General features: G+C 67.1%; 50 protein-coding genes (2 of these 50 cut by a window edge). 28 read left to right on the top strand and 22 right to left on the bottom strand.

From position 1 onward, the window contains the following. On the top strand, positions 1-568 hold the 3' portion of the coding sequence (locus AC1DIN_RS06195) for a hypothetical protein (protein ID WP_476809075.1). It extends 230 nt beyond the left edge of the window; only the last 568 of its 798 coding nucleotides appear in the window; its start codon lies beyond the left edge, outside the window; the stop codon is at positions 566-568. A 10-nt stretch (positions 569-578) separates the two neighbouring features. Here the strand turns inward: AC1DIN_RS06195 and AC1DIN_RS06190 are convergent, their stop codons facing one another. The 3 genes from AC1DIN_RS06190 to AC1DIN_RS06180 all read right to left on the bottom strand — a co-directional run bounded on the left by AC1DIN_RS06190 (position 579) and on the right by AC1DIN_RS06180 (position 4,192). Beyond that, positions 579-1,211, bottom strand: a complete 633-nt coding sequence (locus AC1DIN_RS06190) for a DUF1254 domain-containing protein (RefSeq protein ID WP_476809074.1) — start codon at positions 1,209-1,211, stop codon at positions 579-581. Further along, positions 1,208-1,783, bottom strand: coding sequence for a DUF1214 domain-containing protein (locus AC1DIN_RS06185; protein WP_476809073.1), 576 nt, complete (start codon positions 1,781-1,783; stop codon positions 1,208-1,210). Before AC1DIN_RS06185 ends, AC1DIN_RS06190 begins: the two co-directional genes overlap by 4 nt. Positions 1,784-1,969: 186 nt before the next feature. After that, a complete protein-coding gene (locus AC1DIN_RS06180) occupies positions 1,970-4,192 on the bottom strand; it encodes a transglycosylase domain-containing protein (protein ID WP_476809072.1) in 2,223 nt (740 codons plus the stop codon). A 242-nt stretch (positions 4,193-4,434) separates the two neighbouring features. Here AC1DIN_RS06180 and AC1DIN_RS06175 point away from each other — a divergent pair, with 242 nt between their 5' ends. The 3 genes from AC1DIN_RS06175 (at position 4,435) to AC1DIN_RS06165 (ending at position 8,610) form a co-directional block, all read left to right on the top strand. Further along, on the top strand, positions 4,435-4,929 hold the full coding sequence (locus AC1DIN_RS06175; protein ID WP_441468756.1) for a YcgN family cysteine cluster protein: 495 nt from the start codon (positions 4,435-4,437) through the stop codon (positions 4,927-4,929). A 182-nt stretch (positions 4,930-5,111) separates the two neighbouring features. Further along, positions 5,112-7,796 carry a pyruvate, phosphate dikinase gene (gene ppdK, locus AC1DIN_RS06170; protein WP_476809071.1) on the top strand — a complete coding sequence of 895 codons (2,685 nt, stop codon included), beginning with the start codon at positions 5,112-5,114 and terminating at the stop codon, positions 7,794-7,796. Positions 7,797-7,908: 112 nt separating this feature from the next. Then, complete coding sequence (locus AC1DIN_RS06165) at positions 7,909-8,610, top strand: HAD family hydrolase (protein ID WP_441468754.1); 702 nt, start codon at positions 7,909-7,911, stop codon at positions 8,608-8,610. A gap of 27 nt (positions 8,611-8,637) precedes the next feature. Here AC1DIN_RS06165 and AC1DIN_RS06160 read toward each other — a convergent pair whose 3' ends face one another. Continuing rightward, positions 8,638-9,132, bottom strand: a complete 495-nt coding sequence (locus AC1DIN_RS06160; RefSeq protein ID WP_441468753.1) for a GFA family protein — start codon at positions 9,130-9,132, stop codon at positions 8,638-8,640. A 274-nt stretch (positions 9,133-9,406) separates the two neighbouring features. On the opposite strand from AC1DIN_RS06160, the gene AC1DIN_RS06155 reads away from it, so the two are divergent. From AC1DIN_RS06155 to AC1DIN_RS06140, 4 genes are all read left to right on the top strand, one after another. Continuing rightward, positions 9,407-9,616: a cold-shock protein gene (locus AC1DIN_RS06155; protein ID WP_441468752.1), complete on the top strand. Its 210-nt coding sequence runs from the start codon at positions 9,407-9,409 to the stop codon at positions 9,614-9,616. A 172-nt stretch (positions 9,617-9,788) separates the two neighbouring features. Next, positions 9,789-11,261 (top strand): DEAD/DEAH box helicase, encoded by a 1,473-nt coding sequence (locus AC1DIN_RS06150; RefSeq protein WP_441468751.1) that lies wholly within the window; start codon positions 9,789-9,791, stop codon positions 11,259-11,261. A 204-nt stretch (positions 11,262-11,465) separates the two neighbouring features. After that, on the top strand, positions 11,466-11,735 hold the full coding sequence (infA, locus tag AC1DIN_RS06145; RefSeq protein WP_047578165.1) for a translation initiation factor IF-1: 270 nt from the start codon (positions 11,466-11,468) through the stop codon (positions 11,733-11,735). 11 nt (positions 11,736-11,746) lie between these two features. Beyond that, positions 11,747-12,013, top strand: coding sequence for a hypothetical protein (locus AC1DIN_RS06140; RefSeq protein WP_441468750.1), 267 nt, complete (start codon positions 11,747-11,749; stop codon positions 12,011-12,013). Positions 12,014-12,147: 134 nt separating this feature from the next. Here the strand turns inward: AC1DIN_RS06140 and AC1DIN_RS06135 are convergent, their stop codons facing one another. Continuing rightward, positions 12,148-12,741: a hypothetical protein gene (locus AC1DIN_RS06135; RefSeq protein ID WP_476809070.1), complete on the bottom strand. Its 594-nt coding sequence runs from the start codon at positions 12,739-12,741 to the stop codon at positions 12,148-12,150. Between the two features lie 240 nt (positions 12,742-12,981). After that, positions 12,982-14,283, bottom strand: a complete 1,302-nt coding sequence (locus AC1DIN_RS06130) for a cell wall hydrolase (RefSeq protein WP_476809069.1) — start codon at positions 14,281-14,283, stop codon at positions 12,982-12,984. A 233-nt stretch (positions 14,284-14,516) separates the two neighbouring features. Between AC1DIN_RS06130 and AC1DIN_RS06125 the strand changes: the two genes are divergently transcribed. Together AC1DIN_RS06125 and acuI are read left to right on the top strand one after the other, a co-directional pair. Continuing rightward, positions 14,517-15,749, top strand: coding sequence for an MFS transporter (locus AC1DIN_RS06125; protein WP_476809068.1), 1,233 nt, complete (start codon positions 14,517-14,519; stop codon positions 15,747-15,749). A 150-nt stretch (positions 15,750-15,899) separates the two neighbouring features. After that, the gene (gene acuI / locus AC1DIN_RS06120; RefSeq protein ID WP_476809067.1) at positions 15,900-16,886 is read left to right on the top strand and encodes an acrylyl-CoA reductase (NADPH); all 987 of its coding nucleotides are present in this window, start codon (positions 15,900-15,902) and stop codon (positions 16,884-16,886) included. A 179-nt stretch (positions 16,887-17,065) separates the two neighbouring features. On the opposite strand, the gene AC1DIN_RS06115 is transcribed toward acuI, so the two are convergent. Both AC1DIN_RS06115 and AC1DIN_RS06110 read right to left on the bottom strand, forming a co-directional pair. After that, a complete protein-coding gene (locus tag AC1DIN_RS06115) occupies positions 17,066-17,965 on the bottom strand; it encodes a LysR family transcriptional regulator (protein ID WP_476809066.1) in 900 nt (299 codons plus the stop codon). Between the two features lie 163 nt (positions 17,966-18,128). Beyond that, entirely contained in the window at positions 18,129-19,109 is a 981-nt protein-coding gene (locus AC1DIN_RS06110; RefSeq protein WP_476809065.1) for an L-threonylcarbamoyladenylate synthase, read from the bottom strand. Between the two features lie 174 nt (positions 19,110-19,283). Between AC1DIN_RS06110 and AC1DIN_RS06105 the strand changes: the two genes are divergently transcribed. Further along, a complete protein-coding gene (locus AC1DIN_RS06105; protein ID WP_476809064.1) occupies positions 19,284-21,059 on the top strand; it encodes an acyl-CoA dehydrogenase in 1,776 nt (591 codons plus the stop codon). Between the two features lie 17 nt (positions 21,060-21,076). On the opposite strand, the gene AC1DIN_RS06100 is transcribed toward AC1DIN_RS06105, so the two are convergent. Further along, positions 21,077-21,871, bottom strand: coding sequence for a class I SAM-dependent methyltransferase (locus tag AC1DIN_RS06100; protein ID WP_476809063.1), 795 nt, complete (start codon positions 21,869-21,871; stop codon positions 21,077-21,079). Between the two features lie 242 nt (positions 21,872-22,113). On the opposite strand from AC1DIN_RS06100, the gene AC1DIN_RS06095 reads away from it, so the two are divergent. The 4 genes from AC1DIN_RS06095 to AC1DIN_RS06080 all read left to right on the top strand — a co-directional run bounded on the left by AC1DIN_RS06095 (position 22,114) and on the right by AC1DIN_RS06080 (position 26,720). After that, a complete protein-coding gene (locus AC1DIN_RS06095) occupies positions 22,114-22,989 on the top strand; it encodes an SDR family NAD(P)-dependent oxidoreductase (RefSeq protein ID WP_476809062.1) in 876 nt (291 codons plus the stop codon). Next, the gene (locus AC1DIN_RS06090; protein ID WP_476809061.1) at positions 22,979-23,839 is read left to right on the top strand and encodes an SDR family oxidoreductase; all 861 of its coding nucleotides are present in this window, start codon (positions 22,979-22,981) and stop codon (positions 23,837-23,839) included. The genes AC1DIN_RS06095 and AC1DIN_RS06090 overlap by 11 nt, the downstream gene beginning before the upstream one ends. Before the next feature lie 79 nt (positions 23,840-23,918). Further along, positions 23,919-24,908 carry a magnesium/cobalt transporter CorA gene (corA, locus tag AC1DIN_RS06085; RefSeq protein WP_441468739.1) on the top strand — a complete coding sequence of 330 codons (990 nt, stop codon included), beginning with the start codon at positions 23,919-23,921 and terminating at the stop codon, positions 24,906-24,908. A 33-nt stretch (positions 24,909-24,941) separates the two neighbouring features. Next, positions 24,942-26,720, top strand: coding sequence for an SLC13 family permease (locus AC1DIN_RS06080; protein ID WP_441468738.1), 1,779 nt, complete (start codon positions 24,942-24,944; stop codon positions 26,718-26,720). On the opposite strand, the gene corA (AC1DIN_RS06075) is transcribed toward AC1DIN_RS06080, so the two are convergent. Beyond that, positions 26,717-27,769 (bottom strand): magnesium/cobalt transporter CorA, encoded by a 1,053-nt coding sequence (gene corA, locus AC1DIN_RS06075; RefSeq protein ID WP_476809060.1) that lies wholly within the window; start codon positions 27,767-27,769, stop codon positions 26,717-26,719. The genes AC1DIN_RS06080 and corA (AC1DIN_RS06075) overlap by 4 nt on opposite strands. Before the next feature lie 112 nt (positions 27,770-27,881). Then, entirely contained in the window at positions 27,882-28,928 is a 1,047-nt protein-coding gene (locus tag AC1DIN_RS06070; RefSeq protein ID WP_476809059.1) for a cysteine synthase A, read from the bottom strand. Positions 28,929-29,070: 142 nt separating this feature from the next. Here AC1DIN_RS06070 and AC1DIN_RS06065 point away from each other — a divergent pair, with 142 nt between their 5' ends. The 5 genes from AC1DIN_RS06065 (at position 29,071) to AC1DIN_RS06045 (ending at position 34,795) form a co-directional block, all read left to right on the top strand. Then, the gene (locus AC1DIN_RS06065; protein ID WP_476809058.1) at positions 29,071-30,309 is read left to right on the top strand and encodes a class I SAM-dependent RNA methyltransferase; all 1,239 of its coding nucleotides are present in this window, start codon (positions 29,071-29,073) and stop codon (positions 30,307-30,309) included. Positions 30,310-30,324: 15 nt separating this feature from the next. Then, a complete protein-coding gene (locus tag AC1DIN_RS06060; protein WP_476809057.1) occupies positions 30,325-31,737 on the top strand; it encodes an FAD-binding oxidoreductase in 1,413 nt (470 codons plus the stop codon). A 262-nt stretch (positions 31,738-31,999) separates the two neighbouring features. Continuing rightward, positions 32,000-33,073 carry an ABC transporter substrate-binding protein gene (locus AC1DIN_RS06055; RefSeq protein WP_476809380.1) on the top strand — a complete coding sequence of 358 codons (1,074 nt, stop codon included), beginning with the start codon at positions 32,000-32,002 and terminating at the stop codon, positions 33,071-33,073. A gap of 220 nt (positions 33,074-33,293) precedes the next feature. Beyond that, a complete protein-coding gene (locus AC1DIN_RS06050) occupies positions 33,294-34,019 on the top strand; it encodes an ABC transporter ATP-binding protein (RefSeq protein ID WP_476809379.1) in 726 nt (241 codons plus the stop codon). After that, positions 34,019-34,795 carry an ABC transporter permease gene (locus AC1DIN_RS06045; RefSeq protein WP_441468733.1) on the top strand — a complete coding sequence of 259 codons (777 nt, stop codon included), beginning with the start codon at positions 34,019-34,021 and terminating at the stop codon, positions 34,793-34,795. Before AC1DIN_RS06050 ends, AC1DIN_RS06045 begins: the two co-directional genes overlap by 1 nt. A 1-nt stretch (position 34,796) precedes the next feature. Here AC1DIN_RS06045 and AC1DIN_RS06040 read toward each other — a convergent pair whose 3' ends face one another. Together AC1DIN_RS06040 and AC1DIN_RS06035 are read right to left on the bottom strand one after the other, a co-directional pair. Continuing rightward, a complete protein-coding gene (locus tag AC1DIN_RS06040) occupies positions 34,797-36,392 on the bottom strand; it encodes a gamma-glutamyltransferase family protein (RefSeq protein WP_476809056.1) in 1,596 nt (531 codons plus the stop codon). A 48-nt stretch (positions 36,393-36,440) separates the two neighbouring features. Next, the gene (locus AC1DIN_RS06035; RefSeq protein WP_476809055.1) at positions 36,441-37,208 is read right to left on the bottom strand and encodes an SOS response-associated peptidase; all 768 of its coding nucleotides are present in this window, start codon (positions 37,206-37,208) and stop codon (positions 36,441-36,443) included. Between the two features lie 88 nt (positions 37,209-37,296). Here AC1DIN_RS06035 and AC1DIN_RS06030 point away from each other — a divergent pair, with 88 nt between their 5' ends. Beyond that, complete coding sequence (locus tag AC1DIN_RS06030) at positions 37,297-37,797, top strand: hypothetical protein (RefSeq protein ID WP_476809054.1); 501 nt, start codon at positions 37,297-37,299, stop codon at positions 37,795-37,797. Here the strand turns inward: AC1DIN_RS06030 and AC1DIN_RS06025 are convergent, their stop codons facing one another. Continuing rightward, a complete protein-coding gene (locus AC1DIN_RS06025; RefSeq protein WP_476809053.1) occupies positions 37,798-38,526 on the bottom strand; it encodes a TlyA family RNA methyltransferase in 729 nt (242 codons plus the stop codon). A 9-nt stretch (positions 38,527-38,535) separates the two neighbouring features. Beyond that, complete coding sequence (gene dxs, locus AC1DIN_RS06020) at positions 38,536-40,446, bottom strand: 1-deoxy-D-xylulose-5-phosphate synthase (protein ID WP_476809052.1); 1,911 nt, start codon at positions 40,444-40,446, stop codon at positions 38,536-38,538. A 181-nt stretch (positions 40,447-40,627) separates the two neighbouring features. Between dxs and AC1DIN_RS06015 the strand changes: the two genes are divergently transcribed. Continuing rightward, positions 40,628-41,857, top strand: coding sequence for an MFS transporter (locus AC1DIN_RS06015; RefSeq protein ID WP_476809051.1), 1,230 nt, complete (start codon positions 40,628-40,630; stop codon positions 41,855-41,857). A gap of 28 nt (positions 41,858-41,885) precedes the next feature. Here the strand turns inward: AC1DIN_RS06015 and AC1DIN_RS06010 are convergent, their stop codons facing one another. The 4 genes from AC1DIN_RS06010 to AC1DIN_RS05995 form a co-directional block, all read right to left on the bottom strand. Then, positions 41,886-42,806, bottom strand: a complete 921-nt coding sequence (locus AC1DIN_RS06010; protein ID WP_476809050.1) for a pirin family protein — start codon at positions 42,804-42,806, stop codon at positions 41,886-41,888. Positions 42,807-42,934: 128 nt separating this feature from the next. After that, a complete protein-coding gene (locus AC1DIN_RS06005; RefSeq protein ID WP_476809049.1) occupies positions 42,935-43,207 on the bottom strand; it encodes an exodeoxyribonuclease VII small subunit in 273 nt (90 codons plus the stop codon). Positions 43,208-43,280: 73 nt separating this feature from the next. Further along, positions 43,281-43,745: an Lrp/AsnC family transcriptional regulator gene (locus tag AC1DIN_RS06000; RefSeq protein ID WP_441468969.1), complete on the bottom strand. Its 465-nt coding sequence runs from the start codon at positions 43,743-43,745 to the stop codon at positions 43,281-43,283. A 147-nt stretch (positions 43,746-43,892) separates the two neighbouring features. Continuing rightward, positions 43,893-44,405: a tyrosine phosphatase family protein gene (locus AC1DIN_RS05995; RefSeq protein WP_476809048.1), complete on the bottom strand. Its 513-nt coding sequence runs from the start codon at positions 44,403-44,405 to the stop codon at positions 43,893-43,895. Between the two features lie 120 nt (positions 44,406-44,525). Between AC1DIN_RS05995 and AC1DIN_RS05990 the strand changes: the two genes are divergently transcribed. After that, positions 44,526-45,086: a thioesterase family protein gene (locus AC1DIN_RS05990; protein ID WP_441468723.1), complete on the top strand. Its 561-nt coding sequence runs from the start codon at positions 44,526-44,528 to the stop codon at positions 45,084-45,086. Positions 45,087-45,092: 6 nt separating this feature from the next. Here the strand turns inward: AC1DIN_RS05990 and AC1DIN_RS05985 are convergent, their stop codons facing one another. Further along, entirely contained in the window at positions 45,093-48,656 is a 3,564-nt protein-coding gene (locus AC1DIN_RS05985) for a hybrid sensor histidine kinase/response regulator (protein WP_476809047.1), read from the bottom strand. 263 nt (positions 48,657-48,919) lie between these two features. On the opposite strand from AC1DIN_RS05985, the gene mscL reads away from it, so the two are divergent. From mscL to AC1DIN_RS05970, 3 genes are all read left to right on the top strand, one after another. Next, positions 48,920-49,342 carry a large conductance mechanosensitive channel protein MscL gene (gene mscL / locus AC1DIN_RS05980; RefSeq protein ID WP_441468721.1) on the top strand — a complete coding sequence of 141 codons (423 nt, stop codon included), beginning with the start codon at positions 48,920-48,922 and terminating at the stop codon, positions 49,340-49,342. Between the two features lie 121 nt (positions 49,343-49,463). Beyond that, complete coding sequence (locus AC1DIN_RS05975) at positions 49,464-50,657, top strand: pyridoxal phosphate-dependent aminotransferase (RefSeq protein WP_476809046.1); 1,194 nt, start codon at positions 49,464-49,466, stop codon at positions 50,655-50,657. Positions 50,658-50,777: 120 nt separating this feature from the next. Beyond that, on the top strand, positions 50,778-51,839 hold the full coding sequence (locus AC1DIN_RS05970) for an AbrB family transcriptional regulator (RefSeq protein ID WP_476809045.1): 1,062 nt from the start codon (positions 50,778-50,780) through the stop codon (positions 51,837-51,839). An 18-nt stretch (positions 51,840-51,857) separates the two neighbouring features. Here AC1DIN_RS05970 and AC1DIN_RS05965 read toward each other — a convergent pair whose 3' ends face one another. Together AC1DIN_RS05965 and AC1DIN_RS05960 are read right to left on the bottom strand one after the other, a co-directional pair. Beyond that, positions 51,858-52,796, bottom strand: coding sequence for an SMP-30/gluconolactonase/LRE family protein (locus AC1DIN_RS05965; protein ID WP_476809044.1), 939 nt, complete (start codon positions 52,794-52,796; stop codon positions 51,858-51,860). Between the two features lie 150 nt (positions 52,797-52,946). Then, the gene (locus tag AC1DIN_RS05960; RefSeq protein WP_441468968.1) at positions 52,947-53,852 is read right to left on the bottom strand and encodes a LysR family transcriptional regulator; all 906 of its coding nucleotides are present in this window, start codon (positions 53,850-53,852) and stop codon (positions 52,947-52,949) included. Positions 53,853-53,988: 136 nt separating this feature from the next. Here AC1DIN_RS05960 and AC1DIN_RS05955 point away from each other — a divergent pair, with 136 nt between their 5' ends. Next, positions 53,989-55,425, top strand: a complete 1,437-nt coding sequence (locus AC1DIN_RS05955) for an FAD-binding oxidoreductase (protein WP_476809043.1) — start codon at positions 53,989-53,991, stop codon at positions 55,423-55,425. After that, positions 55,422-56,173: the 5' portion of an FAD-binding protein gene (locus AC1DIN_RS05950; protein WP_476809042.1), read on the top strand. The gene runs 436 nt beyond the window's last position; 752 of the gene's 1,188 nt are visible here — the first part of the coding sequence; the start codon lies at positions 55,422-55,424; its stop codon lies off the right edge, out of view. The genes AC1DIN_RS05955 and AC1DIN_RS05950 overlap by 4 nt, the downstream gene beginning before the upstream one ends.

Here is a 56,173-nt window from a genome sequence, read left to right as displayed (position 1 = left end):
GGAGCAGCTTCGCGATCGCGCCTGGCGCTTCGTCATGCCCGGCAGCCCGCACAGCGCCTTCCAGGGCGAGATATCGAACTTCGCGCATAGCCGCATCCTGCCGGTCGCGGCGCAATCAAACGACGTTTCGGATTATTTCCGCGGGCTGACCTCGATGTCCTTCGCCTCGCAGGTCTCGCGCTATAACCGCCTCGCGGAAGACGCGAATGCCGACCGCCTGCTGGTTGGCCCGTTCCGCGCCAATGCGATGCGCGTCGTCACCATGGATCGCGTCCGCATGCGTGCCGCCGAGTCCTCGCCGGATGTCATTCCCGGCAAGCAGGAGCCGGCCATGGCGCGCGTGATCGAGAATGAGGGACTGATCTACTGGGTCTGCGAGCGCCTGGATTTCCGGATCAGGAGCTATCGCTACGCGCTGACCAATCTCGTCGTCGAGATGCCCTCGCGTGAGGCGGTCCGGGCCGAACGCGCGATCATGGCGCTGGCGGCCGAATCCGCTCCGCTCTGCCAGATGCAGCTCAATGGCACTTTCGGCGAGGGCAAGCGGCCCGTGGTCTACAAGGGCTAGCGGGTCTCGCTCAGTTCGCCATCCCGCATTCGACACCCGTCGCGAGCCCTTCGGCATCGGCCTTGTCGGACGGCAGGCGGACGAGGACGCGCACCACGATCAGCCCCTGCTCGGTATCGGAGACGATACGCAGCTCCCGGCTGGTTTCGCCTTCCTCGTCGGCTGCGATGCGTTCGTCGCGCTGGGCTTCGGTCATGACCAGGAATTCGAGCACGCCGCGGATCGCCGCCCGGTCGGTGATCGCGTAGATCACGCCGCCGCCCTGACGGTGCAGCGTCAGGCCGAGCGGCAGGCCGCCGGTCCTGGCGACGACGCGCATCGGCCCGTTGGAGAGATCGTAGCTGCAGATCGCGGTGACGACATCAGGGTCGGCTTCGCGCAGCGCCGGCAGTCCGCGCGCATCGCCGGGCGCCGGGATGAGTTCGGCACGGCCGTTGGTGCCGAGTTCGCGATAGGCGTGGGCGGCATCGTGCAAGGACAGCGAGGGCACGGCCAGGATGGTGACGATGTGCACGATGGCAGCGAGGATCAGCCCCGCCAGCGTGGTCATGACAAGGCGCACGAAGCCGCTGCGCAGCCGGGCTCTCCATTGTGCCGCGGATGGAGCAGGGGGCATCGCCATGTCGTGTTCGATCGCGCTCATCGGCAGTCGAGGCGTTCGATGCGGGGCAGGTTGGTCGCCCGCGTCTCGCCCGTCTGGCTGGAGATCGGAGTGTCGTAGAGGCGCAAGCGGAACTGGAAGCGCCCGCTCGCCGGCAGGGGAAGCCAGTTGCCTGCCACGGGCGTTGCAGCCGCCGCGATGGACAATTGTCCGTCCTCGGTCCGGACGATCTCGGAATCCGTGAAGCTTGTGCGTTCCAGCGGCAGTCTGAACGGCAGCCCGTCGGTATCGGTGACGCCGAGCGTCCAGCCGCGCGTCGTCGGCGTGGCGCCGGACAGCCAGTAGCGGCAGCGCCCGTCGAGCAGTTGTCCGTCATCGTCGCGCTCGGCGATGAGCTCGAGGCCTTCGCCCGAGCCCAGCGGCAGATGGACGCCGCGGGCAAGATAGGCGCGCATGTAAGGGTCGATGTCGCGCCCGCCGCTGCGGGGCCAGGCCATCCAGGCCCCAACCTCGACCTTGCCGAGGGCGGGCCGGCCGGCCACGGCCCAATGCGCGGAGCCAAGGCCGAGCCCGGCTCCGAGCGCAAGGATATAGGCGAGATCGAAAATCCGCACGCTTGCCTTCCGCTGGCGTGATGCCCCTCACGCGAATTGACCCGTGTGAACACGGGCCGTCAACCGTACGCGCCTCCGGCACGCTGCGAAAAGCTGGCCGCGGCCTTTCGCCTAAAGCATGCTCTAAGCTTTTAGAATCGATCACCTTTCCTGCGATCGGACGCTTTCACACAATCGCAGCGTGATCTAGCGCAGCCGCGTGTCGGCCCCCGAAACCTCGCGGATGCCGACCTGCACCGGCCTGCCGGCCACGCGCGATCGTTCGATCGTCTTGAACAGTGAGCCGACGGCCGACAGCGCCTCGAAGGATTGCCGCGGCATGTGTCCGGCGCCGGGCCCGGGCTGCTGGCCCGCATCAGGCGCCGCTGCGCCGGCCTTGGCCACGACCAGAGCMTTGGGGTCGGTGGTGGGCACGCCCGGAATCGGCTTCAGCTCAAGCCCCTGATGGGCGAACTGCATGATCTCCTTGAAGGTCATCGCCGGCAGCGATCCGCCGGTCATGTTGGCGGTCTCGGCCGAGTTGTCGTTGCCGAACCAGACGGCCGCGACGAGGTTGCCGGAGTAGCCGACATACCAGGCGTCCTTGTAGCCGTTGGTGGTGCCGGTCTTGCCGGCCGTCACGACCCCGTCGAGCGCAGCGCGGCGGCCGGTCCCCTCGGTCGGCACTTTCGAGAGCATGAAGTTCATGTCCTGCGCCACTTGCGCGCTCAGCACCTGCTTGGGCGGCGGCTCGTCCCGGTCGTGGCGGTAGATGACCTCCCCCTGCGAGTTGGCGATCTCGATGGCGGCATAGGGCTTTGCCCGTTTGCCGCCATTGGCGAAGACGGCATAGCCCGCTGCCTGGTCGATGACGGTGACCTCGGCCGCGCCGATCGGCAGCGAGACCGTGTCGGTGAGCGGCGTGGTCAGGCCCATGGCATGCGCCGTCTCGACGATCTTCTTGCGGCCGATGGCGGCGGCGCGCGCCTCGTGCGTCTCGCCGGTGGCACGGCCGATGGCGATCGACATCTGCACGGGGATCGTGTTGATCGACTTTGCCAGCGCGACTGTCAGCGGTATCGAGCCGGCATAGGAGCGGCCGTAATTGTTCGGGCACCAGTTGCCGATGCAGACCGGCCGGTCGGTGACGATGGTGGAGGGCTTGTAGAGCCCCGACGACAGCGCCGCCGCGTAGACATAGGCCTTGAATGATGAGCCGGGCTGTCGCTGGCTCGCGGTCGCGCGGTTGAACTGGCTCGCGCCATAGTCCCGGCCGCCGACGATGGCGCGCACCGCCCCGTCCGGATCCATGACGACGGTCGCGGCCTGCTTGACGCGATAGGCCGGGCCATGCTGGCGCAGAACCGTCTCTATCGCTTCGTCCGCGCGTGCCTGGATCGCGGAATCATGCGGCGTCTTCACCAGCAGCACGCGATCTGGTCCGAGCTTGCCCTCGGCCACCAGCTCTTTCACCGCGTCGAAGGCCCAGTCGAGATAGTAGTCGGGGCTGGAATCGCGCTTGCGATCGACCGGTGTCGCCGGATTGCGCTTGGCGCTGTCGACCTGGCCGGCGGTCATGAAGCCGGCATCGACCATGGCGTTGAGCACGTCGTTGGCACGCGCGCGGGCGGCCGGCAGGTTCACATGCGGGGCATATTTCGTCGGCGCCTTGAACAGGCCGGCGAGCATCGCCGCCTCGGCCAGCGAAACGTCCTTCACCGACTTGCCGAAATAGTATTCGGCCGCCGCCGCGGCGCCGAAGGTGCCGCCGCCCATATAGGCGCGGTCGAGATAGAGCTTGAGGATCTCGTTCTTGCTCAGCCGGGTCTCCAGCCACAGCGCCAGGAAGGCTTCCTTGATCTTGCGGTCGAGCGAGCGCTCGTTGTTGAGGAAGAGGTTCTTGGCGAGCTGCTGGGTCAATGACGAGCCGCCCTGGACCACGCCCGAAGCCCGGGTGTTGACCAGCAGCGCCCGGAAGGTGCCGATCAAGTCGATGCCGAAATGGTCGTAGAAGCGGCGGTCCTCGGTCGCCAGCACGGCCTTGAGCAGATGGTCGGGCATCTCCTCCAGCTTGAGGGAGTCGTCGTGGCGCGCCCCGCGATGGCCGATCGGCTGGCCGTAGCGGTCGAGGAAAGTGACGGCGAGGACCTGGTTCTTGAGTGCTTCCTCATTGCCGATGCGGAAGGCGGGCAGGGCGAGCATCAGCAGGATGAGGGCGCCGACGATGCCGATGTTCAGGCCTTCGCTGGCGAACTCGGCCGCGACGCGCTTGAATCCGGTGACCGTCAGGCGGTCGGCCTGGCTGCGAATGCGCTCGTAGATTTCTCCGGCGCCGCGGCCCGCACCCCACAGGCTGGCATCGAGCCATGAGTCGGCGGCGAGCGCATAGCGCTTCAGCCGCGTCTTCCAGCCTGCCTTCCTGAACTCCATGGCCGTTCCAGGCTTCTCGAATGGCCCCCGACACAGTGCTGCCGTGCGATGATCGCGTTGGCAACAGCATTGCGCCCGAGAATGGACACATAGTTACGCGCCGTCTCCAGATAAGGGACGGGCGCAAAGAATCCTTTCCCGCGAGCAGGAAGCGAGCCAGTGCTATTGTCCCACCCTGATACAGAAGCTGCCGTCGAAGCGGCGCTCTTCCATCTTGGCGCGCGGCGGCGCATAAGCCGGTCATGACGCTGAAGCAGCCGAAAGACGAGCCGTTCTGGCGCACCACCCCGCTCGAGGGGATGTCGGTGGAGCAGTGGGAATCGCTCTGCGACGGCTGCGGCCGCTGCTGCCTCGTCAAGCTGGAGGACGAAGACACGGGGCGTATCTTCGCGACCGATGTCGGCTGCCGGTTGTTCGACGCCGGAACCTGCCGCTGCAAGGACTATCCGAACCGTTCGCTCAAGGTGCCCGACTGTGTGACGCTGACCCCGCACGACGTGCGCACGCTCCCCTGGCTGCCGCCGACCTGTGCCTATCGCCTTGTCGCGGAAGGCAAGGATCTGCCCTGGTGGCACCCTCTCGTTTCCGGGGATCCCGAAACGGTGGTGGCGGCAGGGGTGTCCGTCCGCGGCCGCGTCTTCGCCTCGGAGGACGACGTCCCGGAGGAGGAGGTTGCCGAACGCATCGTCAACTGGCCGCTGCGTTGGCCGCGCGGCGCGCGGGCAGGCCTGAAATGACGCGTCGGCGTTTGTGCGCTGCCCGGGATTTTGTTGCACCTGCTCATTGATTGTTCAGGTGCTTTTGGGCATGACCGCCCCGTCCCGCCGCCGGTGTCGCCAAGGCATCGACGGCATGCACACGAAACTTTCGCATCGCCGCGGCGTTGCTGCGCCCGGCTGCAAACGAAGAGGTTGAAGTGATGGCTGGTGGGAAGTGGGTCTACACCTTCGGCGACGGCAAGGCCGAAGGCGAGGCCGGGATGAAGAACCTGCTCGGCGGCAAGGGCGCCAACCTCGCCGAGATGAGCAATCTGGGCCTGCCGGTTCCCCCTGGCTTTACCATCACCACCGAGGTCTGCACCTCGTATTACGATAACGGCAAGAGCTTCCCGGCCGATCTCGACGGGCAGGTCAAGGTCGCGCTCGACGGCATGGCCAAGCTCACCGGCAAGACCTTCGGCGATCCCGCCAACCCGCTGCTCGTCTCCGTCCGCTCCGGCGCGCGCGCCTCGATGCCGGGCATGATGGACACCGTGCTCAATCTCGGCCTGAACGACGAGACGGTCGAGGCCGTGGCGAAGGCGGCCAATGACGAGCGTTTCGCCTGGGACAGCTATCGCCGCTTCATCACCATGTACTCCAACGTCGTGCTCGACATCGACCACGGCCTCTTCGAGGAGGCCCTGGAGGACTACAAGGAGCGCAAGGGCCTGCACCTCGACACCGACCTCAAGGCTGCCGACTGGAAGGTGCTGGTCGGCAAGTACAAGGACATCGTGAAGAAGGCGCTCGGCGCCGACTTCCCGCAGGACCCGCAGAAGCAGCTCTGGGGCGCTGTCGGCGCCGTCTTCTCCTCCTGGATGAACGCCCGCGCGATCAAGTATCGTGAGCTCAACAGCATCCCGGCCTCCTGGGGCACCGCCGTCAATGTCCAGTCGATGGTGTTCGGCAATATGGGCGACACCTCCGCGACCGGCGTCGCCTTCACCCGCAATCCCTCGACCGGCGAGAACGCGCTCTATGGCGAGTTCCTGATCAACGCCCAGGGCGAGGACGTCGTTGCCGGCATCCGCACGCCGCAGGACATCACCGAGACGGCGAAGAAGGAGGCCGGTTCCGACAAGCCCTCGATGGAGAAGGCGATGCCGGAGGCCTATGCGGAACTCTGCCGCATCTACGGCATCCTCGAGAAGCACTATCGCGACATGCAGGACATGGAGTTCACCATCCAGGAAGGCAAGCTCTGGATGCTGCAGACCCGCTCCGGCAAGCGCACCGCCAAGGCGGCCCTGCGCATCGCGGTCGACCTGGCCACCGAGGGGCTCATCACGCAGGAGGAGGCGGTCGGCCGCGTCGAGCCTTCCGCCCTTGACCAGCTCCTGCACCCGACCATCGACCCCAGGGCCGAGCGCCGCGTGCTCACCACCGGCCTGCCGGCCTCGCCCGGCGCGGCCGCCGGCGAGATCGTCTTCAATTCGGATGATGCCGAGGCCGCCAAGAAGGCAGGCAGGAAGGTCATCCTCGTGCGTGTGGAGACGAGCCCCGAGGACATCCACGGCATGCACGCCGCCGAGGGCATCCTGACCACGCGCGGCGGCATGACCTCGCATGCGGCCGTCGTGGCGCGCGGCATGGGCAAACCCTGCGTCTCCGGCGCCGGCCAGATCCGCGTCGACTATGCCAAGGGCACGCTCTCCGTCGGCCCGACCACGCTGAAGGCGGGCGATTTCCTCACCATCGACGGCGGCAACGGCCAGGTGCTGCTCGGCGAGATCAAGATGCAGAAGCCGGAGCTCTCCGGCGAGTTCGCGACGCTGATGGGCTGGGCCGACAAGGTTCGCCGCCTCAAGGTCCGTGCCAATGCCGAGACGCCGGAAGACGCGAAGACCGCCCGCGAGTTCGGCGCAGAGGGCATCGGGCTCTGTCGCACCGAGCACATGTTCTTCGAAGGGGACCGCATCCAGGCCGTCCGCGAGATGATCCTCGCCCAGGACGACAAGGGCCGGCGCGCGGCGCTCGCCAAGCTCCTGCCGGTGCAGCGTCAGGACTTCGTCCAGCTCTTCACCATCATGAGCGGGCTGCCGGTCACGATCCGCTTGCTCGACCCGCCGCTGCACGAATTCCTGCCGCAAGGCGAGAAGGAGATCGCCGAGGTTGCCGCGGCGCTGGGCGTCACGCCCGATGCGCTGAAGCAGCGCGCCGCGGAACTGCACGAGTTCAACCCGATGCTCGGCTTCCGCGGCTGCCGCCTCGCTGTCGCCTTCCCGGAAATCGCCGAGATGCAGGCCCGCGCCATCTTCGAGGCAGCCGTCATCGCCGCCAGGGAGACCGGCAAGCCGGTGATCCCCGAGGTGATGGTGCCGCTCGTCATGGGCAAGCCTGAGCTCGATCTGGTCAAGGGGCGCATCGACGCTATGGCCAGGGCGGTGATCGAGGAGAGCGGCACGAGGATCGACTATCAGGTCGGCACCATGATCGAGTTGCCGCGCGCCGCGCTTCGCGCCGCCGAGATCGCCGAGAGTGCCGAATTCTTCTCCTTCGGCACCAACGACCTGACTCAGACGACGCTCGGCATCTCGCGCGACGATGCCTCTTCCTTCCTCGGCGCCTACACCGCCAAGGGCCTGCTCGACGCCGATCCCTTCGTCACCATCGACCAGGACGGCGTCGGCGAGTTGGTAAAGCTCGCCGCCGAGCGCGGACGCAAGACGCGGCCCGGCATCAAGCTCGGCATTTGCGGCGAGCATGGCGGCGACCCGGCCTCGATCGGCTTCTGTGAGAGCGTCGGCCTCGACTATGTCTCCTGCTCCCCCTTCCGCGTGCCGATCGCGCGGCTCGCTGCCGCGCAGGCGGCACTGGGCGCGATCAAGCCGAAGGATGGCTGAGGCCAGCTTCCGTCATGCTCGGGCTTGACCCGAGCATCTCTTCGACGAGATTCCCGGCTCGCCGCGGTGCGGCGCCCGGGAATGACGCCCGGTCGTGAGAAGGCGTTCGCCCATGCCACAGCTGACCACTATCGGCTTCGATGCCGACGACACGCTCTGGCAGAACGAGCAATTCTTCCGGATGACGGAGGATCGCTTCGTCGCGCTGCTCGGTGAACATGGCGAGGCGGCCGAGATTTCCGGCCGCCTGCTCGAGGCGGAAAAGCGCAACCTCGGCTTCTATGGCTTCGGCATCAAGGGTTTCGTGCTCTCGATGATCGAGACGGCGATCGAGATCACCAGGGGACAGGTTCCAGCCTCCGTCATCGGGGAAATCCTCGCGGCTGGCCGAGAGATGGCCGCCCATCCGGTCGAGACGCTGCCGCATGTCCATGAGACGCTTGAGGCCCTGTCCGGCGACTACCGGCTCGTGCTCATCACCAAGGGCGATCTCTTCGACCAGGAGCGCAAGCTCGCCCAGTCCGGCCTCGGCGATTTCTTCCATGCGGTGGAGATCGTCAGCGACAAGAAGGCCGCCACCTATGACCGCATCTTCACCCGTCACGGCGACGGGGCAGGGCGGGCGATGATGGTCGGCAACTCGCTGAAATCCGACATCCTGCCGGCGCTCGAGGCGGGTGCTTGGGCCGTGCATGTCCCGCACGATCTGACCTGGGTGCTGGAGCATGCCGAAGAGCCTGTCGGGCACGGTCGCTATCACGCAATATCGGACCTTGGCCCTCTGCGGGGCCTTGTCGAGCAACTGTTTCGCTAGCGTTTCGCAGCTCGGCGGTGCCGGAGGTCAGTCGACCCAAAGGCCATGTCTGCGATGCCATTCCTCGATCGATTCCTCCGGATAGCCTTCGAAGCTCAGGTCATTCGCTGCGATATCCGGGTCGACCCAACCGGCCTTGAAGCGCAGCATGATATGGGTCTTCTCGGGAGCGTGCGGCAGATGGCTGTCGATTGCAGAGGCGAAGGGATGCAGCAGATCCGGCCAGCGCGGATCGAACAGCCAAAGCGCCGTCCCGCAGGTCTTGCAGAAGCGGCGCTGCGCCTGCGAACGCTCGCAGACACCGTCATCGCCTCTGATTTCCGCGCTGAAGCTGCCGATCGCGTCTCTGCCCTCGACCTTCAGCGTCGCCGCATCGGCCGACAGGTTGATCGCGAAGCCGCCGCCGCCAGCGGTTTTGCGGCAAACCGAGCAATAGCAGAGCTGGTACGGGACCGGCGCATGGCTCTCTACGGAGAAGTGCACCGCTCCACAGCGGCATGAGCCCTTCAGCTTTATCGGCATGATGCAGCCTCCATTCGCCAGTAACACCGGCTTTCGCAGAGTGTTCCGAGATGTCTGCTGCAGGCTTACTGGACCCTTCTTGCATTCCGTGCTAGGGAGCACGATGTAAGACGAGATGCGGCCGGGTTCTGGCCACCCCTCCGCTCGGCGGCTTGTCCGGTCGGCGGTTACGAATCAGATCCACCACACATCGCTACAAGGCCATGGCGAGGCGTCCGCGCGTCCCGTCGTGTCATCACGATAGACGCGGATCTGAAACGTAAGGACTAACCCCATGAACAAGGGCACCGTGAAGTGGTTCAACACCACCAAGGGCTACGGCTTCATCACGCCTGAGAACGGCGGCCAGGACGTTTTCGTCCACATCAGCGCTGTCGAGCGCGCCGGCCTGCGCGAGCTGCGCGACGGCCAGGTCGTCTCCTTCGAACTCGTTGCCGATCGCAAGACCGGCAAGACCTCGGCCGGCAACCTCGTCGTCGCCTGAGCCAAACTACAGCCGGGACGGCGTCGCGCCGCCCGGCATACGACAAGCCTGCCGGCGCTGTGGCTAGCGGTTCGCCGGCGGGTTCGACTATCAGTATCAGGCCGGATGCGGGCCTGCGGCGCGCCGAATTCCACATGCGCCCCTCGCATCGCGGCGTCCGGAAAGACCTTTCTTGACCAAATTCACCGATCTCGGCCTCGCCGAGCCGCTGCTCAAGGCGCTCGCGGCCGAGGGCTATGAAACGCCGACGCCGATCCAGGCGCAGGCGATCCCCCACATTCTCGAGGGCCGTGACCTGCTCGGCGCCGCCCAGACCGGCACCGGAAAGACTGCTGCCTTCTCGCTCCCGATGCTGCATCGGCTGCTCGGCAAGCCGCGCCAGATGCCGCAGCGCGCGGTGCGCGCGCTGATCCTCTCGCCGACGCGTGAACTCGCCGCCCAGATCGAGACCTCGATCCGCACCTACGCGCAGTTCACCACGCTGCGCTCGACGGTGATCTTCGGCGGCGTTCCGGTCGGCAAGCAGATCCGCGCCCTCGGCGACAAGATCGACATCCTCGTCGCCACCCCCGGCCGCCTGCTCGACCTCGTCGACCAGCGCGCCGTCTCGCTGCGCGAGATCGAGTTCCTCGTCCTCGACGAAGCCGATCAGATGCTCGACCTCGGCTTCATCCATGCGCTGCGCCGCATCGCCACGCTGATCCCGAAGGAGCGCCAGACGCTGCTCTTCTCGGCGACCATGCCGAAGCCGATCCGCGAGATCGCCTCCGCCTATCTCACCCATCCGGTCGAGGTCGCGGTGACGCCGGTCGCGACCACCGCGGAAAAGATCGACCAGCGTGTGATCTTCACGGAGCAGAACGACAAGCCGGCATTGCTGGCGAAGACGCTGAACGTGCCCGAGCTCGAGCGCGCCATCGTCTTCACCCGCACCAAGCACGGCGCCGACAAGGTCGTGCGCCAGCTCGGCCAGTCCGGCATCGAGGCGGCGGCAATCCACGGCAACAAGAGCCAGGGCCAGCGCGAGCGTGCGCTCGGCGCCTTCCGCGACGGTAGCTTGCGCATCCTCGTCGCCACCGACATCGCCGCCCGTGGCATCGATGTCGACGGCGTCAGCCATGTCGTGAACTACGATCTGCCGAACGTGCCCGAGAGCTATGTCCACCGCATCGGCCGCACGGCACGCGCTGGCGCTTCCGGCGTGGCCATCGCCTTCTGCACGCCGGAAGAGCGCGGCGATTTCGCCGCGATCGAGAAGCTGACCGGCGTCAAGCCGACGCCGGTCGGCGAAGTGCCGTACTGGGACGGGCGCACGCCGAAGAAGCCGCAGCAGAATCGCGGTGGGCGCGGCCAGCAACAAAGCCGCCCGCAAGGGCAGGGCAGGCCGCAGGGGCAGCCCGCCCAGCAGGGCAAGCGAGCCGAGCACGCCGGCCACCGCAACCACGCCAATGGCGGCGGCCCGCGGCCGGAACGCCAGGACCGGCAAGAGCATCGCCCGCGCAATGCCGAGCGGCCGCAGCGCCCTGAGCAGACGCAGCAGCGAAAAGAAGCGGTTTCCGCAAAAGAAGGGCTTGGCGGCGTCGCGTTCTTGCAGCAAAGAACACAGCAACCACGCACCAACGGCGCCCGGCGGCGCGCGCGCTGACGCGCGATCGGCCAGAACAGGGTGGGCTACATCCCGGCTTCCGAGCCGGACGGTGGCCCGCTCCGCGCCAGGAGCCGGATCCGGCCAGATTGTTCAATCTGGCCGGTGAATCCGTCTCCGGACTACTGGTAGAGAACGCTTGATCCGGTCAGATTGCGCAGCAATCCGACCGGCGCGTGCTCTGGGGCTCACGAAGGACGACAGATGGCGAAAGAAGAACTGCTTGAATTCGACGGCACCGTGGTTGAGGTGCTCCCGGACGGCAACTACCGGGTCAAGCTCGACAACGACCACGTGATCCTGGCCTATGCGGCCGGCAAGATGAAGAAGAACCGCATCCGCACCATCGCGGGCGACCGGGTCATCGTCGAGATGTCGCCTTATGATCTCGATCGCGGCCGCATCAACTTCCGCCAGAAGACAGCCGGCCCGGCCCCCGGCGGTCCGCCGCGTCAGAACTTCCGCCGTCGCTGAGAGATCTGCCGATGCGCCTGTCGCGGAATGAGCTTCTCTTCATCGCGCTGGGCGCCATTCTCGGTGCTGCGGTCGGTTACGGCGTGAAAGCGGGCTTCGTCGTTCAGGACGGAGCCTTTCCGCCTTTCGTCATCGTGCTGCTGGGGCTCGGTCTTGCGGAGGTGCTGATCGGCTACGCGGCAGGCCGCTCGCCCGGCACGCTGGTCGGCATGCCCGCCCGCTTCCTCGCCTTCGTCGTCGGGGTCTGCATCTTCCTGCTCGGCGAACGCTACATCTGAGCGGGCGGATCGCGCCGCACCGCGGCCCCCCACGAAAAACCAGGCACCACGAAAAAACCCCGGCGCGAGGCCGGGGCATAAGTGGTCATTTCCGTGGTAAAAAAGGGTCTGCGTGAAACTCCTGCCCGGTCGGCTCAGTAGCCGGCGCGGGACCAGTATTGCGAGCCGGGGCTGACCAGGACCTGGCGCTGCCGCGTCTCGTAGACGGCGGGGATTTCTTCCCGCACGACTTCGGTGGGACGCACCATCACCTTGCGCTGACGCTGCGTGTAGACTGCCGGAACCATCTCATACTCGACGGTCGCCGGCGAAACCACGACCCGGCGGCTCTGGTAGCCATACTGCGCGGGAACATCGACCCAGCAGCCGACCGTATTGCCCCAGGCATCGCGGGTCACTTCCCAGCGACGGGTGGCGGCCGCAACGAGCACCTGCTCGGTCACGGTCTCGTAGACGGCGGCGCGGGGGTGGGCGATACGCCGCTCCGGCGCGATCATCACCGTGTCGGTCACAGTGTCGTACTCAGCCGGGACGACGCGGTGCTGCGTCTGGGCAGGGCGAACCTGATAGGTCTCGTTGATGGTGCCGTAGACCGGCGGCGCGTTGACGAGGTTGTAGCAGGCGGAGCCGCGGCAGCCACCCGCCTCGGCGGCGGAAACGCCGAGTAGCAGCGTCGCGGCAAAGGCCGAGGCGGCAATGATCCGGGATGAAGGGAGCGAGCGCACCATGTTGGACCTGACCTGTCGGTTCCGGCGTCAGCGCGCCGTTCGTGGTGGTCAGAAAGCCCGCGGGAAGAAGTGAACGCAAGGTAAATGCTAAAACAAGGTAAAATTAACCACGTTTGACGGCGCGCGCATCCGCATTGATCCGGCGTCGGTTTTGCTGCCGAATGGCTGTGCGAATGCCGTGGTGGCCACCCGGTAGCGGGGGCGGCCATCGCTCCGGTTGCTGAAGCCGGGCCTGGGCCGTCAGGTCTGGCCAGGACGAAGCTGGTAGAAGACGTGCTGGCCGATCGTGTCCATCTTCTTCAGCTTCTTGGCCCAATACGGCCGCACATATTGCGCGTGGTAGTGTGTGGAGGCGCCGACTTCGGGCAGATAGGTCGTGCCCTCATAGACCTCGCGTGCGATCCGCACCGCGTCGCGCCAGGGGCCCGGCTCGGTGATGCGTAGCGACTTGCCCTCGCAGGTGAAGGTGAACTGGCAGGACAGGTAGCGGTTGCTGTTCTGATAGACGACGCCGCAGACGCTGCTCGGATAGAGCCCGCTCTTTACGCGGTTGAGCACGACCTGCGCCACCGCAGCCTGTCCCTGGAAGGATTCGGAGCGCGCCTCGAAATAGACCGCTTCCGCCAGGCAGCGCTGTTCCTTCGCCATCGCCTCGGGCGCGATCAGGCTGGTGTAGTCCTGCTTCACACCAGGCTCCGCCAGGCGCAGGTCGTGATTGGCCGGCGCGGAGGCGAGCGCGACGCGGCTGCGCTGCTGCGGCGCGCCATGTGCGGGCAGGGCGGCCGGCGTCAGCGTGCCGATGACCGAGCCGACGAGGGGCGTCGAGGAGGATTGCCGGTTGGCCTTCGGCACAGATGGCGATGAGCCGTCGATGCTTTCGAGAAAGAGTTCCGCCTGCCGCGCCGAAGTAATCTTCGGCTTGAGCGACACGGGCGAGGAATCCGACAGGGCCGGATCGGTCAGGCCCTCCTCGTTGGCATAGGTCTCGAAGCCGGTCTGCKGGCCGTCGACGGCCTCGGCCGCGCGCATCGCGTCGATCGAGAAGCCCCCGGAAATCAGTTTGGGCTGGGTGTCGCCGAAGACGACGCGCTCCAACTCGATGGAAGGGTGTTCGGAGAGGCCCGGCCGCAGGCTCGGCAGCATGTCGCCCTTGGCCGTGCGGTCGACTTCGGGAAAGTTGGCGACAGTGCGCTTCAGATCCTCACGCGGCGCGCGCGGATCGACGACGATCCGACGTTCCGGATCCTCGAAGGAGAGCTTGGCCTGGGTGACGGCGGAGGTCAGCGCGAGGCCGGGCAGCCGGAAGGCGCTGGCGGCGACCAGCATCGAGGGGCCCTCGGCCAACTCCGAGGCGGGGCCGGGCGCGACCCGGTCGATGGCGCTGGAAGGCAGGCCGGTCGGCCCGAAATTCTGGCCGGCGGAGGCGGTGAAGGACACGAGCAGCCCGACCGACAGCGCCCAGGGCGCGACCGTGTTCGCGGCCCATTTGATGCCGAGAGGGCGCTGGCTCCGCCCATGCCTGTGAAGACGCCGATGACTCAAAGCGACACACCCGTCCCGATCGCACGGAACGAAAAACCCAGCAGACGACGCTGCGCCTTCGTTGGAATCTGTTATCGCCTTGGTAAGGTTGAGCGCCGGTTAACACCGCCATCGCTCCGGCATTCCATGTCGCGCCGTGATGTCAAATTTCACGAAATCGCGCTGGTTGCCACGCGGGCAGGGCGATAACGTGTAGCCACACATCCGACACTCCCGACTCGCCGGAGAACTCCATGTCGTCCACTCCAGCGCGCAGCTACGCACCGGAGGTCATCGTCGCCGCCGGCTGCCTGATCGCCCTGATCACCTTCGGCCCGCGCGCCAGTGCCGGCCTCTTCCAGATCCCGATGACGCTGCAGTTCCACTGGGGCCGCGACATCTTCGGCCTGGCGCTTGCGATCCAGAACCTGCTCTGGGGGCTGGGTGCGCCCTTCGCCGGTGCCATCGCCGACCGGTATGGCACGGTGCGGGTGCTCTGCGTCGGTGCCGTGCTTTATGCCGCCGGGCTCGTGACGATGGCCTATGCCACCACGCCGCTTCAGCTTCATTTCGGCGCCGGCGTGCTGATCGGCTTCGGCCTTTCGGCCTGCTCGTTCAACCTCGTTCTCGCCGCCTTCGGCAAGCTCCTGCCCGAGCAGTGGCGGCCGATGGCGTTCGGCGCGGGCACGGCGGCCGGCTCCTTCGGCCAGTTCCTGTTCCCGCCGATCGGCAACATCCTGATCGAGACGATAGGCTGGCAGCAGGCGCTGGTCGTCTTCGCCTTCACGCTGCTGCCGATCCTGCCGATCTCGATCGTGCTGGCGACGCGCAAGACCGGGGCGGCCGCTGGCGCCGCTGCGGCCAATCTGCCGAACCAGACGGTTGCGCAGGCGCTGACCGAGGCCTTCAGGCACCGCAGCTATGTCCTGCTCGTGCTCGGCTTCTTCACCTGCGGCTTCCAGCTCGCCTTCATCACCGTGCACATGCCGGCCTATCTCAAGGATGCCGGCCTGCCGGCCTGGGTCGGCGGCTGGACGCTCGCGGTGATCGGTCTGGCCAATGCCGTGGGCTCGCTCTCTTCGGGTTGGCTTTCGACGCGGATGCCGAAGCGTCATCTCCTCGCCTGGATCTATCTCGGCCGTGCCGTGGCGATCGCAGCCTTCATCCTGATCCCGGCGAGCCCGACGACCGCGATCACCTTCGGCGTCGTCATCGGCCTGTTCTGGCTCTCGACCGTACCGCCGACCTCGTCGCTGGTCATGCTGATGTTCGGCACCAAATACATGGCGATGCTCTACGGCTTCGCCTTCTTTTCGCATCAGGTCGGCGGCTTCCTCGGCGTCTGGCTCGGCGGCATGCTCTACGAAACGATGGGCAGCTACCAGTTCGTCTGGTGGCTCTCGGTTGCGCTCGGCGTCGCCTCGGCCCTGATCAACCTGCCGATCGTCGAGCGGCCGGTGCATCGGCCGCAGATGCAGCCGGCCTGATTCGGAAGACGATCAGACGCACGGCCGATGGGGTTGCGGCGGCGGGCTGCCGCTGCAACCTTGTCGGCCTTCGCATGTGGGATCTGCATCGGCTCCTTCCGAAAACCGGCTTCCACTTTTCGGTCCGATGCCCGTGTACGGGAGATGGTGATGACGACGTTCAAGGCCCTCGTGGCGACCAAGGGCGAGGCCGGGCCAAATCTTGCCTTCACGGATTTCGCCGAGAGCGACCTGATGGAGGGCGATGTCACCGTCCGCGTCACCCATTCGACGGTGAACTACAAGGATGGCCTCGCCATTACCGGCAAGGCTCCCGTGGTGCGCCGCTGGCCGATGATCCCCGGCATCGACTTCGCCGGCCGGGTCGAGAGCTCCGACAATCCCGCTTTCAAGCCGGGTGACCTCGTTGTCCTCAACGGCTGGGGCACCGGCGAGACGCATCTGGGCGCTTACGCCCAGAAGAGCCGGGTCAAGGGCGACTGGCTGGTGCCGCTGCCGGAAGGTCTGACGCCCGCCGAAGCGATGGCCATCGGCACCGCCGGCTACACCGCCATGCTCTGCGTTCTCGCGCTCGAGAAGCATGGCCTCAAGCCTTCCGACGGCCCGGTCGTCGTCACCGGTGCCGCCGGCGGTGTCGGCTCGGTCGCAATCGCGCTGCTGGCCAAGGCCGGCTGGCACGTCATCGCCTCGACCGGACGCGCCGAGGAGGCCGACTACCTGAAAAGCCTAGGCGCTGCCGAGATCATCGACCGCAACGAACTCGCCGTGCCGGGCCGCCCGCTCGGCAAGGAGCGCTGGGCTGCGGGCGTCGATGCCGTTGGCTCGCATACGCTGGCGAACCTGCTGTCGATGACGAAATATGGTGGTGCCATCGCCGCTTGCGGGCTGGCGCAGGGCATGGACCTGCCGGCTTCGGTCGCGCCCTTCATCCTGCGCGGCGTCGCGCTGCTGGGCGTCGATTCGGTGATGTGTCCGAAGCCGCGCCGGCTCGAAGCCTGGAGCCGCCTTGCCACCGATCTCGACCGCGAGAAGCTTGCCCTGATCACCACGACGATCCCGCTCGAGGCCGTGATCGAAACGGGCAAGGCCATCGTCGAAGGCAAGGTGAAGGGCCGCGTCGTCGTCGAGATAGGCTAGGAGCCATCCGCGTTCAGACCATGCCGTTTTGAAGAAGGCGCGTCGTCATTCCGGACAAGCCGCGAAGCGGTGCTGATCCGGAATCCATCATCAGGCTCTCCGCGCTACGATGGATTCCGGGTCTCCGCTTCGCCTCGCCCGGAATGACAGGGTTCCGCAAACGACAGCTTGAGCCGATCCTATCCCTCGAACAGTGTCCGCCGCCGCGCCAGCTCGCTGCTGCAGAAATCCATGAAGGCGCGCACGCGCGGCACATGGCGGATGTCGGGGTGGGTCAACACCCACAGCCCCGTGGAGAAATCGGGGTTGGGCGGCAGGAGCTTGATGAGCTCTGGCCTCTGGTCGGCGATGAAGCACGGCACCGGCCCGATGCCGAGGCCCTGTCCGACCGCTTCGGCGATGCCGAGCACGGCCGAGCTCTTCAGTGCGATCAGCTCCGGCGCGACATGCTCGCGCACGAAGCGGGCGGCCTTGACGTGAGAGAGCTGGTCGCCGAGTGCGACCCAGTCGCGCTGGTAAAGCAGGGCGGGATCGACTTTTTCCTCAGGTGTGATGCCGTCTTCCGAGCGGCCATAGATCGCCCAGGCGATGGTGGCGATGCGCCGGCCGACCAGCGTCTCGCCCGGCGTGTCGCTGGCACGGATCGCGATATCGGCATCGCGCTTGGACAAGTTGAGCGCCTGGTTGCCGACGACGACATCGAGCCGGATCAGCGGATGGACCCGGCGGAAGGCCGTGAAGATCGGCAGCAGCACGTTCTGATAGAGGGTGTCTGTCGTCGTGATGCGCAGCTCGCCTGAAGGCGCGACGTCCCGGCCGGCGAGGCGCCGTGCGAAGGCCGTGACATCCTCGTCCATGCGGCTCGCGAGCGCCGCCATCTCCGCACCGGCCACAGTCGCGACATAGCCGGTCTTGCGCCGCTCGAAGAGCGGCATCCCGACGATCTCCTCGATCTGGCCGAGACGCCGGAACACCGTCGAATGGTTGACCGACAGCGCCGCCGCGGCCCCCGTCAGCCCGTCATGATCGGCGATGGCCTTGATCAGCCGGAAATCGTCCCAGGCGAGCTTGGCATTCATCGGCAGCGTCCCCCCACAGGCACGCAAGCCCAAATCTTGCAGCGTTGCAAGCTCGCATCCGCCGTCATGCTCGGGCTTGACCCGAGCATCTCGGAAACCAGTGCCTTCTTGTCCTGAGATTCTCGGGTCTGCGCTTCGCTTCGCCCGAGAATGACGCTTCGCCTCAGCGCGGGGCCGCCGCGCGCCGCAGCCGGTCGTTGATCGCCTCGCCCAGCCCCTGCTCCGGGATGCGGGCAACGGCGATGGTCCGCAATCCCATCTCGTCCAGCCGGCGCAGATGGCCGAAGAGATTGCTTGCAGCCTCGCGGAGATCGCCGGCCGGGCTGAGATTGAGCGCTGCCGGGAAGTCCTGCCCCGGCCCGAAGCCGAGCCAGGCCTCGCCTTCCCGCGGTGCATCGGCATCCAGTCGGACGCGCGCTGCCGGCGCGTAGTGCGAGGTCAGCATGCCCGGCGCGATCGGGGCGTGGCCGGCTTCGCCCGCCAGCACGAGCGGGCGGCCGATCACGCCTTCTATCGCCGCGCGCGGCACGCCGCCGGGCCTGAGCAGGCGCGGTGCACCGTCGAGGCAGGCGACGATGGTGGATTCGACGCCGACCTCGGTCGGGCCGGCATCGAGGACGGCGTCGATGCGCCCGTCGAGATCGGCCATGGCATGGGCGGCGCTGGTTGCGCTGATCCGGCCGGAGCGATTGGCGGAGGGCGCGGCGATCGGCCGACCCGCCGCTTCGAGCACGGCATGTGCGACGGGGTGGGCCGGGACACGCAGCGCCACCGTGGAGAGACCCGCCCGCGCCAGCTCGCTCACCGTGCATCCCGGCGAGGCAGGCACGACCAGCGTCAGCGGGCCCGGCCAGAAGGCTTGCGCCAGCGCCAGGGCATTGGCGTCGAACAGTCCCTGCCGGCTCGCGCTCGCCAGATCGGGCAGGTGCGAGATCAACGGATTGAAGCTCGGCCGCTCCTTGGCGGCGTAGATGCCGGCGACAGCGGTGCCCGAGGTCGCGTCGGCCGCGAGCCCGTAGACGGTTTCCGTCGGCATCGCGACGAGCCCGCCCGCGCGCAGCAGCGCCGCCGCCTCGGCAATGCCGGCAGCATCGACAGCGAGAAGCTTCGTTTGGCGGGAAACGGGGAGGGGGGGCTGGTTCACGATGCGATTGACCGAAGATGGTTTATATATAAACTAACTGGCAGGCGCGACACGGGACGAAGGTCGCGCTCGCTTGCGCGTGGCATAGGCGATAGTTCCTCGCTACCATCGCGGCAACGGCAAATGCAGGCTGCGGCTGCCCTTTCGGGCCCGCGCGCCTCAGGGAGACAACCTATGAGCTATCGCGCCCCGGTTTCGGACATGCTCGCCACCATGCGCCATGTCGCAGGCCTCGACCGACTGATCGCGGACGGGTTGGCATCGGAGCTGGAGGGCGGTGTCACCGAAGCCGTGCTGGACGAGGCGGCGAAGTTCGCGGCCGACGTCATCGCGCCGCTGAACCGGGTCGGCGATGCCTATGGCTCGAAGCTGAAGGACGGCGCGATCACGACGCCGCCGGGCTGGAAGGAGGCCTACAAGGCCTGGGCCGAGGCTGGCTGGAACGCCCTGCCGGCGCCGGAGGCCTATGGCGGGCAGGGGTTGCCGACGCTGCTGCAATCGGCCTGCATCGAAATGTGGAACTCGGCCGCCTTCGCCTTCGCGCTCGGTCCTCTGCTGACGGTCGGCGCCATCGAGGCGCTCTATGCCCATGGTTCCGACCATCTGAAGGAGACCTATCTCGCCAAGCTCGTCTCGGGCGAGTGGATGGGCACGATGAACCTCACCGAGCCGCAGGCGGGCTCGGACCTCAATGCCCTGCGCAGCAAGGCCGAGCGCCAGCCGGACGGCACCTACCGCATCACCGGCCAGAAGATCTTCATCACCTATGGCGAACACGATCTGACGGAGAACATCGTCCATCTCGTGCTGGCGCGCCTGCCCGATGCCCCTCCCGGCACGCGCGGCATCTCGCTCTTCCTCGTGCCGAAATATCTGGTCAATGCCGACGGCTCGCTCGGCGAGCACAACGACCTGCGCTGCTCCGGCATCGAGCACAAGCTCGGCATCCACGCCTCGCCGACCTGCTCGATGGCCTTCGGCGACAATGGCGGCGCCATCGGCTGGCTGATCGGCGAGGAGAACCGCGGCCTCGCCTGCATGTTCACGATGATGAACAACGCCCGCCTCAATGTCGCCCTGCAGGGTGTCGCCATCGCCGAGCGCGCCTATCAGCAGGCGCTCGCCTTCGCGCATGAGCGCAAGCAGGGCGCGGCGCTGGATGCTCCGAAGGGCGCGCCGATGAGCCCGATCATCGTCCATCCGGATGTGCGGCGCATGCTGATGGACATGCGGGCGAAGACACAGGGCGCCCGCGCGATCTCCTATCTCGTGGCCGAGGCGCTCGACCGTTCGCACCGCGAGCCGGACGACGGCAAGCGCAAGGTCGCGGCGGAGCGTGCCGCCATCCTCACCCCGGTCGCCAAGGCGTACTCCACCGATATCGGCATCGATGTCGCCTCGACCGGTATCCAGGTCCATGGCGGCATGGGCTTCGTCGAGGAGACCGGCGCGGCCCAGCATCTGCGCGACGCGCGCATCGCGGCGATCTATGAGGGCACCAACGGCATCCAGGCGATCGATCTCGTCACCCGCAAGCTGCCGCTCTCCGGTGGCGAGGCGGTCAAGGCGCTGATCGCCGAGATGCGCGCCGTGGTCGGCGAGGTCGAGCGTGCGAACACGCCGGGCTTCGGTCACTCGGCGGCGCGATTGGGGGCGGCGGTCGATGCACTCGAGCGCGCGACGCAGTGGATGCTGGCGACGCTCGGCACGAGCCAGGCCGATGCGCTGGCCGGGGCCACGCCCTACCTCAAGCTCTTCGCACTGGCACAGGGCGGCACGGGGCTCGCAAAGAAGGCGCTCGCCACCCGCTCGGAGGCCAACGGCACAGGCGATCTCGCCACGGCCCGTTTCTATGCCGAATACCTCGCGACCGAAGCGCCGGCCCTTGAGCTCGCGGTGACGGAAGGCGCCGGTGCCATCGCCGACGCGGCGGCGGTCTTCGCCGCGTGAGCGCAGCCGCGCCCCGTTCAGGCAGCCGCGCCCTTGCGGGCGCGGATATGCAGGAACAACGGCGCTATCAGCGTATCGGCCAGATAGGTCGCGCGTTCGGCCGTCTCCGCGTCGATGCGCGGCTCGGCCATATGCTCGATCGAGAGTCTGGCCGCGACGATCATCGCGACCCATTCGCTCAGCGTGCGGTGAAACCGCGGCACCCGGAAGGGCTCGACATCGGCCTTGACCTCTGCCGGCGCGGCCCCGAAGCGCCATGTCTCGACCTCGCCGTCGACGCCGTCGAAGTAGCGGCCGACCTCGATCGCGCGGACGTTGCCTGTGTCGTCCCGCAGCACCTTGCGATAGGGCGGCGCAAAGCAGGGGTGGAGGATGGAGAACTGCAAGAAACCGCCGGGCTTCAGCACGCGTGCCGCTTCCGCCAGCGCCTTGTCCTGGAAAGGCATGTCCATCAGCGACATGAAGGCCGTGGCGAAATCGAACTGTGCATCCGCGAAGGGCAGGGCGGTGCCGTCGCCGAACCGGTACTCGATGCCGAGCGGCGCGGCGGCTTCCGCCTCCTGCGCATGGCGGATGAAGGTCGGCGCGATGTCGACGGCGATCATGCGCCCGCCGGCTTCGGCGAGCTTGCGCGTGTTCGAGCCTTCCCCGCAGCCGATGTCGAGGCCGGTCAATCCGGTGATGTCCGGCAGGTTCGCCAGGAAGACCGGCGTGTTCAGGGCATCGCGATAGAGGTCGTAGCCGGCCCGCGCCTGCTGGGTCCAGATTTCGGCATTGGCCTCCCAGCAGGCGGCGACATCGGTACTGTCCATGGTTCCGCTCCGTTGCGAGGGGAGCGGGGCTATAGAGCAGCGGATGGGGTGTGGCTAGCCGATTTCCATTCCAACCACGCGGGTCATCCCGGGCGGAGCGAAGCGCAGACCCGGGATCCATGCCGGAGCGCTTCCGGCAAAGGTTCAGGCATGGATCCCGGATCAGCGCCGCTGACGCGGCTTGTCCGGGATGACCTTGGCGGGGTGGGGTGGATTGATCCACCAAAGCTGGGCCTGCCAGCATGACGACGACGCAACCGTTCCTTTCCGGCCGCATATGCCTCGTCGCGGGGGCTTCGCGCGGGCTCGGGCGCGGCATCGCCAAGGCTCTGGGCGAGGCGGGCGCCACGGTGATCGTCACCGGACGCTCCAGCGAAGCCGGGCCGCATACCGATCAGCGGCCGGAAACCTTCGAGGATACGGCCCGCGAGGTCGAGGTGGCCGGCGGCCGGGGCCATCCCTATCGCTGCGACCACACCAATGAGCGAGAGGTCGACAGGCTCGTCGCCTGGGCCCTGCGCCGCTTCGGCCGGTTGGACTGCGTTGTCGATGCGGTCTGGGGCGGCAATGAAGGCTATGACGGAGAGCGCTATCCGGACGGCTCCGGCTTCGGCACGCCATTCTGGCGCCGCCCGGTCGCGAGGCTGGCGGAGAGCTTCGAAAGCGGTGTCTATGCGCAGCTCCTGCTTGCGCGCGCCGTCGCGCCGGCGATGGTGCAGATGCGCTCCGGCCTGATTGTCACGGTGAGCTTCGATACGGCCGGCGCCTATCTCGGCGATGTCTTCTACGATCTCGCCAAGGCCGCGATGAACCGGCTGAGCTTCGCGATGGCGCAGGAGCTTCGGCCCTTCGGCGTCACCGCGCTTGGGATCTCGCCGGGCCATGTCCTGACCGAGCGCGTCCGCGACGCCGGCCTCGCCGCCGAGACGACCGAGACGCCGCTCTATGCCGGCCGTGCCGTCGCGGCGCTCGCTGCCGATCCACAGGTCGCGCGCTATACCGGGCAAGTGCTGCCTGTCGCCGATCTCGCGCGCGCCTATGGCTTCACCGATCGGGACGGCTCGCAGCCCGCCCGCTTCAACATCACGGACCAACAGGGAGGCGGCGATGTCGCTTAAGGGTAAGACGCTTTTCATCACCGGCGGCTCTCGCGGCATCGGCCTCGCCATCGCGCTCAAGGCGGCCAGGGACGGCGCCAACGTCACCATCGCGGCCAAGACGGCCGAGCCGCATCCGAAGCTGCCGGGCACGATCTATACCGCTGCGGCCGAGATCGAGGCGGCCGGCGGCAGGTGCCTGCCCCTGATGGTCGATGTCCGCGACGAGCAGAGCGTGGCCGAGGCGATCGCCAAGACGGCCGAGACCTTCGGCGGCATCGACATCGTCCTGAACAACGCCAGCGCGATCCAGCTCACCAACACCCAGATGACCGACATGAAGCGCTTCGATCTGATGCATCAGATCAATACGCGCGGCACCTTCATGGTCTCGAAATACGCGATTCCCCATCTGGAGAAGGCTGAAAACCCGCACATCCTCATGCTCTCGCCGCCGCTCGACATGAAGACGCAGTGGTTCGCGCCGCATCTGGCCTATTCCATCGCCAAATACGGCATGAGCCTTTGCGTGCTCGGGCTCGCCGGGGAGCTGGCTCCGAAGGGCATCGCCGTCAACGCGCTCTGGCCGCGCACGACGATCGCGACCGCCGCCGTCCAGAACCTGCTCGGCGGCGACAAGATGGTGCAGGCGAGCCGCACGCCCGAGATCCTCGCCGATGCCGCCCACATGATCTTCTCGAAGCCGTCCCGCGAATTCTCCGGCAACTTCCTGATCGACGACAGCTTCATGGCCGGCGAGGGCGTCACCGACTTCACGCCCTATCGCGTCGATCCGTCCGTGCCGCTGATGCCGGACTTTTTCGTTCCGGCCGACAGCAAGCCGCCACAGGGCGTGAAGGGCGGCGTCTGAGCCGTCATCGGTTTGACATGCGTCTTGGATCGGAGTTCCTGCCGGCACCTACCCTGACCGTGCAGCGAGATTCGCACCCATGCTGATGATCCACGGTGTCTCCTCCGAGGCGCGCGACAAGCTTCGGCATGCGGCGCTCGGGCCGGGCGAGGCCTTTCCGGCGGACGTCATCTGGATCGACCTGCTCAACCCGACGCCCGAGGAAGACAAGCGCGTCGAGCAGCATCTCGGCATCTCGATACCGACGCGAGAGGAGATGCATGATCTCGAGCCTTCCGAGATCATCTACACCGAGGATGGCGCGCGCTTCATGACGGCGCGCGTGATCTGCCAGTCCGACACGGTCGTCCCGAAGCTGGCAGACGTCACCTTCATCCTCACCGAGAAGGCGCTGGTGACGGTGCGCTATGACGAGCCCGGCGCCTTCAACATCTTCCTCAATCGCGCCACCAAGCCGGGTGGCTGCGGCCAGCAGCCGGAAGCGGTCCTCGACGGGCTGATCGAGGCGATCGTCGATCGTGCGGCGGAGGTGCTGCGCGGCGTCGGGGACAAGATCGACATCGCCTCGCGCCGGATCTTCGCCGGGCGCGGACAGGATGTCGAGCGGGGCGGCGTCTATCAGGTCGTCATCCAGAAGATCGGCCAGTACGAGCACATCATCTCCAATGTGCGCGAGAGCATGGTTTCGGTCGAGCGCGTGCTGCTCTTTCTCTCTGCCAACTACACGCGGCCGAAGAAGGCGCAGACAGGGTTCTCGGCGGAATGGCGTTCGGCGGTCCGCGACGTGCAGGCCATCGAGGAACACGCCGCCTTCCTGTCCAACAAGCTGCAGTTCATGATGGACGCCACGCTCGGCCTCGTCTCGATCGAGCAGAACAAGATCATCAAGCTCTTCTCGGTCGTCTCGGTCGCGCTGATGCCGCCGACGCTGATCGCCTCGATCTACGGCATGAACTTCAAGGCCATGCCGGAGTTGGACTGGCAGTGGGGCTATCCGATGGCGATCGGGCTGATGATTCTGTTCGCGGTGCTGCCCTATATCTTCTTCCGCTGGAAGAAATGGCTCTGAGACCACGCCTGCGGCGGCGACCGTGACGACCGGATGACCCAGCCTCAGCTTCTTTCCGTCCTTCTCGTCGCCGGCATGATGGCTGCCTTCCTCTGGGGGCGGCTGCGCTACGACATTGTCGCGATGCTGGCGCTGTTGCTCGCCGTGGCGCTCGGGCTGGTGCCGGCGGCAGAGGCGTTCAAGGGCTTTTCCGACGACATCGTGATCATCGTCGGCAGCGCGCTGGTTCTGAGCTCTGCCGTGGCCCGGTCGCGCATCATCGAACGGCTGTTCTCGAAGCTGGGCCCGCGCCTGTCCTCGACCCAGCTCGAGGTGCCGTTGCTCGTCTTCGCCGTCGCGATCTTGTCGGCGATCATCAAGAACATCGGCGCGCTCGCGATGATGCTGCCCATCGCCTACCAGCTCGCGCGCAAGGACGGGAAATCGCCCTCGGTTTTCCTGATGCCGATGGCCTTCGCCTCGCTGCTGGGCGGCATCGTCACGCTGGTCGGCACCTCGCCGAACGTCATCGTCGCGCGCGTGCGGCAGGAGCTCGGCGGCCAGCCTTTCGGCATGTTCGATTTCGCGCCGGTCGGCATCGTCGTGGCGCTTGCGGGCTGCGCCTTCCTCAGCGTCGGCTACCGGCTTCTGCCGCGCGACCGGCGCGGCGCGGTCTCGCTCGACCAGGCCATCGACATCAAGGATTACCTCACCGAAGCAAAGCTGACCGAGAAGTCGCTCCTTGCCGGCAGGACGGTCGCCGATCTCAAGGCCATCGGTGGTGGCGGAGCCGAGATCGTCTCGATCCTGCGCAACGAGCGACGGGAGCAGGCGCCCCTGCCGGACGCGGGCCTGCGCGCGGGCGATATTCTGCTGCTGCGCGGCGACGCCGCCGTGCTGGAGCGGGTCGTCGCCGAGGGGCGGCTCGACCTCATCGGCAAGGATCGCCCGACGCAAAAGGAGGATGCGCTGGATCCTGACCGCGTCGCAGAGGCGATCATCGGGCCCGGGTCCGTCCTCATCGGTCAATCGGCCGGCGACATGGCGCTTCACAGCCGCTTCGGCGTCAACATGATCGCGATCAGCCGTTCCGGGGAGCGCTTCAGCCAGCGGCTGCGCGATATCCGTTTGCGTGCCGGCGATATCGTCGTCATCCAGGGCGATGAGAAACTGCTGCCGGAAAAGCTCTCGGAGATGGGGCTGCTGCCCTTGGCCGACCGGCTCGTGCCGCTTGGCCTGACCCGCCGTGTCGTGCTGACCGTCGCGATCACGCTCGCGGCGATCATAGCTCTCGCGACCGGTCTCGCGCCGGTGCCGCTCGTCTTCTTCGCCGCGGCCGTGTTGCTGATCGCCTTCCGCTGCGTGCCGCTGCGCGAAGCCTACAACAACGTCGATGCGCCGATCCTGGTGATGCTGGCGGCGTTGATCCCGGTCAGCGAATCCTTGCGCGCGACCGGCGCCACCGATCTCTTCGCATCCTGGCTCGCCGTGATCGGCGGCGGCCTGCCGGGCTGGGCCGCGGTCGCTTTGATCCTGGTTGCCGCGATGGCGGTGACGCCCTTCCTGAACAACGCCGCGACCGTGCTCGTCATGGCGCCGATCGGCGCGGGGTTCGCCAAGAACCTCGGCTACAATCCCGATGCCTTCCTGATGGCGGTCGCGATCGGCGCAGCCTGCGATTTCCTCACGCCGATCGGACACCAGTGCAACACGCTGGTGATGGGGCCGGGCGGCTACCGCTTCAGCGACTATGCGAGGCTCGGCGCGCCGCTCTCCCTCATCGTCATCTTGCTCGCCGTGCCGATGATCCTGCTGGTCTGGCCGCTGCGCTAGAGCCAGCCGTTCCGCCTGAACCGCCAGTAGAGCGTAGCGCAGGCGCAGGCGATGAGCGCCAGGACGAGGTAGTAGCCATACTGGAATTCCAGCTCCGGCATGTTCTTGAAGTTCATGCCGTAGATGCCGGCGACAGCGGTCGGAACCGCGAGGATGGCGGCCCAGGAGGCGAGCCGTTTGGTGATCGCGTTCTCCTGGCTCTGGCCGACCAGCAGGCTCGCCTCGAAGGCGAAGGCCAGCACTTCGCGCAGGCTGTCGATCTTCTCCTGCACCGTGCGGACATGGTCGGTCACGTCGCGGAACATCGTGGCGAGCGCCGGCCTTACCTGCGGGATGTTCCCGTTGGTCAGGCGCTGGCAGACGTCGACCAGCGGCCCGATGGCATTGCGTAGCCGCAGCAGATCGCGCCTGAGCATGTAGAGCCGCTCGATATCGGAGCGCGTCATCGGCTTGGCCAAGACTCTGTCCTCGATTGCCTCCACCTCGTCATGGATCGCTTCGAGCACCGGCATGTAATTGTCGACGATGAAGTCGAGGATCGCATAGAGGATGAAATCCTCGCCCTTCGCCAGCGATGTCGGGCAGGTCTCCCAATGCTGCCGGACCGAGGTGTAGGAGGTCGAGGCGCCATGGCGCACGCTGACGATATAGCCTCGGCCGATGAAGATATGCGTCTCGCCGAAGGCGATGCGCCCGTCGATCAGTTGCGCGGTGCGCGCCACCACGAACAGGGCGTCGCCATATTGTTCGAGCTTCGGGCGCTGATGGGCGTTGGTCGCATCCTCGACCGCGAGCGGGTGCAGGTTGAACTGCTGCTGTACGCATTTGAGCAGGGCTGGATCGGGTTCGAAAAGCCCGATCCAGACGACATGGTCGTCCTTTTGCGCCCAGGCGCCGGCTTCCTCGACCGGGATGTCGGCGATGCGCACACCGTGAGCGTAGACGCTCGATGCGACGACGCCGGCTGCGTGGAGTTGCCCTTCGACGGAATCGCGAGGGAGCGGCTTGGGCGCCGCGGAGGCGGCAAACCGGACGTTCGAGACTGTCATCTGATCACCCCGTCGGTCGCGAGATCACCATAAGGCAGGCTAGAACTGTTCCCGGTCCGTGGAAATCACTTTTCCGGCAAAGCGAGCGCTTTGGCGGCAATGATTCCGACTTTTACGCCATCACCCTGGCAGCGACCTGCTTCAGCGCCGCGGCATCGCGCTCCAGCCAGCCGGGAACGGGCAGGTTCTTCGAGCGGAGGAATTCGGGGTTGAAGAGCTTGGACTGGTAGCGCGTGCCATAGTCGCACAGCACCGTCACGATGGTGTGGCCGGGGCCCAGTTGCTTCGCCAGTCGGATCGCGCCGGCGACGTTGATGCCCGAGGAGCCGCCGAGGCAGAGGCCTTCCTGCTCCAGCAGATCGAAGACGATCTGGACCGCTTCCGCATCCGGGATCTGGAAGGCGGCATCGACCGGTGCGCCTTCCAGATTGGCGGTGATGCGGCCCTGGCCGATACCCTCGGTGATCGAGGATCCCTCCGCCTTGAGCACGCCGCTCGTGTAATAGGAATACAGCGCAGCGCCCATCGGATCGGCGAGGCCGATCGTGACCTTCGGATTGCGTGCCTTCAGCGCCATGCCGACGCCGGCGAGCGTGCCGCCCGAGCCGACCGCGCAGATGAAGCCGTCGACCTTGCCCGCCGTCTGATCCCAGATTTCCGGGCCGGTGGTGTCGAAATGGCCCTGCCGGTTGGCGACATTGTCGAACTGGTTGGCCCAGATCGCGCCGCTCGCTTCGCTCTTCGCCAGTTCGTCGGCGAGGCGGCCCGAGACCTTCACGTAGTTGTTCGGATTGGCATAAGGCGCGGCCGGCACCTCGACCAGCGTCGCGCCGGCGAGCCGCAGCATGTCCTTCTTTTCCTGACTCTGCGTCTCCGGGATGACGATGACCGACCGATAGCCCAGCGCATTGCCGACCAGCGCGATGCCGATGCCGGTATTGCCCGCCGTGCCTTCGACGATGACGCCGCCCGGCTTGAGCTGCCCCTTCGCCTCGGCGTCGCGGATGATGGCGAGCGCGGCGCGGTCCTTCACCGACTGTCCGGGATTCATGAATTCGGCCTTGCCGAGGATGGCGCAACCCGTTTCCAGCGACGCCTTTTGCAGCTTGATGAGTGGGGTGTTGCCGATGGCTTCGATGACGCCGTTGCGGATGGTCATGGCCGGATTTCCCAATTCGTCTCTGACCTGATAGGCGAAACACTCGCCAAGGTCACCAAGCAAGCGGGCCGCACGCCCCGGGTTCGCAACCATGCCAGTCGCCAAGCCGCAGCCGGGAGAAAACTCTTCTCCGAGGCTCGCCATGAATGAAATTCTGGTCGTCGATCGCCTCGGTCAGCGCGGCGACGGTATCGTGCAGACGCCCGCTGGCACCGTGTTCGTTCCCTATGCGCTGCCGGGCGAAACCGTGCGCGCAGTGGTCGACGGCGAGCGCGGGCAACTCGTCGAGATCATCGCGCCCTCCCAATCCCGCATCGCTGCGATCTGCCCGCTCTTCACCCGCTGCGGCGGTTGCGCGGCGCAGCACATGGAGCCCGGCCTCTACCGGGAATGGAAGCGCCAGCAGGTGGTCACGGCGCTGAGCCGCGCCGGCATCGAGGCGCCGGTCGCCGATCTCGTCGATGCCCATGGCGCCGGGCGCCGGCGCGTCACCTTCCATGCTCGCCGCCAGGGCGAGGCGATGGTCGTCGGCTTTATGGCGGCACGCAGCCATGAGTTGATCGCGGTCGAGGCCTGCCCGGTGCTGGCGCCGGGCCTCGATCGGGCGCCTGCCGTCGCGCAGATGCTGGCGAACCGCATGGGCGGAGCGAACAAGCCGCTGGATATCCAGATCACCGCCTCGGAAGCGGGGCTCGATGTCGACATGCGTGGCCACGGCCCGGTCGCCGACAAACTCAGGCTGGCCCTGACCCAACTCGCGGAACGGCTCGACCTCGCCAGGCTCTCCAACCATGGCGAGATCGTCGTCGAGCGCCGCCCGCCCTTGCAGCATATGGGCAAGGCGCTGGTCGCGCCGGCCGCGGGGGGCTTCCTGCAGGCGACGGTGGCGGGCGAGGAGGCTCTGGCCGGACTCGTCATGGCTGCTCTGCCGAAGGGAAAGCGTGTCGCCGATCTCTTCGCCGGTTGCGGCCCGTTCAGCTTCCGTATGGCCGAGCGCATGCAGGTGCTGGCCGTCGAGACCGAGAAGGCGGCGATGCTCGCTCTGACCAAGGGCGCCGGCGCGACGCAGGGACTCAAACCCATCGCGACCGAGACGCGCGACCTGTTCCGCCGCCCGCTGCTGGAGCATGAGCTCAACGGTTTCGACGTCGTCGTGCTCGACCCGCCGCGCGCCGGTGCGGAGGCGCAGGTCAAGCGGCTTGCGGCCTCGAAGGTCCGGGATGTGGTCTACGTTTCCTGCGACGCCGGCAGTTTCGCGCGCGACGCTGCGACGCTGGTTGCGGGCGGTTATGCGCTGGAGGCCGTGACGCCGGTCGACCAGTTCCGCTATTCCGCCCATGTCGAGCTCGTCGGCGTGTTCCGGCGAGGCAGGAAGGGCTGAGGACAGGGCTTCAGGATGAGCGCAATTCTTGATCGCATGGCCGGCATCGTCGGCGCGAAGAACGTTATCACCGATGCCGACGCCATGGTGCCCTATCTCAAGGAGTGGCGCGATCTCTTCCGCGGCAAGGCGCAAGGAATCGTCCGCCCAGGCTCGACTGCCGAGGTCGCGGAGCTGGTGAAGCTCGCCGCCGAGACCGGCACGACGCTGGTGCCGCAGGGCGGCAATACCGGGCTCGTCGGCGGCCAGATCCCGATTGCGGAGGGCAGGGAAGTCATCCTCTCGCTGCAGCGGCTCGACAAGATCCGGGCGGTCGACACCGACGGCGACACCATGATCGTCGAGGCTGGCGTCACCCTGAAGCGGGCGCAGGATGCGGCCGAGGCGGCAGGTCGCCTCTTCCCGCTCTCGCTCGCCTCTGAAGGCTCCTGCACCATCGGCGGCAACCTCTCGACCAATGCCGGCGGCACCGCCGTCCTTGCCTATGGCAATGCCCGTGAGCTCTGCCTCGGGCTCGAGGTCGTCCTGCCGGACGGACGCATCTGGAACGGCCTGCGCCAGCTCCGCAAGGACAACACCGGCTACGACCTGAAGGATCTCTTCATCGGGGCCGAAGGCACGCTCGGCATCATCACCGCCGCGGTGCTCAAGCTCTTCCCGCTGCCGGCGGCCCGCGCCACCGCCTTCCTTGCCGTGCCGGACCCGGAAGCGGCGCTTGCCTTGCTCAACGCCGCGAAGGCCGGCGCCGGCGGCACTCTGACCACCTTCGAACTGATGCCGCGCATCGGTCTGGATTTCGTCCTGCGCCATGCGTCCGGCGCGCGCGACCCGCTATCCGAGCCGTCGCCCTGGTATGTGCTGATGGAGGTCTCAGCCCAGTCCGCCGCCGGGCTCGACGAGCATGTCGAAGCTTTCCTCGGCGAGGCGCTGGAGAATGGCATCGTCACCGACGCTGCGCTGGCGGGGTCGCTGACCCAGCGCGCCGATTTCTGGAAGCTGCGCGAGATGATGTCGGAGGTGCAGACCTATGAGGGCGGCTCGATCAAGCATGACGTCTCGGTGCCGGTCCACGCTACGCCGGAATTCCTGAAGCGCGCGATTGCGACGGTGGAAGCGATGGTCCCGGGCTGCCGCCCCGTGCCCTTCGGCCATCTCGGCGACGGTAACATCCATTTCAACATCAGCCAGCCGGTCGGCGCCGACAAGGCCGCCTATCTCGCGCGCTGGAGCGAGATGAACGAGGCGGTCCATGCCATCGTCACGGAACTCCACGGCTCCATCTCGGCCGAGCACGGCATTGGCCGCCTGAAGCGCGACCTGCTGCCGGGCGTGAAGGACCCCGTGGAGCTCGACCTGATGCGCGCGATCAAGCAGACGCTCGATCCGCGGGGGATTCTGAACCCGGGCGCGATGCTGGCGCAGGAATGAGTGGCGCTCGTCATGCTCGGGCTTGACCCGAGCATCTGCTGATCAAGATTCGCGGGTCTGCGTTCCGCTCCGCCCGAGAATGACGATCGCTCTTGGAGGGCACCAACCCTTGCCCGCGCCATCGGCAGGCTGCGTCGTGAAGCATCGCTGCCGGAACGTCCTGCTCAAAAATTTGGCAGGATGCGCCCTGCGCTCGATTGACCGCTTTTTGCCTCATCTCTAGCCTTCGGCCTCATAACGAGAACATGAGGGGTTGGCTGGTATGATCGGCGTGACGCGGATGCTGTCGAATTGCGCGCGGATGACGGGCTTCGGGCCGACGCGGCGCGGTCTTGTCGGTGCGGCCTTGGTGGGAGCGGCTGCACTGGCCGGGGCGATGCCGGCGGCCGCCCAGACTTCGCTGAAATTCACGCTCGACTGGGTCTTTCAGGGGCCGACCTCGCCCTTCCTCGTCGCGCTCGACAAGGGCTACTACAAGGCCGAAGGGCTCGACGTGACGATGGACCCCGGCCAGGGCTCGGCCGGCGCAGTCCAGCGTGTCGCGACTGGCGCCTACGATATCGGCTTCGCCGATGTGAACTCGCTGATCGAGTACAACGCCAAGAATGCGGGCAAGGAAATCCTCTGCGTCTTCATGGCCTATGATTTCCCGCCCTTCGGCGTCCATGCGCTGAAGAAGAGCGGCATCACAAAGCCGGCCGATCTCGCCGGCAAGAAGCTCGGCGCGCCGGTCTTCGACGCCTCATTCCGGCTGTTCCCGGCCTTCGCCAAGAAGGTCGGGCTCGACGCTGCCACCGTCCAGCACGTCAATCTGACGCCGCAGCTGCGCGAGCAGTCGCTGGTGCAAGGCACGGTCGACTTCATTTCCGGGCACTATTTCTCCTCGATCCTCGATCTGAAGGCGCGCGGCGTGAAGGCGGAGGACGTCGTCTCGTTCAACTACTCCGACTACAAGATGGATGTTTACGGCAACGGCATCATCGTCTCGCCGGCGCTGGCGGCGAAGCCTGAGGTTGTCACCGGCTTCCTCCGCGCCACCGCCAAGGCCTGGAAGGAAGTCGCGGCCAATCCGGCGCTGGGTATCGCCGCCGCCAAGAAGCGTGACCCGCTGATCGACGAGAAGCTGGAGGCCGAGCGCCTCGACATGTCGCTTCGGATGAACGTGCTGACGCCCTTCGTGAAGGAAAACGGCATGGGCGATGTCGAGCCGGCCCGCTTCGCCCGCTCGGTCAAGGACGTGGCCGAGGCCTTCGGCCTGCCCTCGGCGCCCAAACCGGACAAGGTCTTCACGGGCAAGTTCCTGCCGCCGAAGGCGGAGCGGATGGTCGCGCCCTGACGCGCCGTTCCATCCCCGGCCCTCATCCTGAGGAGCCGTTCCGGCAGGAGCGGCGTCTCGAAGGATGCTTCAGGAGGCTCCCGTGATATCTGGACCATCCTTCGAGATGCAGGCATCCCGGCCTGCTCCTCAGGATGAGGGCTTGGGGGCGAATAGCTCCCAACCGCCTCTCGTCGAACTGCGGCAGGTCAGCCTCGCCTATGGCAGCGGGCCCGGCCGCATGCTGGCGCTTGAAGATGCGACGCTCTCCATCGCCAAGGGCGAGTTCATCGCCGTGGTCGGCCCATCCGGCTGCGGCAAGTCGACCCTGATGAAACTCGTCACCGGACTGCTGCCGCCGAGTGGAGGGGAGGTTCGGGTCCACGGGCAGGTGGTGAAGGGGCCGATCCGCGGCGTCGGTATGGCCTTCCAGGCGCCGACCCTGATGCCCTGGCGCACGACGCTCGACAACATCCTGCTGCCGCTGGAGGTGGTCGAGCCGCACAAGCGCCGCTTCCGTGCCAACAAGGCCGAATATGTCGCGCGCGGCGAGGCGCTGCTGGCCTCGGTCGGCCTCGGCGGCTTCGGCCAGAAGTACCCTTGGCAGCTCTCGGGCGGCATGCAGCAGCGCTCCAGCCTGTGCCGCGCGCTCGTCCACGAGCCGGATATCCTGATGCTCGACGAGCCCTTCGGCGCGCTCGACGCCTTCACCCGCGAAGAGCTCTGGAGCGTGATGCAGAAGCTCTGGATGGAGCGCCGGTTCACAGCGGTTCTCGTCACGCACGATCTGCGCGAGGCGGTCTATCTCGCGGACACCGTCTATGTGATGAGCCGGCGCCCTGGAAAGATCGTCAAGATCCGCAAGATCGAGCTGCCGCGCCCGCGCACGCTGGAGACGACCTTCTCGGTCGAGTTCGTCGACATCGTCCACGAACTGCGCGAACGCATCCATCTGGAGCATGCGTGATGAGCGAGACTCAGAGGCGCATATTGCTCCTCGCCATGCCCTGGCTTGCCATGGCAGGCCTGCTGCTCGCCTGGGAGTTGGCCTGCATCGTCTTCGACGTCCCCGAGATTCTGGCGCCGCGCCCGACGCGCATCTTCGAGACGATGGTTCAGCGCTGGGATATCCTGCTGCGCTTCTGCCTGGAGACGCTCTGGACCACGCTCATCGGCTTCGCACTGGCGATCGGCTTCGGCTTGCTGCTGGGCCTGGCCATCGGCGCCTCGCCCTTCGTCTATTCCGGTCTCTACCCGCTGCTGATCGCCTTCAACGCGATCCCGAAGGTCGCGATCGTACCGATCCTGATGATCTGGGTCGGCGTCGGCGCGCTGCCGGCGGTGATCACCGCCTTCGTCATCTCCTTCTTCCCGATCGTCGTGAACGTCGCCACGGGCCTTGCCACCATCGAACCCGAGATGCGCGACGTCATGCGCTCGCTCGGCGCGAGCCAATGGGAAATCCTCACCAAGGTCGGCGTGCCCCGCGCGATGCCCTATCTCTTCGCCAGCCTGAAGGTCGCGGTGACGCTCGCCTTCGTCGGCTCGGTGCTGTCGGAGACCGTGGGCGGCAATCGCGGCATCGGCTTCCTGATGCTCTCGGCCGGCGCGCGCAACGACGCGCCGACCACCTTCGCCGGCCTGTTCTCCATCGCGATCATGGGCATGGCGCTTTATGCGCTCTGCGCACTGGTCGAGCGGCGGATGACCCGTTGGGCCTTCCGCGGCGAGATCGTCGCCTGAGCTAAGGCGTTGCGACGTAACCGTCGCGGCGCGGATCTGCGGCACCTGTGGACACGCCGGTCGCCGGATCGACGGCGACCGCCTGCATGCCGCCGCAGCGCATCGTCCAGCCGACATCGAAGGCGCGGGCATCATGGCCGCGCCGGACGAGCTCGTCGATGGTCTCAGGCGCGACCCGGTTCTCGATCTCCACGAGGTGACCGTCCCAGAGCCGGGCGCGCGGCGCCTCGATCGCCTCCTGCAGCGGCAGGCCGAAGACGAGGTGCTGGACCATCGCCTGGGCCTGCGTCTGCATGATGCCGTAGCTGCCGGGCGTGCCGAGCGCGAGCACCGGTTTGCCGTCGCGCGTCGAGATCGACGGGGACATGCACATCGCCAGCGCATCGCCGGGCTTGGCCCGGTTCGGGCTGCCGGTCTGCACATCCGCCCAATACAGGAAGTTGTTGAGGCACAGGCCCGTGCCGGGCACGACGACGCCGCTGCCGAAGGGGCTGCCGAGGCTCTGCGTGATGCAGATCAGGTTGCCGTCGCTGTCGGCGATCGAGAACGACGTCGTATGCGCCGGGTCCTCGCTCTCCTGCGGCGTCCACTGCTCGGTCGGCCCCGTCACCGGCTTGCCGTCGTTGAGGCGCTTGCGCAGCCGCTCCACCGCGTCGTCGGACAAGAGTTCGGCGAGCTTGTCAGGGCCGGGGTTGTTGTGGGCGATGCGCTCGCCGGCGGCGAGGCGGATCGCGCGGTAGACGAGGTCGAGATGATCAGGCCCGTCCTTCCTCAGGGCGGCGAGGTCGAGCCCGTCGAGCAGGCGCAGCGTCAGCAGGAACTGGAAGCCTTCGCAGGGCGGCGGCGGCACATGAACGCTCAGCCCGTGGAAGCTCGCCGCCAGCGGCTCGCGCCACACTGTCTTCACCGCCGCGAGATCGGCCATGGTCATCGAGCCGCCGAGCGCTTGCAGATGGGCAATCACCTTCTCGCCGAGGGCGCCGCGGTAGAAGTGATCGGGCCCCTTCTCGGCGATCTCGCTGAAGGTTTGGGCGAGGTCGGACTGCACCAGCAGCGAACCGAGATGCAGCGCGCCGCCGGGCTGATAGTTCTGGGACCACGCCGGATAGAGCGCGGGGCGGCCCTGCAGCAGCGGATCGTTCTCCTCGAACTCCGCCGCGCCGAACTCGGCTAGCGCGAAACCATCCCGCGCCAGCGCGATGGCCGGCGCGAAGATCTCCGGCAGCGATTTGCGGCCGTAGGTCTTCGCCAGCTCGCACCAGCCGGCGAGGTTGCCGGGGGCGGCGACGGCGAGCGGGCCGCGTTCGAGATCGCTGCGTTTGCTGAAGCGTTCGGCCGGGAAGCTGGCCGGGATCGGCGGTACGAAATCGAGCACCCGCACGCGCCGCTCGGCGGCGACCCATAGTGTCGCAAAGCCCATCCCTGCGAGGCCGGACATGAAGGGCTCGACGACATTGAGCGCGGCGGCGGTGGCGGCTGCGGCATCGAAGGCGTTGCCGCCCTGCGCCAGCAATCTCGCGCCGGCCTGTGCCGCCAATGGATGGGCCGCGGCGACCATGCCGTGGCGGGAGGTCATGGTGGGGCGGCGGCCGTGCATCTGCGTCTCCTCGTCGTCTTCCGCGACGATCAGAGCATGATTCCAGCGCTAGAACAGGCTGCCTTGCCCGTCATCCGTGGGAGGCCGGGTCGCTTTGCGCGCATGGCGCTTCGGCGCTTCGGGGGGCTCCTGGTCGGGCAGCTCGGCCAGAGGCAACTGCACCTCCGGACTGTCATTGGCGACCTTGTTGACGGCGTTGCCGATGGCGACTGCTTCCAGCAGATCGTCCGGCGGCGGCTTGAGCATGCGCCTGGTCTGCTCGGCCGTGGCCTGCGGATCGAGCCACGCAGCATAGTCGCGCGGATCGAGAATGATCGGGCAGCGGTGGTGGATGGCGGCCATCAGGCCGTTCGCCGGACCGGTCATCATCGCGACCGTGTCGATCTCGGACCCATCCGGGGAATGCCAGGTCTCCCACAGCGCGGCGAAGGCGAAGAAGCCGCGATCGGGCCGGCGGAACAGAAAGGCCTCGCTCTGCGCCTGCCGGCCGGCACCGCTGCGCCGCCATTCATAGAAGGCATCGGCGGGCAGCAGACAGCGCCGGCGCGTCAGAGCATTGCGGAAAGACGGCTTCTCGGCGGCGCTCTCGCTGCGGACGTTGATGACGAGCGGAAAGTCCCTCGCGTCCTTCACCCAGCCGGGAATGAAGCCCCAGCGCATCAGCAGGAAGCGCGGTGCCCCGTCATGCACGACCACCGCAGGCACCGGCTGTGTCGGCGCGATATTGTAGCGCGGCGGGAAGTTCGGCTGCTCGCGATAGCCGAAGGCCTCGCGCATCGCTTCAGGGGGGAGGGTGATCGCATAGCGTCCGCACATGCCGGCTGTTTACGTCGAGACGAGGCGGTCAGATCAACACTTTCTTTCCGGTTGGCCAAACATAGTCGCGCCGATTCCGGGGCAGAAGATGAGTGCCATCGCGACGAATGTGCTGGCCGAGGTGCCGGTGGGACTGGCTGGAAGCGTCGACGCTCCCCGTCTCTCGACCGATTTCCTCAACCGCTACAGCGAAGCCCTGATGCTGATCGAGATGGCCGGCATGGACGAGAGTCTCGTCGCCGATCTCCAGGCCTGGCAGAGCATCAGCTATCGCGAGCATTTCCGAAGCTCGCCCTTGCGTTGCGCGGCTTCGGCGCTGGCGGCCTATGACCGCATCGAGCCCGTCCACGCGAGCGCTTTCGAGGATGTCTGCCGATCGATGACCCGGCTGGTGCGCACCGTGACCGCGTTGCTTGCAGAGACGCCGCAACCGAAGGAGCTGCCGATGATCGTCGAGGTGGCGAGCGATGCGCTGCGCCGGCAGATCGCCCGCGCCACGCAGTTCATCAACGCCAACGGCATGATCGACATCACGGCCGTCGAGGATGCTGTTCTGCAAGCGCAGATCGATGCGCTGTTGACGCGCTGATCACGCTTTCCGCCGCGCCCCGACGAGGAACTCCCGGTTGCCGTCGCCTCCGTCGATCGGGGAGGGGATCGGTCCGTCGACCGTGAAGCCAAGCGCACGCAACGCCGTGACGATATCGTCGCAGACCTGATGCTGAATCGCTTCGTCCCGGACGATGCCCTTTTTGAGGGCGGCGCGGCCGGCCTCGAACTGGGGCTTGATCAGCGCCGCGATGCCGGCAGCCGGCGCGAGCAGCGCGGCCACGGCCGGCAGCACCAGCTTGAGCGAGATGAAGCTGACGTCGATCGCTGCAAGGCTCGGCCGTTCCGGCAGGGATTCCGAGGCCAGCGTTCGGATGTCCTGGCCTTCGAAGCTGGTGACGCGCGGATCGGTCCGCAGCGAATTGTGGAGTTGGTCGCGCCCGACATCGACGGCGACGACATGGCGTGCGCCGCGCTTCAGCAGGAGATCGGTGAAGCCGCCCGTCGAGGAGCCGACATCGAGGCAGACCAGCCCTTGCGGATCGAAGCCGAAGGCATCGAGGGCGCCGGCGAGCTTGAGGCCGCCGCGCGAGACGTAAGGGTGCGGCGCCTCAGCGGTCAGCTCGGCGTCATCAGCCACCATTTCCGAGGCCTTGCGTACCGGCCGGCCGGCGACGCTGACGAGCCCGGCGGCGATAGCGGCCTGCGCCCGCGCGCGGCTCTCGAAGAAGCCGCGCTCGACGAGCAACTGGTCCGCGCGGCTTTTCATGGGTGAATATCAGGCGCGCTTGACGACGTTCGGCGCCCCGAGCGCGCCATCGACTGCGGCGACGATGCCTGCGGCGTCGAGCCCGGCGGCGGCATACATCGCGTCGGGCTTGTCGTGATCCTGGTAGACGTCAGGCAGGGTCAGCGTCCGCACCTTCAAGCCCGCATCGAGCGCGCCGCTGCGCGCCAGCAGATGCAGCACATAGCTGCCGAAGCCGCCGACCGAGCCTTCCTCGATTGTGATCAGGATCTCATGCTCGCGGGCGAGCTTGAGGATCAGCGCCTCGTCGAGCGGCTTGGCGAAGCGCGCATCCGCGACCGTGGTCGAAAGCCCGCGCTGCGCCAGCAGGTCGGCCGCCTTCAGCGCTTCCGCGAGGCGCGTGCCGAGCGAGAGCAGGGCGACGCGCGTGCCTTCGCGCACGATGCGGCCCTTGCCGATCTCCAAGGGCATGCCGACATCCGGAATCTCGACGCCGACGCCTTCGCCGCGCGGATAGCGGAAGGCGATCGGCCCTTCGTCATAGGCGGCGGCGGTCGCGACCATATGGGTGAGCTCGGCCTCGTCGGCCGCCGCCATCACCACCATGTCGGGCAGGCAGGCGAGATAGGCGATGTCGAAGGAGCCGGCATGGGTGGCGCCATCCGCGCCGACAAGCCCGGCCCGGTCCAGCGCAAAGCGAACGGGGAGCTTTTGCAGCGCCACATCGTGGACGATCTGGTCATAGGCGCGCTGCATGAAGGTGGAGTAGATCGCGACGAAGGGCTTGTAGCCCTCGGTCGCGAGCCCGGCCGCGAAGGTCACCGCATGCTGCTCGGCGATGCCGACGTCGAAGGTGCGCGAGGGAAACTCCTTGCCGAAGGCATCGAGCCCGGTGCCGGACGGCATGGCGGCGGTGACGGCGACGACCTTCTCGTCCTCCCGCGCCTGCTTGATCAGCGCGTTGGCGAAGACGCCGGTGTAGCTCGGCGCATTCGCCGGCGCCTTGGCCTGCAGGCCGGTCACGGGATCGAACTTGACGACGCCGTGATATTTGTCGGCGCTGGCCTCGGCCGGGGCATAGCCCTTGCCCTTCTGCGTCACGACATGGACGAGGATCGGCCCGTTCCCGGCGTCGCGGACATTGCGCAGCACCGGCAGCAGATGGTCGAGATTGTGCCCGTCGATCGGCCCGACATAGTAGAAGCCGAGCTCCTCGAACATCGTCCCGCCGGTCCAGAAGCCGCGGGCATATTCCTCGGTGCGCTTCGCCTTGTCGTGGAAGAAGCGCGGCAGCCGCTCGGCGAGCTGCTTGGCGACTTCGCGCAGGGAACGATAGGTGCGCCCGGACACCAGCCGCGCCAGATAGGCCGACATCGCGCCGACCGGCGGGGCGATCGACATGTCGTTGTCGTTGAGGATGACGATCAGGCGCGAACCGAGCGCGCCGGCATTGTTCATGGCTTCATAGGCCATGCCGGCCGACATCGCGCCGTCGCCGATCACGGCGATGACGTTGTTGCGCTCGCCCTTGAGATCGCGCCCGACGGCCATGCCGAGCCCGGCGGAGATCGAGGTCGAGGAATGGGCTGCGCCGAAGGGATCGTATTCGCTCTCGGAGCGCTTGGTGAAGCCTGAAAGGCCGCCCGGCTGGCGCAGCGTGCGGATGCGCTCGCGCCGCCCGGTCAGGATCTTGTGCGGATAGGCCTGGTGACCGACATCCCAGATCAGCCGGTCGCGCGGGGTGTCGAAGACATGATGCAGCGCGACGGTGAGCTCGACCACGCCGAGCCCGGCGCCGAGATGTCCGCCGGTGACGGAAACGGCGTCGATCGTTTCCAGCCGCAGCTCATCCGCCACTTGCCGAAGCTGGGCATCGTCGAGCTCTCGCAGATCGGCGGCATCGTGGATCGTGTCGAGCAGAGGAGTCGCAGGGCGTGGCACGAGGCTGTCCGGGCTCGTTGGAATGGTTCTGTCCTGAAATAGTGCCTGCGCGCCGCGCTGGCAAACCACGGTTGGGATCTGCCTCTGCATCGGCGAGGCAGCATCTTCCCACGAAACGGGTGGTTCCCACGCCTGCAAGGCTTTTCAGTGTCCTCACGACTGCTTCTGAGGACATCAAGCGATGAACCCGACCGATATCACACCGCTGCCGGCGGCATTCAGGCGCATCGGCTGGTCCAATCTCTCTGCCCAGTTCTCGGAGCAGATCGCGCTGGCCGCCGCACCCTTGGCTGCGGTTCTCCTGCTCTCGGCCGGTCCGGCCGAGACCGGCTGGCTGCAGACGGCGCAGACTTTGCCCTTCCTTCTGCTGTCGATTCCCGCAGGGCTGATGGTCGACCGTGCCTCGCGGCGCCGGCTCATGGTCGGCACGGAAGCGCTGCGTGCGCTGTCGCTGCTCGCCATTCCGTTGCTGCTGGTCTCCGGTGGCCTCAACCTCACCTGGCTCGCCGTGCTCGGCGCGCTCGGCGCCGTCGGTACGGTCTGCTACAGCGTGGCGGCACCGGCCTTCGTCCCATCCGTAGTGCCGCGCGCCCGGCTTGCGGACGCCAATCGCTGGCTGGAGCTGGCGCGCAGCGCCGCCTATGCCGGGGGCCCGGCGCTCGGCGGGGCGCTCGTCGGGTGGATCGGCGTGTCGACGGCTTACGGTCTGGCGGCCGGGCTCTCGATCCTCGCCGCGCTCCTGCTGGCTGGCCTGCCGAGGGATGAGGCGCCGTCCGGCCCACGACGCGATCTCCTGCACGATTTGAAGGAGGGCGCTCGCTTCGTCGCCGGGCACGATCTGCTGAGGCCGATCCTGGTGACGGCAGTCTTCTTCAACGTCTCCTGGTTCGTCTTCCAGGCGGTCTATGTGGCATACGCCGTCCAGAATCTCGGCCTCGGTGCGACCGAGGTCGGCGTCACCCTCGGCATCTACGGCGCGGGAATGATCGTCGGCGCCGTCCTCGCCCCTCATATTGCGCGGCAGGTCTCTTTCGGGACGCTGATCCTGCTCGGGCCGCTCGCCGGTCTTTGTGCAGCCGCGGTGATGCTTGCCACGCTCTGGATTCCGTCCGTCAATCTGGTCGGCACGAGCTTCTTCCTGTTCGGTGTCGGGCCGATCATCTGGACGATCTCGACGATGACATTGCGGCAGGCGGTCACTCCCAATGCGATGCTCGGTCGTGTCTCTGCCTTGATCATGACGGCGACCTTCGGCGCGAGGCCGCTGGGTGCCGCGATCGGCGCATCCGTGGCGGCGCATTTCGGCATCGCCGCGTGCCTGGGGCTCGCGACGGCAGGCTTCCTGGTTCAGTTGCTCGTCATCGCTTTTTCCCAGGTGCCGAGGCTGCGGGACCTGTCCGAGATTGCCTGAACGGGGCGGCGAGAGCCGGCCGACTGTTTCAGCCCTCGGGAAGCGGAATGAACTCCTTGTCGTCGCCGGGCACGGTGTCGAAGCGCCCGGTCTTCCACTCCTGCTTGGCCTGCTCGATGCGCTCCTTCGACGAGGAGACGAAGTTCCACCAGATATTGCGGGGGCCGTCCATCGGCTCGCCGCCGACCAGCATCAGGCGGCTCTGGTCGACCGCGAGGATGGAGATGCGGTCGCCCGGCCTGAAGACGAGCAGCTGGCCGGCGCCGAACTCCTCGCCGGCGATGTCGATCTTGCCCGAGACGATATAGACTGCGCGCTCGTCATAGTCGGGGTCCAGCGGCAGGATGGAACCGGGCGAGAGCACGGCTTCGGCATAGAGCGCCTCCCAGGGGAACTGCACCGGCGAGGTCTGGCCATAGGCCGAGCCCATGATCAGGCTGATGCGCTTCCCGCCTTCTACGATCCTCGGCAGTTCGGGAGCGCCGTGATGCACGAATTGCGGGGCGATCTCCTCATGCGTCTTCGGCAGGGCGAGCCAGGCCTGGATACCGTAGAGCTTCGGGCCCGTGGCCCGCGCCTCCAGTCCGGTCCGCTCGGAATGGACGATGCCGCGCCCGGCGGTCATCAGGTTGACCGCGCCTGGCTTGATCGCCAGCGCCGTGCCGAGCGAGTCGCGGTGCATGATCTCGCCGTCGAAGAGATAGGTGACCGTCGAAAGGCCGATATGCGGATGCGGGCGGACGTCGAGCCCTTCCCCGAGATGGAATTCGGCCGGCCCCATCTGATCGAAGAAGATGAAGGGGCCGACCATGCGCTGGCCGATCGCGGGGAGGGCGCGGCGGACCTGGAAACCGCCGAGATCGTGCGTGCGTGGCACGATCACCTTTTCGATGGCCTCGCAGGAGCGGGCATCGCCCAGGATCGGGTCGTCGGCGGGCAGTTGCGACATGGCGGCCTCCTTGGTTGGGACGAAGCGTGATCCCGATCGCGCTCGCGGGCAAGCAGGCCGGCTGCAACCGGCCGCTGGCAGAGGCGCAATCTCAAGGTCCCCGCTGTCGGGGCCGCAGCCGTTCCGGGTCAGCCGTCGACGTCGAGCGGCGTCGTGCCCGTCGGTTTGCCGTCGGCGCCGAGCGTAATGCGCTCGATGCGGGCTTCCGCCTGCTTCAGAAGCGCGTCGCAGCGTGCCTTAAGAGTCTCGCCGCGCGTGTAGATCGCGATCGACTCCTCAAGCGGCACGTCGCCGCGCTCCAGCCGCGCGACGATGCCTTCGAGCTCCTTCATCGCCGCCTCGAAGGGCAGGGCCGCGATATCGGCATTCGGATTGTCTTGAGACTTGCTGTCTTGGCTCACGGACCGATTCCTCTTTGCCGTGAGCTTATCGGCCGGAGCGCGCCTTGCCGCAACCCGGTTCGTCGGAGGCCGATCAGACCGGCAGCGCCGAGGTCTTCTTGATGGTGCGCAGCGTCAGTGTCGACTGGACGCGCGTGACGCCCGGCAATTGCGTGATGATGTCGGTGTGGATGCGCTCGAAATCGGCGCTGTCGCGATAGATCACGCGCATCAGATAGTCATGCGCGCCGGCGAGCAGATGGCATTCGAGGATCTCCGGCAGGCTCTGCACCGCCTGCTCGAAGCTTTCCAACGAGGCGCGGCCCTGCTGGTCGAGCGTGACGAAGACGAAGGCCGTGCCGGGAAAGCCCGCGATCTTGTCGTCGAGCATCATCGCATAGCCGCGGATCAGGCCGCTTTCCTCGAGCTGCCGCACGCGCCGCAGGCAGGCCGAGGGCGACAGATGCACCTTCTCGGCGAGGTCGGAATTGGTGATGCGGCCGTCCTGCTGGAGAAGCCGCAGGATGGCGCGGTCGCGCGAGTCGAGCTCGATCATCATGGTCACTGCGGAAACCTCCCGCGCGATGCATCGTCGCAAATTTCGTCCGATGCAAGCAATCTTCTGCGTTGATCTTGGGCGGATGCGCTTACATCCGCAGCTTCTTGCCTTGACCTTGCAGGAATATGCGCGGCCGCGCAGGCCGATTCAGGCCAGGGGCATGGCGAAAGGCGTGCCTTCGAAAGCATCGGCGCCGCGACCGATTCGTCCGATCGCACGGATCATCCGGCCGCGACGGCCGAGCACCGCGTCGGCGAGGGCGATGAGCCGGGCATTGGGCGTCGCTGAGGGAGCGGCGATCCTCAGCGCGTCGGCGGCCTCCTCCTCGTCGCGGCCGGGGTTGAGCGCACAGGCGGCGATATAGGCTGCAGCCGTCGAGCGGCTGATGCCCGCCCAGCAATGAATCACCATGGGCGCCTCACGGTCCCAGTCGCGCAGGAAGGCGATGAGCCGCTCGACATGGTCCTGCCCGGCCAGGACATGGCCCTCCAGCGGCGTGCTGATATCCGACATGCCGAGGAAGAGGTGGCGGTTTGCATCGATCCCGGCCGGTCGCTCGACGGGCGTGCCGGCATTGATCAGCGTCACGAGATGGCGGGCGCGGACGGCGGCGACGGTCTCGCTCAACCTGGACAGCGGGCAAACGTGAAGGCTTGGCAAGGGACGGCTCCGGATGTCTCGGCGCGAAACCGGTGGGGCAGACGATAGCATGATCGACAGTGCCGACGTCTCCATGACATGGAAGCCGCGACCCATCGACCCGCCACGGCGAAAGCTCCCATGAATCTCTGGCTCCGGCTGATCTGGCTCCTGCTGACGACCCGTTTCCGTCCGGGACTCGCCTTGCCGGGGGAGGCGTCCGTTCTGCCTTTCCGCGTCTGGTTCCACGATCTCGACACCAGCCTGCACATGAACAATGGCCGCTACTGGGCGCTGATGGATCTCGGCCGGCTCGATCTGATGCTGCGCAGCGGGCTGTGGCGGGCGGTGCTGCGCCATCGCTGGCTGCCTGTGGTCAATGCCGGCACGATCCGCTTCCGCCGCGAAATGCGCCTGTTCCGGCCGTTTCGGCTGGAAACCAGGATCCTGTGCTGGAGCGAGAACTGGCTGGTGATGCAGCACCGCATGCTGATGCGCGGTCGCGATGGCGGGGAGATCGTCGCGGCCGTCGCGCTGGTCCGCGCAGCGCTCTACGACAAGGGTGCCCGGGCCTATGTGCCGGTCGCGCGCCTGCTCGGCGAGATCGGCATCGACGTGGAAAGCCCGGCGCCGACCGCGGAGGTGGCGGCTTTCCTCGCCTCCGAGGAATCCATGCGCAGCGCCGCCTCGGGGGCTGGCTGAAAGCGGCTATTCCGCCGCCAGCCGCGTCGCGCGCCACTGCGCCAGCAGGGCGCGCAACGCCGCGGGCTTCAGCGGCTTGTTCAGCAGATAGACGTCGAGCGCATTCGCCGCCTCGCGGACATGCGGCGTCCTGTCGGCGGTGAGCAGGATCGCCGGCATCGGCGTCCGCGCCCGCGTCCTCAAGGCACTGATCGCGGTGAGCCCGTTGCCGTGGTCGAGATGATAATCGGCGATCAGCACATCGGCCTCGCCCTTGCCGCCGACATGCGGCAGGGCTTCTTCCAGGCTCGGCGCGGTCCTGACCTGGCAGCCCCAGCCTTCGAGCAGCCTTTTCATGCCGTCGAGAATGGCAGGCTCGTTGTCGATCACCAGCAGCCGCATTCCGGCGAGCTGGCCGGCCGGGGCCTGCCGCGGCGCGGCCCCGGTCGCCATCGCCGGCAGGGGCGCGGCGCGCGGCACCAGAACCGAGAAGCGCGTCCCGCGCCCGGGAGCGGAATCGAGCGTCAGCCCATGGTCGAGCGCGCGCGCGATACGCTGGACGATCGATAGCCCAAGGCCCAGGCCGCGCGCCACCTTGGCACCCTGGTCGAGCCGCTGGAACTCGCGGAACACGGTCTTCTGCTTGCTCTGCGGGATGCCGAGTCCGGTGTCGATCACCTCGACCGCGACCTGATTGCCCCGGCGGCGGCAGCCGATCAGAACCTTGCCGTTCGGCGTGTATTTGATCGCGTTCGAGATCAGGTTCTGCAGCAGCCGGCGCAGCAGGCGCCGGTCCGAGCGCAGCGCGAGGCTGCTCGGCATGAAAACGAGCTTCAGGCCCCTCTCCTGGGCGCTCGGCTCGAACTCGCGCTGGAGCTGGCGCATCAGTTCGTCGAGGCGGAAAGAGGACAGCTCGGGCTTCAGCGCGCCGCCGTCGAGCCGCGAGATTTCGAGCAGCGCGGTCAAGATCTCCTCGACCGCATCGAGCGAGGCATCGATGTTCTCGGCGAGATCGGGCTCCCCGGCGGAGCGGTCGCGCTCGACCAGCGAGGTCGCATAGAGCCGCGCGGCGTTCAGCGGCTGCAGGATGTCGTGGCTGGCGGCGGCGAGGAAGCGTGTCTTCGAGGCGTTCGCGGCTTCGGCCTCCGCCTTGGCGCGCTGGAGTTCGGTATTGACGTGCAGCAGCTCCTCGGTGCGCTCGGCGACGCGCTTCTCGAGGCTCTCATTGGCGCGTTCGAGTTCTTCCTCGCCGGCCACGGTCTCGGTGATGTCGGTGTAGGTCGTGACGAAGCCGCCATCCGGCAGGGCGTTGGTGCGGACCTCGATCACCTTCTTCGAGGGATAGAGCTTAAGTCGCACCGGCTCGCGGTCCTTGATGAAGCTCTCCAGCCGCGCCGCCATCAGCTCGTCCTGGGCGCCATCGCCGTAGGCGCCGCGCGCCGCGTTGAAGCGGACGATCTCATCGAGCCCCGTGCCGAAGCGCACCAGCGAGGGCGGCAGGTCGTAGAGCTGGATGAAGGCCTGGTTCCAGGCGAGCAGCCGCAGGTCGCGGTCGAGCACCGTGATGCCCTGGCCGGCATGGTCCAGGCCGTGCTGCAGGATGTCGCGGTTGTACTGGAGGGCCGCGGAGGCGTCGTCGAGCAGCTTGAACGCGGCCTCGGTCGAGAGGTTGCGCCGCTTCAGCAGGAGGGAGAGCACGAGCCGCGACGAGGCCGCGCCGATTGCCGAGGAGAGCAGATGTTCGCCGAAGCGCAAGAGATGGATGTCGGCGTCTCGATTCGGGTCCGACGTTTCGCCGCGGCTGGAGTTGAAGCCCTCAAAGGCCCGCTCCGTGCGCTCCTGCCCGAGATAGCGCGCGATCGTCGCCTGGAGCTCGCCTTCCGTGATGCTTGTCCGCCAGAGCGAGAAGGACTGGGCCATGGCCGCGGGCTGCGACTCGACGAAGGCGTTGGCCTGCAGCCGCTCCATCGCGTTTGCGGGCCTGAGCAGCGAGAAGCCGACATAGGCGAGGATGTTGAGGCCGAGGCTCCAGAACACGCCATGCGGCAGCGCCGGCCAGTCGAGCCCGAACAATGCTTCCGGCCTGAGGCTCTGCGCGCCGAAGGGACCCTCCGCGACGACCTCGCTCCACCAGCCGCCGGGCAAGGCGAGGCTCGGCATCAGCAGGGTGTAGGCCCAGACGAGCGTGCCGATCGTCAGCCCGGCCGTCGCGCCGAGGGCCGTACCGCGCCGCCAGAACAGCCCGCCGAAGAAGGCCGGGGCGATCTGCGCCGTCGCGGCGAAGGAGAGCAGGCCGATCGAGACCAGCGCCGCCTCGCCCGAGGCCCGATAATAGACATAGCCGAGCAGGATCACGAGGAAGATGCCGAGGCGGCGGATGATGACGACCTGTGAGCCGAGATCGCCGCCCGTGCTGCCATTGCCGTCGCTGAACAGTCGGCGGGAGCGGGTCGGGTCGCTCAGCGCGCGACGCACGCGCAGCAGCACCGGCATCACGATGTGGTTGGAGATCATGATCGCGAGCGCGACGGAGGCGACGATCACCATCGCCGTCGCCGCCGAGAGGCCGCCGACGAAGACAAGGAGTGCGATCACGCCCGCGTCGCGCTGCAACGGCAGCAGCAGCACGGTCATGTCGCGATCGATCCCGCTGCCGGGCATCATGATCTCGCCGGCCGCCGCCAGCGGCAGCACGAACAGGTTGATCAGCACGAGGTAGAGCGGGAACATCCAGGCTGCCCGCCGCACGTCGCGGACGTCGCGGTTCTCCACGATCGTCATGTGGAACTGGCGCGCCAGCAGCAGCGCCGCGCAGCTCGACAGCAGGGTCAGCGTCAGGAAGTTCGGCCAGCTCGAGGTCCGCTCCCAGATCGGCACCGTCCCCTCTGGTGGGTTCGCTGCCTGGGCGAGCAGATCGCCGGGGCCGCCGAACAGGCCGTAGACGATGAAGAAACCGAGCACGAGGAACGCCACGAGCTTGATCAGAGATTCGACCGCGATCGCGAGCACGAGCCCGTCCTGATGCTCGGTGGCGTCGATGTGGCGCGTGCCGAAGGCGCAGGCAAAGCCGGCGAGCACGATCGCGACAACGAGGGGCAGGTCGCTCAGCAGCGGCACGCCCGGCACCAGCGCATGCCCGCCCGTCGCGGTGAGGAAGACCGAAAGCGAATTGGCCACGGCCTTCAGTTGCAGCGCGATATAGGGCAGCGCGCCGATGACGGCGACGATGCAGGCCAGCGCCGCCACGCGCTCACTTTTGCCATAACGCGCGCCGACGAAATCCGCGATCGAGGTGATGTTCTGCGATTTGGCGATGCTGACGATGCGCGCGACGAAGCGGTGTCCGAGGCCGATGACGAGGATCGGCCCGACATAGATCCCGAGGAAGTCGAAACCGGCGCGATTGGCGAAGCCGACCGAGCCGTAGAAGGTCCAGGAGGTGCAGTAGACGCCGAGCGCGAGCGCATAGATCGTGGTGCGCGCCCGGCCGGTCATCAGCTTGCGCCCCGAAGTGTCGGCGATATGCGCGACGGCGAACAGCCCGCAGAGATAGGCGAGCGCGACCAGGATGACGGTCCACGCCGGAATCATGCCGTGATCCCTGGCGCGACGATGCGCGAGCGAGGCCGGAGTTCAGGCGTCATGAGCTTCCGCTTCGAGTTTTGCGGCAGTTTATCGGACGCGCCCCGAGCCCGCCATAGGACAAAGGCGCAAGTCATCCCCAGCTCTTTGCCGCAAAAGCCCCGATGCGCCTGATTCGGCCGGGCATTTAGGCTTTTCCTGCTCTGTCGGGTTGGTCTAGCGTTCGGGACCGACTGACGGGGAAGTGTCGTCTGCTAGCTCAGGGGTGCAGCATGCTGAAGGAATTCAAGGAATTCGCCCTGAAGGGCAATGTCATCGACCTCGCCATCGGCGTGGTCATCGGCGCGTCCTTCGGCAGGATCGTCGATTCTCTCGTCCAGGACATCATCATGCCGTTCATCGGCGCGCTCGGCGGCGTCGATTTCTCGAACTACTTCTTCGGCCTCAATCGTGCCGTTACGGCGCCTGTTCTGGTGGAGGCCAAGAAGCAGGGCGCCGTTCTGGCCTACGGCAACTTCGTCACGGTGGCGATCAACTTCGTGATCATCGCCTTCGTCCTCTTCCTCGTGGTCAAGGGCATCAACCAGCTCAAGCGCAAGGCTGAGGCCGCCCCGGCGTCGCCGGCTGCGCCCCCGGCCGATGTCGCGCTCCTCACCGAGATCCGGGACCTGCTCAAGCAGCAGAAGAACGTCTGACGCATTCGCCTGCGTGGCCGCGATTCATCACGGCGGCCGATTGACCTGATCTCGCGATTTCATGCCAGCCGGCGCCGCGATCGGCTAAAGGAGGGCATCGAATGTCGCGAGGTCGATGCTGATGAACACCGCCACTCTGCCCGGCAGCACCCTGGTCGCGGAGCTCCGCCCGGAAGCCGTCAACGCACCGGAAAGCGGCATTGTCGAGGTGATGAACTACGGCCGGCTGCGGCCGGGCCTGATCCCGCTCTGGGTCGGGGAGGGCGATCTGCCGACCCCGTCCTTCATCAGCGATGTGGCTGCGCGCTCGCTCGCTGCCGGCGAAACCTTCTACACCTGGCAGCGCGGCATTCCCGAGCTGCGCGAGGCGCTGGCGCGCTATCATGAGCGCCTCTACGGGCAGAGCTTCTCGCCCGAGCGCTTCTTCATCACCGGCTCGGGCATGCAATCGGTCCAGATCGCGGTCCGCATGATCGCCGGGCCCGGCGACGAGCTCATCATCCCGACACCGGCCTGGCCCAATTTCGGCGCGGCGGTCAGCGTTGCCGGAGCGCGCACGGTTTGTGTCCCGATGGACTATGCGCAGGGCCGATTCACGCTCGATCTCGACAAGCTCGCCGGCGCGATCACGCCGAAGACGCGCGGTATCCTGATCAACTCGCCCTCCAACCCGACGGGCTGGACCGCAACCCGCGGGGAGCAGGAGGCGCTCCTCGCGCTCTCGCGCAAGCACGGCATCTGGATCATTGCCGACGAGATCTATGGTCGCTTCGTCTTCGACGGTTCGGAGCGCGCGCCCTCCTTCCACGACATCATGGGGCCGGAGGACCGCGTCGTCTTCGTCCAGACCTTTTCGAAGAACTGGGCGATGACCGGTTGGCGCATCGGCTGGATCGAGGCGCCGGAAGCCTTCGGCCAGGTCATCGAGAACCTGATCCAGTACTCGACCTCCGGCTCGCCGGTCTTCGTGCAGCGGGGCGCGGTCGCAGCGCTCGACGATGGCGAGGGCTTTGTCGCCGAGCAGATCGCGCGCGCCGCCGAAGGCCGACGCATCATTTTCGAAGGTCTCAAGGCGACGAATCGCGTGGCGCTCTCGGCGCCAGTCGGGGCGTTCTACCAGTTCTTCTCGGTCGATGGCCGCGACGATTCCCGCAAGCTGGCGCTCGAATTGGTCGACAAGGCCAATGTCGGCCTCGCTCCCGGCACGGCCTTCGGCCCCGGCGGCGAAACGGGGCTGCGCCTTTGCTTCGCCCGCAAATCCTCCGATCTGGTCGAGGCGGTGGCCCGGCTGCAGCAGGCTCTGGCGACGATCTGAGCCGCCGCGCCCGCAGCGCAGGGCAGCCTTGCGCGGGGCAGCCCGCTCGCCGATTGACCGGTGCCGCGCCTGCCGCCATGAACGCTCCGGCGCTGCCCCGATCGGCGCGCCCGGAGCGCAATGAGACCCTTCGGCTACCCCACGAACCGGCTGACGATCCTCTGGCGGGAGGCGCTCGTCATTGCTTTGGCAGCCCTGGGCGGTGGCTTGTTCGCGTTGCTCGGCATGCCGGCCGCCTGGCTCTCGGGCTCGATGCTGCTGAGCACGGCCGTGGCCCTGATGCGCCCGCTCCCGACACTGCGCCGGCCCTGGTTCGACGCGACGATGGTGCTGTCCGGCACCATTCTCGGCTCCTCCGCCACGCCTGAGGCGCTGGCCGCTGCCGCGCGCTACCCTGCCTCGCTCGCCGTGCTCCTCGTCGGTGTCGCCGCGATCATGCTCGCGACCGGTGCCTATCTGCGTCATGTCGCACGCTGGCCCTGGATCGACGCGCTGCTCGCCGCTGCGCCCGGCGCGCTCTCGACCGTGCTCGCCGTGGCCCAGGCCAAGGGCGCCAATATCGGGCGCATCTCGGTGGTTCAGCTGTTCCGGCTGCTCGTCCTGGTCGCCTGCCTTCCCAGCCTCATGCAGGCGACCGGCATTTCTACCGGAGCTCCCATCCCGGTTGCGGTGTCGATCAGCCCCGGCACCATGCTGTGCGTGACGATGGCGGGGTTGCTGCTTGGCCTCGGCCTCGATCGGCTGGGGCTCTCGGCACCGCTGATGTTCGGCGCGACCTTCGCCAGCGCGATCCTGCATGGCAGCGGCCTGATCGAGGGCACGCTGCCGCAGCCGGTCCAGATCGCCGTGCAGATCCTGCTGGGCTCGACGATGGGCGGGCGCATTGCGCATATTCCGCGCGAGGAGCTCAAGGGGCTGTTCCCGCTGGCGATCGGCGGCTTCGCCGTCTCGATCGGCGTCGCCTTCCTGTTTGCCTGGCCGGCGGCCTGGCTCGCCGGCACATCCTATGCCAGCGGCATGATCGCCTTCGCGCCGGGCGGGCTGGAAGCGATGGCGATGCTGGCTTTCGCGATGGGGCTCGACACGCTCTATGTCGGCGCTCACCACCTCGTGCGCTTCGTCATCATCGGCCTTGCCATGCCGCTGCTGCTGACGCGGGTGAAGAACGAGCCGCCACGCTGAGGCAAGTCGCGGCGGCGTTCAGCCGCCTGGCCGCATCGCGCCGTTGGTGTGCGTCATCACGGAATAGAGCGAAGTCGTGCCGCAGATGAACAGGCGGTTGAGCTTGGGCCCGCCCCAGCAGACATTCGCTACGATCTCCGGGATCGCGACCTTGCCGATCAGCGTGCCGTCCGGGTGGTAGATGTGGACGCCGTCGGCGGCGCTCGTCCAGATGCGACCTTCGCTATCGAGGCGAAAGCCGTCGAAGAGCCCGGCCGTGCAGGTGGCGAAGACCTTGGAGGCGCCGAGCGTGCGCCCGTCGCTGCCGATCGTGAAGCTGCGGATATGCCGCGGTCCGTTCTCCGGATCGTGGCTCGCGCCTGTATCGGCTATGTAGAGGACGTCCTCGTCGGGCGAGAAGGCGAGGCCGTTCGGCTTGACGAAATCATCGGAGACGATGGAGATCTCGCCGGTCTTTCCGTCGATGCGGTAGACGTTGCAAGCACCGATCTCGCCCGGCGCCTTGTCGCCCTCGTAGTCGGTCAGGATGCCGTAGTCGGGATCGGTGAACCAGATCGAGCCATCGGACTTCACCACCACGTCGTTGGGCGAGTTCAGCCGCTTGCCGCCATAGTGGCTCGCCAGCACGGTGATCGAGCCGTCATGATCGGTGCGCGTCACCTGCCGCCCGCCATGCTCGCAGGTGACGAGCCGGCCTTCCGCATCGACGGTGTTGCCGTTGGAGTTGCGTGCCGGCTGGCGGAAGGTGCCGACATGGCCGGAAAGCGCATCGTAGCGCAGCATGCGGTTGTTAGGGATGTCCGACCAGACCAGCGAGTTGTGCGCCGGGAACCAGGCCGGTCCCTCCGACCAGCGCGCGCCCGTCCACAGCCGCTCGACACGTGCCGAGCCCGGGATGACGCGGTGGAACCGCGGATCGAGGACCGAAACCCCTGTGCCTTCGAGCACGCCGAACATGTCATCCCTCCCTTGCCACCGGATCGTCATTCTCGGGCGAAGCGAAGCGCAGACCCGAGAAACTCAGGCAGAAAGAGCAGCTGTCTTGTCTTGAGATGCTCGGGTCAAGCCCGAGCGTGACGGCGCGGCACGATCTCGGTGCAGCAAATGCTAGAGCGCAAGCCCCGCATCCCAATAGGGCGTGGCGCCGTAGAGTTCGCCGAGGTAGTCGACGAAGGCGCGCACCTTCTGCTCCATATGCCGGCGGCTCGGATAGACCGCATAGACCGCGACGCGCGAACCGACGGCATAGGCCGGCAGCACACGCTGCAGCGCGCCGGATTTCAGCTCCGGGCCGACATCCCAAGTCGAGCGCAGCGCGATGCCGACGCCGGCCAGCAGCGCTTCGCGCACCACCTCGCTCGAATTGGTTCGCAAGGGGCCGTTGACGCGCACCGAGACCGGGCCTTCCGGGCCGTCGAGGCGCCAATGATCCGTATTGTGGGCGATCAGCGTATGCCGGGCGAGATCGCCGATCTCGCCCGGCATACCATGGGTCGCGAGATAGCCCGGCGTGGCGCAGAGCACGCGGTGGTTCGGCGCCAGCCGCTTCGCGACGAGGCTCGAATCCTGCAGGTCGGCGATGCGGATCGCCAGATCGAAGCCCTCGCCGACGACGTCGACGAACGCATCGCTCAGGACGAGCTCGACCGTCACCAGCGGGTTGCCATCGAGGAAGCGCTTGAGATGCGGCGCGACATGCATGCGCCCGAACGAGGTCGGCGCCGAGACGCGCAGCGTGCCGCGGACCTGACCGGCGCCGCTTGCGACCCACGCCTCGGCCTCCTCGATCGAAGCCAGGATCGAGACGACGCGCTCATAGAAGCCCTGGCCCGCCTCGGTCAGCGCCAGCTGCCGCGTCGTGCGTTGGAGCAGGCGCACGCCGAGCCGCTCCTCCAGCCGGCGGATGCGCTTCGAGATGACGGCTGGCGACAGATTGAGCTGCCGGCCGGCCGCCGACATGCTCTTCGCCGTCACTACATGCGCAAATACATCGAGATCGCCGAATCGATCCATAAACACGCTACCTTTTCCAATCTGGAAATAATGGCTGGCTTTGGCTGCGCTGCAAGAGTCATTGAATTGATCTAATCTGCAGCGCAAACAATGCGCCGAGAGCAGTGCCTCGGCGCCGTGGAGATGGGAGGGAGCGATGAGCGCGATAGCTTTTCCGGTGCCGGATGCCGGCATCCTCGCCCGCCGCGAAGCGATCATCGCCGGCCTCTCCGGCCTGGTTGCGCGGGAAGCCCTGATCACCAGCGACGACGAGCGCCGCCCCTACGAGACCGATGCGCTGACCGCCTATCGCCGCATGCCGCTCGCGGTCGTGCTGCCCTCGACCACGCAGGAGGTGGCGGCCGTGCTGCGCTATTGCCTTGAGCAGGGCGTCCCGGTGGTGCCGCGCGGCGCCGGCACTTCGCTGGCCGGCGGCGCGATCCCGCAGGAGGATGCGATCGTCGTCGGCGTCTCGAAGATGAACCGCATCCTTGAAATCGACTACGCCAACCGCACCGCCAGGGTGCAGGCCGGCGTCACCAATCTCGCGGTGACCGGCGCCGTCTCGGCCGAAGGCTTCTTCTACGCGCCCGACCCGTCCTCGCAGCTCGCCTGCTCGATCGGCGGCAATATCGGCATGAACTCGGGCGGAGCGCATTGCCTGAAATACGGCGTCACCACCAACAACGTGCTCGGCGTGACGATGGTGATGCTCGACGGCAGCATCGTCGAGATCGGCGGCGGACATCTCGATTCGCCCGGCTACGATCTGCTCGGCCTGATCAACGGTTCGGAGGGCCAGCTCGGTATCATCACCGAGGCGACGGTGCGGATCCTGCGCTCGGCCGAGGGTGCGCGGCCGGTGCTGTTCGGCTTCCCGACCAGCGAGCAGGCCGGTGCGGCCGTGGCGGCGATTATCGGCGCCGGCATCATCCCGGTGGCGATGGAGTTCATGGACAAGCCGGCGATCGAGATCTGTGAGGCCTTCGCCAAGGCCGGCTATCCGATGGATTGCGGCGCGCTGCTGATCATCGAGGTCGAGGGTTCGGACGAGGAGATGGACGCGCAGCTCGCCCGCATCGTCGCCATCGCTCGCGAGCACGGCGTTACCACCGTCAAGGAATCGAAATCGGCGATGGAGGCGGCGGCGATCTGGAAGGGCCGCAAGTCGGCCTTCGGCGCCACCGGCCGCATCGCCGACTACATCTGCATGGACGGCACGATCCCGACTGGCCAGTTGCCTTATGTGCTCAAGCGCATGGACGAGATCGTGAAGAGCTACGGCCTGCGCGTCGCCAATGTCTTCCACGCCGGCGACGGCAATCTGCACCCGCTGATCCTCTACAACTGCAACGATCCGGTCGAGGCGCAGAAGGCGGAGGATGCCGGCATGGATATCCTCAAGCTCTGCGTCGAGGTCGGCGGCTGCCTCACCGGCGAGCACGGGGTCGGCATCGAGAAGCGCGACCTGATGACCTTCCAGTTCAACCCGGAGGACCTGGCGCAGCAGATGCGGGTGAGGGCGGTGTTCGACGAGCGCTGGCTGCTCAACCCCGCGAAGGTGTTTCCGCTCGAAGGACGGATCGCGGCGTGATCATCCACACTCCCACCACCGAGGCGCAGGCCTGCGCCGTCGTCAAATCGGTGATCGATTCGCGCGTCCCCCTGACCCTGCGCGGCGGCGGCACGCGCGCTGGCCTCGGCCGCCCTGCGCAGGCCGCGAGCACCTTGTCGAGCGCCGGCCTCACCGGCATCACCCTCTACGAGCCGGCCGAGATGGTCATCGCCGCGCGCACCGGAACGCCGCTCGCCTTGGTACAGGAGGCGCTGGCCGAACGCGGCCAGATGCTGCCCTTCGAGCCGATGGATCATCGCGCCCTCTACGGCACGGAAGGCGAGCCGACGATCGGCGCTGTCGCCGCCTGCAACATCTCCGGTCCGCGCCGCATCAATGCCGGTGCCGCGCGCGACTCCCTGATCGGCATCCGCATGGTCAATGGCCGCGGCGAGATGATCAAATCCGGCGGGCGAGTGATGAAAAACGTCACCGGCCTCGATTTGGTGAAGCTGGTCAGCGGCAGCCACGGCACGCTGGGCTTCCTCACCGAAGTCACCTTCCGCGTGCTGCCGAAGCCGGCGGAGATCGCGACGCTGCAATGGCGCGGGCTGTCGGATGTGCAGGGCGTAGCCCTGCTGTCCAAGGCGCTGGGCTCGCCCTTCGAGCCGATGGCCGCGGCCCATCTTCCCGCCGGCCTCGCCGGGGAGGAGGCCGTGACGCTGCTGCGTCTGGAGAACTTCCCGGATTCGATCGAGTACCGCTCTGGCGAGCTCGCATTGCTGCT

This window comes from Allobosea sp. 05T438, assembly GCF_056396025.1.
Note: the sequence above shows the minus strand (reverse complement) of the source record. Positions and strands in the feature narration are given on the sequence as shown.

Coding starts and splice junctions, on each gene's coding strand:
- AC1DIN_RS06190 (WP_476809074.1), bottom strand. CDS start 1,211: ATGAGCGCGATCGAACACGACATGGCGATGCCCCCTGCTCCATCCGCG.
- AC1DIN_RS06175 (WP_441468756.1), top strand. CDS start 4,435: ATGACGCTGAAGCAGCCGAAAGACGAGCCGTTCTGGCGCACCACCCCG.
- ppdK (WP_476809071.1), top strand. CDS start 5,112: ATGGCTGGTGGGAAGTGGGTCTACACCTTCGGCGACGGCAAGGCCGAA.
- AC1DIN_RS06165 (WP_441468754.1), top strand. CDS start 7,909: ATGCCACAGCTGACCACTATCGGCTTCGATGCCGACGACACGCTCTGG.
- AC1DIN_RS06160 (WP_441468753.1), bottom strand. CDS start 9,132: ATGCCGATAAAGCTGAAGGGCTCATGCCGCTGTGGAGCGGTGCACTTC.
- AC1DIN_RS06155 (WP_441468752.1), top strand. CDS start 9,407: ATGAACAAGGGCACCGTGAAGTGGTTCAACACCACCAAGGGCTACGGC.
- infA (WP_047578165.1), top strand. CDS start 11,466: ATGGCGAAAGAAGAACTGCTTGAATTCGACGGCACCGTGGTTGAGGTG.
- AC1DIN_RS06140 (WP_441468750.1), top strand. CDS start 11,747: ATGCGCCTGTCGCGGAATGAGCTTCTCTTCATCGCGCTGGGCGCCATT.
- AC1DIN_RS06135 (WP_476809070.1), bottom strand. CDS start 12,741: ATGGTGCGCTCGCTCCCTTCATCCCGGATCATTGCCGCCTCGGCCTTT.
- AC1DIN_RS06125 (WP_476809068.1), top strand. CDS start 14,517: ATGTCGTCCACTCCAGCGCGCAGCTACGCACCGGAGGTCATCGTCGCC.
- acuI (WP_476809067.1), top strand. CDS start 15,900: ATGACGACGTTCAAGGCCCTCGTGGCGACCAAGGGCGAGGCCGGGCCA.
- AC1DIN_RS06115 (WP_476809066.1), bottom strand. CDS start 17,965: ATGAATGCCAAGCTCGCCTGGGACGATTTCCGGCTGATCAAGGCCATC.
- AC1DIN_RS06105 (WP_476809064.1), top strand. CDS start 19,284: ATGAGCTATCGCGCCCCGGTTTCGGACATGCTCGCCACCATGCGCCAT.
- AC1DIN_RS06100 (WP_476809063.1), bottom strand. CDS start 21,871: ATGGACAGTACCGATGTCGCCGCCTGCTGGGAGGCCAATGCCGAAATC.
- AC1DIN_RS06095 (WP_476809062.1), top strand. CDS start 22,114: ATGACGACGACGCAACCGTTCCTTTCCGGCCGCATATGCCTCGTCGCG.
- AC1DIN_RS06090 (WP_476809061.1), top strand. CDS start 22,979: ATGTCGCTTAAGGGTAAGACGCTTTTCATCACCGGCGGCTCTCGCGGC.
- corA (WP_441468739.1), top strand. CDS start 23,919: ATGCTGATGATCCACGGTGTCTCCTCCGAGGCGCGCGACAAGCTTCGG.
- AC1DIN_RS06080 (WP_441468738.1), top strand. CDS start 24,942: ATGACCCAGCCTCAGCTTCTTTCCGTCCTTCTCGTCGCCGGCATGATG.
- corA (WP_476809060.1), bottom strand. CDS start 27,769: ATGACAGTCTCGAACGTCCGGTTTGCCGCCTCCGCGGCGCCCAAGCCG.
- AC1DIN_RS06070 (WP_476809059.1), bottom strand. CDS start 28,928: ATGACCATCCGCAACGGCGTCATCGAAGCCATCGGCAACACCCCACTC.
- AC1DIN_RS06065 (WP_476809058.1), top strand. CDS start 29,071: ATGAATGAAATTCTGGTCGTCGATCGCCTCGGTCAGCGCGGCGACGGT.
- AC1DIN_RS06060 (WP_476809057.1), top strand. CDS start 30,325: ATGAGCGCAATTCTTGATCGCATGGCCGGCATCGTCGGCGCGAAGAAC.
- AC1DIN_RS06055 (WP_476809380.1), top strand. CDS start 32,000: ATGATCGGCGTGACGCGGATGCTGTCGAATTGCGCGCGGATGACGGGC.
- AC1DIN_RS06050 (WP_476809379.1), top strand. CDS start 33,294: ATGCTGGCGCTTGAAGATGCGACGCTCTCCATCGCCAAGGGCGAGTTC.
- AC1DIN_RS06045 (WP_441468733.1), top strand. CDS start 34,019: ATGAGCGAGACTCAGAGGCGCATATTGCTCCTCGCCATGCCCTGGCTT.
- AC1DIN_RS06040 (WP_476809056.1), bottom strand. CDS start 36,392: ATGCACGGCCGCCGCCCCACCATGACCTCCCGCCACGGCATGGTCGCC.
- AC1DIN_RS06035 (WP_476809055.1), bottom strand. CDS start 37,208: ATGTGCGGACGCTATGCGATCACCCTCCCCCCTGAAGCGATGCGCGAG.
- AC1DIN_RS06030 (WP_476809054.1), top strand. CDS start 37,297: ATGAGTGCCATCGCGACGAATGTGCTGGCCGAGGTGCCGGTGGGACTG.
- AC1DIN_RS06025 (WP_476809053.1), bottom strand. CDS start 38,526: ATGAAAAGCCGCGCGGACCAGTTGCTCGTCGAGCGCGGCTTCTTCGAG.
- AC1DIN_RS06015 (WP_476809051.1), top strand. CDS start 40,628: ATGAACCCGACCGATATCACACCGCTGCCGGCGGCATTCAGGCGCATC.
- AC1DIN_RS06010 (WP_476809050.1), bottom strand. CDS start 42,806: ATGTCGCAACTGCCCGCCGACGACCCGATCCTGGGCGATGCCCGCTCC.
- AC1DIN_RS06000 (WP_441468969.1), bottom strand. CDS start 43,745: ATGATGATCGAGCTCGACTCGCGCGACCGCGCCATCCTGCGGCTTCTC.
- AC1DIN_RS05990 (WP_441468723.1), top strand. CDS start 44,526: ATGAATCTCTGGCTCCGGCTGATCTGGCTCCTGCTGACGACCCGTTTC.
- AC1DIN_RS05985 (WP_476809047.1), bottom strand. CDS start 48,656: ATGATTCCGGCGTGGACCGTCATCCTGGTCGCGCTCGCCTATCTCTGC.
- mscL (WP_441468721.1), top strand. CDS start 48,920: ATGCTGAAGGAATTCAAGGAATTCGCCCTGAAGGGCAATGTCATCGAC.
- AC1DIN_RS05975 (WP_476809046.1), top strand. CDS start 49,464: ATGAACACCGCCACTCTGCCCGGCAGCACCCTGGTCGCGGAGCTCCGC.
- AC1DIN_RS05970 (WP_476809045.1), top strand. CDS start 50,778: ATGAGACCCTTCGGCTACCCCACGAACCGGCTGACGATCCTCTGGCGG.
- AC1DIN_RS05965 (WP_476809044.1), bottom strand. CDS start 52,796: ATGTTCGGCGTGCTCGAAGGCACAGGGGTTTCGGTCCTCGATCCGCGG.
- AC1DIN_RS05960 (WP_441468968.1), bottom strand. CDS start 53,852: ATGGATCGATTCGGCGATCTCGATGTATTTGCGCATGTAGTGACGGCG.
- AC1DIN_RS05955 (WP_476809043.1), top strand. CDS start 53,989: ATGAGCGCGATAGCTTTTCCGGTGCCGGATGCCGGCATCCTCGCCCGC.